57 protein-coding genes and 1 riboswitch (1 of these 58 only partly in view) are annotated in these 56,115 nt (G+C 69.0%); of the genes, 40 read left to right on the top strand and 17 right to left on the bottom strand.

The annotated features are described in order from the left end of the window. Positions 1-91: 91 nt before the first annotated feature. Together ACPCXD_RS08595 and ACPCXD_RS08600 are read left to right on the top strand one after the other, a co-directional pair. Complete coding sequence (locus ACPCXD_RS08595; RefSeq protein ID WP_051033076.1) at positions 92-661, top strand: putative immunity protein; 570 nt, start codon at positions 92-94, stop codon at positions 659-661. Between the two features lie 76 nt (positions 662-737). Beyond that, the gene (locus tag ACPCXD_RS08600) at positions 738-983 is read left to right on the top strand and encodes a hypothetical protein (protein WP_088899779.1); all 246 of its coding nucleotides are present in this window, start codon (positions 738-740) and stop codon (positions 981-983) included. Positions 984-995: 12 nt separating this feature from the next. Here ACPCXD_RS08600 and ACPCXD_RS08605 read toward each other — a convergent pair whose 3' ends face one another. Then, positions 996-2,375: a M1 family metallopeptidase gene (locus ACPCXD_RS08605; RefSeq protein ID WP_423659219.1), complete on the bottom strand. Its 1,380-nt coding sequence runs from the start codon at positions 2,373-2,375 to the stop codon at positions 996-998. After that, the gene (locus ACPCXD_RS08610; protein WP_145692868.1) at positions 2,342-6,247 is read right to left on the bottom strand and encodes a Pls/PosA family non-ribosomal peptide synthetase; all 3,906 of its coding nucleotides are present in this window, start codon (positions 6,245-6,247) and stop codon (positions 2,342-2,344) included. Before ACPCXD_RS08610 ends, ACPCXD_RS08605 begins: the two co-directional genes overlap by 34 nt. Before the next feature lie 163 nt (positions 6,248-6,410). Next, positions 6,411-6,528, top strand: a riboswitch (SAM riboswitch). A 68-nt stretch (positions 6,529-6,596) separates the two neighbouring features. Between ACPCXD_RS08610 and ACPCXD_RS08615 the strand changes: the two genes are divergently transcribed. Both ACPCXD_RS08615 and ACPCXD_RS08620 read left to right on the top strand, forming a co-directional pair. Then, positions 6,597-7,910, top strand: coding sequence for an aminotransferase class V-fold PLP-dependent enzyme (locus tag ACPCXD_RS08615; RefSeq protein ID WP_423659220.1), 1,314 nt, complete (start codon positions 6,597-6,599; stop codon positions 7,908-7,910). Positions 7,911-8,118: 208 nt separating this feature from the next. Further along, positions 8,119-8,751 carry a hypothetical protein gene (locus tag ACPCXD_RS08620; RefSeq protein ID WP_229566900.1) on the top strand — a complete coding sequence of 211 codons (633 nt, stop codon included), beginning with the start codon at positions 8,119-8,121 and terminating at the stop codon, positions 8,749-8,751. A 62-nt stretch (positions 8,752-8,813) separates the two neighbouring features. Here ACPCXD_RS08620 and ACPCXD_RS08625 read toward each other — a convergent pair whose 3' ends face one another. After that, positions 8,814-9,344 carry a winged helix-turn-helix domain-containing protein gene (locus ACPCXD_RS08625; RefSeq protein ID WP_423659223.1) on the bottom strand — a complete coding sequence of 177 codons (531 nt, stop codon included), beginning with the start codon at positions 9,342-9,344 and terminating at the stop codon, positions 8,814-8,816. Between the two features lie 219 nt (positions 9,345-9,563). Further along, a complete protein-coding gene (locus ACPCXD_RS08630) occupies positions 9,564-10,037 on the bottom strand; it encodes a YbaK/EbsC family protein (protein ID WP_088899068.1) in 474 nt (157 codons plus the stop codon). A gap of 113 nt (positions 10,038-10,150) precedes the next feature. Here ACPCXD_RS08630 and ACPCXD_RS08635 point away from each other — a divergent pair, with 113 nt between their 5' ends. After that, on the top strand, positions 10,151-10,981 hold the full coding sequence (locus tag ACPCXD_RS08635; protein WP_088899067.1) for a crotonase/enoyl-CoA hydratase family protein: 831 nt from the start codon (positions 10,151-10,153) through the stop codon (positions 10,979-10,981). 66 nt (positions 10,982-11,047) lie between these two features. Here ACPCXD_RS08635 and ACPCXD_RS08640 read toward each other — a convergent pair whose 3' ends face one another. Next, positions 11,048-11,539, bottom strand: coding sequence for an inorganic diphosphatase (locus ACPCXD_RS08640; protein ID WP_006550524.1), 492 nt, complete (start codon positions 11,537-11,539; stop codon positions 11,048-11,050). A gap of 262 nt (positions 11,540-11,801) precedes the next feature. Here ACPCXD_RS08640 and dacB point away from each other — a divergent pair, with 262 nt between their 5' ends. The 20 genes from dacB to ACPCXD_RS08740 all read left to right on the top strand — a co-directional run bounded on the left by dacB (position 11,802) and on the right by ACPCXD_RS08740 (position 33,203). Beyond that, positions 11,802-13,145: a D-alanyl-D-alanine carboxypeptidase/D-alanyl-D-alanine endopeptidase gene (dacB, locus tag ACPCXD_RS08645; protein WP_016692979.1), complete on the top strand. Its 1,344-nt coding sequence runs from the start codon at positions 11,802-11,804 to the stop codon at positions 13,143-13,145. After that, a complete protein-coding gene (locus ACPCXD_RS08650) occupies positions 13,142-14,191 on the top strand; it encodes an Rv3626c family coenzyme F420 biosynthesis-associated protein (RefSeq protein ID WP_026061299.1) in 1,050 nt (349 codons plus the stop codon). The genes dacB and ACPCXD_RS08650 overlap by 4 nt, the downstream gene beginning before the upstream one ends. Further along, entirely contained in the window at positions 14,167-15,216 is a 1,050-nt protein-coding gene (gene tilS / locus ACPCXD_RS08655) for a tRNA lysidine(34) synthetase TilS (RefSeq protein ID WP_088899065.1), read from the top strand. Before ACPCXD_RS08650 ends, tilS begins: the two co-directional genes overlap by 25 nt. A gap of 12 nt (positions 15,217-15,228) precedes the next feature. After that, positions 15,229-15,783 carry a hypoxanthine phosphoribosyltransferase gene (gene hpt, locus ACPCXD_RS08660; protein WP_016692982.1) on the top strand — a complete coding sequence of 185 codons (555 nt, stop codon included), beginning with the start codon at positions 15,229-15,231 and terminating at the stop codon, positions 15,781-15,783. 252 nt (positions 15,784-16,035) lie between these two features. Continuing rightward, on the top strand, positions 16,036-18,600 hold the full coding sequence (gene ftsH / locus ACPCXD_RS08665) for an ATP-dependent zinc metalloprotease FtsH (protein ID WP_423659228.1): 2,565 nt from the start codon (positions 16,036-16,038) through the stop codon (positions 18,598-18,600). A 49-nt stretch (positions 18,601-18,649) separates the two neighbouring features. After that, entirely contained in the window at positions 18,650-19,336 is a 687-nt protein-coding gene (gene folE / locus ACPCXD_RS08670; protein WP_202400287.1) for a GTP cyclohydrolase I FolE, read from the top strand. 32 nt (positions 19,337-19,368) lie between these two features. Then, positions 19,369-20,190 (top strand): dihydropteroate synthase, encoded by an 822-nt coding sequence (gene folP / locus ACPCXD_RS08675; RefSeq protein ID WP_229568242.1) that lies wholly within the window; start codon positions 19,369-19,371, stop codon positions 20,188-20,190. After that, entirely contained in the window at positions 20,187-20,570 is a 384-nt protein-coding gene (folB, locus tag ACPCXD_RS08680) for a dihydroneopterin aldolase (protein ID WP_016692986.1), read from the top strand. The genes folP and folB overlap by 4 nt, the downstream gene beginning before the upstream one ends. After that, positions 20,567-21,091, top strand: a complete 525-nt coding sequence (gene folK / locus ACPCXD_RS08685; RefSeq protein ID WP_088899063.1) for a 2-amino-4-hydroxy-6-hydroxymethyldihydropteridine diphosphokinase — start codon at positions 20,567-20,569, stop codon at positions 21,089-21,091. Before folB ends, folK begins: the two co-directional genes overlap by 4 nt. Positions 21,092-21,102: 11 nt before the next feature. Beyond that, entirely contained in the window at positions 21,103-21,579 is a 477-nt protein-coding gene (locus ACPCXD_RS08690) for a DUF3180 domain-containing protein (RefSeq protein ID WP_016692988.1), read from the top strand. Positions 21,580-21,653: 74 nt separating this feature from the next. Then, positions 21,654-22,865: a DUF6779 domain-containing protein gene (locus ACPCXD_RS08695; RefSeq protein ID WP_423659231.1), complete on the top strand. Its 1,212-nt coding sequence runs from the start codon at positions 21,654-21,656 to the stop codon at positions 22,863-22,865. A 159-nt stretch (positions 22,866-23,024) separates the two neighbouring features. Beyond that, complete coding sequence (locus ACPCXD_RS08700; RefSeq protein ID WP_016692990.1) at positions 23,025-23,960, top strand: Rossmann-like and DUF2520 domain-containing protein; 936 nt, start codon at positions 23,025-23,027, stop codon at positions 23,958-23,960. Next, a complete protein-coding gene (gene panC, locus ACPCXD_RS08705) occupies positions 23,953-24,891 on the top strand; it encodes a pantoate--beta-alanine ligase (RefSeq protein WP_423659234.1) in 939 nt (312 codons plus the stop codon). Before ACPCXD_RS08700 ends, panC begins: the two co-directional genes overlap by 8 nt. 44 nt (positions 24,892-24,935) lie before the next feature. Then, complete coding sequence (panD, locus tag ACPCXD_RS08710; protein WP_016692992.1) at positions 24,936-25,373, top strand: aspartate 1-decarboxylase; 438 nt, start codon at positions 24,936-24,938, stop codon at positions 25,371-25,373. A 2-nt stretch (positions 25,374-25,375) separates the two neighbouring features. Next, positions 25,376-26,209, top strand: coding sequence for a type III pantothenate kinase (locus ACPCXD_RS08715; protein ID WP_088899059.1), 834 nt, complete (start codon positions 25,376-25,378; stop codon positions 26,207-26,209). A gap of 93 nt (positions 26,210-26,302) precedes the next feature. Continuing rightward, positions 26,303-26,788, top strand: coding sequence for a rhodanese-like domain-containing protein (locus tag ACPCXD_RS08720; RefSeq protein WP_160876943.1), 486 nt, complete (start codon positions 26,303-26,305; stop codon positions 26,786-26,788). Between the two features lie 98 nt (positions 26,789-26,886). Further along, positions 26,887-28,353 (top strand): lysine--tRNA ligase, encoded by a 1,467-nt coding sequence (gene lysS / locus ACPCXD_RS08725; RefSeq protein ID WP_202400301.1) that lies wholly within the window; start codon positions 26,887-26,889, stop codon positions 28,351-28,353. Positions 28,354-28,448: 95 nt separating this feature from the next. Beyond that, a complete protein-coding gene (locus ACPCXD_RS08730; protein ID WP_006550504.1) occupies positions 28,449-28,808 on the top strand; it encodes a histone-like nucleoid-structuring protein Lsr2 in 360 nt (119 codons plus the stop codon). 150 nt (positions 28,809-28,958) lie between these two features. Further along, on the top strand, positions 28,959-30,389 hold the full coding sequence (locus ACPCXD_RS08735) for a phospholipase D-like domain-containing protein (RefSeq protein ID WP_160876945.1): 1,431 nt from the start codon (positions 28,959-28,961) through the stop codon (positions 30,387-30,389). A gap of 270 nt (positions 30,390-30,659) precedes the next feature. Beyond that, a complete protein-coding gene (locus ACPCXD_RS08740) occupies positions 30,660-33,203 on the top strand; it encodes an ATP-dependent Clp protease ATP-binding subunit (RefSeq protein WP_026061301.1) in 2,544 nt (847 codons plus the stop codon). 106 nt (positions 33,204-33,309) lie between these two features. Here the strand turns inward: ACPCXD_RS08740 and ACPCXD_RS08745 are convergent, their stop codons facing one another. Further along, positions 33,310-33,900 carry a TIGR03086 family metal-binding protein gene (locus ACPCXD_RS08745; RefSeq protein ID WP_202400302.1) on the bottom strand — a complete coding sequence of 197 codons (591 nt, stop codon included), beginning with the start codon at positions 33,898-33,900 and terminating at the stop codon, positions 33,310-33,312. Positions 33,901-34,037: 137 nt separating this feature from the next. On the opposite strand from ACPCXD_RS08745, the gene ACPCXD_RS08750 reads away from it, so the two are divergent. Beyond that, positions 34,038-34,682 carry an MBL fold metallo-hydrolase gene (locus ACPCXD_RS08750; protein ID WP_229566909.1) on the top strand — a complete coding sequence of 215 codons (645 nt, stop codon included), beginning with the start codon at positions 34,038-34,040 and terminating at the stop codon, positions 34,680-34,682. 23 nt (positions 34,683-34,705) lie between these two features. Here ACPCXD_RS08750 and ACPCXD_RS08755 read toward each other — a convergent pair whose 3' ends face one another. Further along, a complete protein-coding gene (locus ACPCXD_RS08755) occupies positions 34,706-35,332 on the bottom strand; it encodes a TetR/AcrR family transcriptional regulator (RefSeq protein ID WP_229566911.1) in 627 nt (208 codons plus the stop codon). A gap of 120 nt (positions 35,333-35,452) precedes the next feature. On the opposite strand from ACPCXD_RS08755, the gene ACPCXD_RS08760 reads away from it, so the two are divergent. The 3 genes from ACPCXD_RS08760 (at position 35,453) to ACPCXD_RS08770 (ending at position 38,057) form a co-directional block, all read left to right on the top strand. After that, positions 35,453-36,751 (top strand): oxygenase MpaB family protein, encoded by a 1,299-nt coding sequence (locus tag ACPCXD_RS08760; protein WP_423659238.1) that lies wholly within the window; start codon positions 35,453-35,455, stop codon positions 36,749-36,751. A gap of 117 nt (positions 36,752-36,868) precedes the next feature. Beyond that, positions 36,869-37,309: an OsmC family protein gene (locus ACPCXD_RS08765; protein ID WP_160876955.1), complete on the top strand. Its 441-nt coding sequence runs from the start codon at positions 36,869-36,871 to the stop codon at positions 37,307-37,309. Positions 37,310-37,370: 61 nt separating this feature from the next. Further along, on the top strand, positions 37,371-38,057 hold the full coding sequence (locus ACPCXD_RS08770) for a DsbA family oxidoreductase (protein ID WP_120281270.1): 687 nt from the start codon (positions 37,371-37,373) through the stop codon (positions 38,055-38,057). Here ACPCXD_RS08770 and ACPCXD_RS08775 read toward each other — a convergent pair. Both ACPCXD_RS08775 and ACPCXD_RS08780 read right to left on the bottom strand, forming a co-directional pair. Further along, entirely contained in the window at positions 38,047-38,577 is a 531-nt protein-coding gene (locus tag ACPCXD_RS08775; protein WP_229566913.1) for a DUF1990 domain-containing protein, read from the bottom strand. The two genes, ACPCXD_RS08770 and ACPCXD_RS08775, sit on opposite strands and share 11 nt — an antisense overlap. Before the next feature lies 1 nt (position 38,578). After that, the gene (locus ACPCXD_RS08780) at positions 38,579-38,884 is read right to left on the bottom strand and encodes an antibiotic biosynthesis monooxygenase family protein (protein WP_006550495.1); all 306 of its coding nucleotides are present in this window, start codon (positions 38,882-38,884) and stop codon (positions 38,579-38,581) included. Between the two features lie 33 nt (positions 38,885-38,917). On the opposite strand from ACPCXD_RS08780, the gene ACPCXD_RS08785 reads away from it, so the two are divergent. Continuing rightward, the gene (locus ACPCXD_RS08785; protein ID WP_229566914.1) at positions 38,918-39,673 is read left to right on the top strand and encodes an alpha/beta fold hydrolase; all 756 of its coding nucleotides are present in this window, start codon (positions 38,918-38,920) and stop codon (positions 39,671-39,673) included. Here ACPCXD_RS08785 and ACPCXD_RS08790 read toward each other — a convergent pair. Continuing rightward, on the bottom strand, positions 39,670-40,554 hold the full coding sequence (locus ACPCXD_RS08790; protein ID WP_229566915.1) for an iron-sulfur binding domain-containing protein: 885 nt from the start codon (positions 40,552-40,554) through the stop codon (positions 39,670-39,672). The genes ACPCXD_RS08785 and ACPCXD_RS08790 overlap by 4 nt on opposite strands. A gap of 93 nt (positions 40,555-40,647) precedes the next feature. Here ACPCXD_RS08790 and ACPCXD_RS08795 point away from each other — a divergent pair, with 93 nt between their 5' ends. After that, a complete protein-coding gene (locus ACPCXD_RS08795) occupies positions 40,648-41,277 on the top strand; it encodes a carbonic anhydrase (RefSeq protein WP_423659242.1) in 630 nt (209 codons plus the stop codon). 101 nt (positions 41,278-41,378) lie between these two features. After that, positions 41,379-42,125: a hypothetical protein gene (locus tag ACPCXD_RS08800; protein ID WP_160876961.1), complete on the top strand. Its 747-nt coding sequence runs from the start codon at positions 41,379-41,381 to the stop codon at positions 42,123-42,125. Between the two features lie 23 nt (positions 42,126-42,148). Here the strand turns inward: ACPCXD_RS08800 and disA are convergent, their stop codons facing one another. Further along, positions 42,149-43,231: a DNA integrity scanning diadenylate cyclase DisA gene (disA, locus tag ACPCXD_RS08805; protein WP_423659244.1), complete on the bottom strand. Its 1,083-nt coding sequence runs from the start codon at positions 43,229-43,231 to the stop codon at positions 42,149-42,151. 94 nt (positions 43,232-43,325) lie between these two features. Here disA and ACPCXD_RS08810 point away from each other — a divergent pair, with 94 nt between their 5' ends. Then, complete coding sequence (locus ACPCXD_RS08810; RefSeq protein WP_016693344.1) at positions 43,326-43,889, top strand: PaaI family thioesterase; 564 nt, start codon at positions 43,326-43,328, stop codon at positions 43,887-43,889. Between the two features lie 27 nt (positions 43,890-43,916). Here ACPCXD_RS08810 and dinB read toward each other — a convergent pair whose 3' ends face one another. The 3 genes from dinB to ACPCXD_RS08825 form a co-directional block, all read right to left on the bottom strand. Then, complete coding sequence (dinB, locus tag ACPCXD_RS08815) at positions 43,917-45,170, bottom strand: DNA polymerase IV (RefSeq protein ID WP_423659246.1); 1,254 nt, start codon at positions 45,168-45,170, stop codon at positions 43,917-43,919. 57 nt (positions 45,171-45,227) lie between these two features. Continuing rightward, positions 45,228-46,619: a DNA repair protein RadA gene (gene radA, locus ACPCXD_RS08820; RefSeq protein WP_229566917.1), complete on the bottom strand. Its 1,392-nt coding sequence runs from the start codon at positions 46,617-46,619 to the stop codon at positions 45,228-45,230. A gap of 90 nt (positions 46,620-46,709) precedes the next feature. Then, positions 46,710-47,342 carry a copper chaperone PCu(A)C domain-containing protein gene (locus tag ACPCXD_RS08825; protein WP_026061386.1) on the bottom strand — a complete coding sequence of 211 codons (633 nt, stop codon included), beginning with the start codon at positions 47,340-47,342 and terminating at the stop codon, positions 46,710-46,712. Between the two features lie 276 nt (positions 47,343-47,618). Between ACPCXD_RS08825 and carD the strand changes: the two genes are divergently transcribed. From carD to ACPCXD_RS08855, 6 genes are all read left to right on the top strand, one after another. Beyond that, positions 47,619-48,107, top strand: a complete 489-nt coding sequence (carD, locus tag ACPCXD_RS08830) for an RNA polymerase-binding transcription factor CarD (RefSeq protein ID WP_006550486.1) — start codon at positions 47,619-47,621, stop codon at positions 48,105-48,107. A gap of 25 nt (positions 48,108-48,132) precedes the next feature. Beyond that, positions 48,133-48,840 (top strand): 2-C-methyl-D-erythritol 4-phosphate cytidylyltransferase, encoded by a 708-nt coding sequence (gene ispD, locus ACPCXD_RS08835; RefSeq protein WP_088899041.1) that lies wholly within the window; start codon positions 48,133-48,135, stop codon positions 48,838-48,840. A gap of 5 nt (positions 48,841-48,845) precedes the next feature. Then, entirely contained in the window at positions 48,846-49,322 is a 477-nt protein-coding gene (gene ispF, locus ACPCXD_RS08840) for a 2-C-methyl-D-erythritol 2,4-cyclodiphosphate synthase (RefSeq protein ID WP_026061385.1), read from the top strand. 11 nt (positions 49,323-49,333) lie between these two features. Next, positions 49,334-50,728, top strand: a complete 1,395-nt coding sequence (cysS, locus tag ACPCXD_RS08845; protein WP_088899040.1) for a cysteine--tRNA ligase — start codon at positions 49,334-49,336, stop codon at positions 50,726-50,728. After that, complete coding sequence (gene rlmB, locus ACPCXD_RS08850) at positions 50,728-51,696, top strand: 23S rRNA (guanosine(2251)-2'-O)-methyltransferase RlmB (protein WP_229566918.1); 969 nt, start codon at positions 50,728-50,730, stop codon at positions 51,694-51,696. The genes cysS and rlmB overlap by 1 nt, the downstream gene beginning before the upstream one ends. A 70-nt stretch (positions 51,697-51,766) precedes the next feature. Further along, positions 51,767-52,810, top strand: a complete 1,044-nt coding sequence (locus tag ACPCXD_RS08855; RefSeq protein WP_423659250.1) for an alpha/beta hydrolase — start codon at positions 51,767-51,769, stop codon at positions 52,808-52,810. A 17-nt stretch (positions 52,811-52,827) separates the two neighbouring features. Here ACPCXD_RS08855 and ACPCXD_RS08860 read toward each other — a convergent pair whose 3' ends face one another. Further along, positions 52,828-53,700, bottom strand: a complete 873-nt coding sequence (locus ACPCXD_RS08860; protein WP_016693335.1) for a 5-oxoprolinase subunit C family protein — start codon at positions 53,698-53,700, stop codon at positions 52,828-52,830. A gap of 87 nt (positions 53,701-53,787) precedes the next feature. Here ACPCXD_RS08860 and mgtE point away from each other — a divergent pair, with 87 nt between their 5' ends. Next, positions 53,788-55,140 carry a magnesium transporter gene (gene mgtE / locus ACPCXD_RS08865; RefSeq protein ID WP_423659252.1) on the top strand — a complete coding sequence of 451 codons (1,353 nt, stop codon included), beginning with the start codon at positions 53,788-53,790 and terminating at the stop codon, positions 55,138-55,140. A gap of 30 nt (positions 55,141-55,170) precedes the next feature. On the opposite strand, the gene ACPCXD_RS08870 is transcribed toward mgtE, so the two are convergent. Together ACPCXD_RS08870 and ACPCXD_RS08875 are read right to left on the bottom strand one after the other, a co-directional pair. After that, positions 55,171-55,779, bottom strand: coding sequence for a 5-oxoprolinase subunit B family protein (locus tag ACPCXD_RS08870; RefSeq protein ID WP_064061070.1), 609 nt, complete (start codon positions 55,777-55,779; stop codon positions 55,171-55,173). Positions 55,780-55,804: 25 nt separating this feature from the next. Next, on the bottom strand, positions 55,805-56,115 hold the final stretch of the coding sequence (locus tag ACPCXD_RS08875; RefSeq protein WP_229566920.1) for a LamB/YcsF family protein. Its footprint extends 448 nt past the window's final position; the window shows 311 of its 759 coding nt (coding positions 449-759); the start codon falls outside the window, past its right edge; the stop codon is at positions 55,805-55,807.

Genomic DNA, 56,115 nt, shown 5'->3' on the forward strand with positions numbered 1-56,115 from the left:
GACCCCCAACATTGTTGGGGGTCTTCGGCTTTGAGGAGGGGACCCGCTTTCGCGGGTCCCCTTTTCTCGTATGCGGACATCCGTCCGACCTATGCTCGGAGTTGTGGGACGGATCGAACCGGCGACAAGTGTGTTCGGTGATTTCGAACTCACCATGGACGAATTGCGGGCGGTCGCCCGATACGTGACGGAGAGCGCCCAGGCCGTGCTCCCCGTCTTCGAAGAATCTGTGCCCGACGACCGTCGTCCACGTGCAGCACTCGACGCGGCTCGGGAATTCGTCGACGGTGCGCGACGAACGAGACTCCAGCGCGTCACCGCTCTGGATGCCCACCGGGCTGCAAAGGACGCACCGACCGAGGCGGCGTCCCTTGCCGCACGGTGCGCCGGTGATGCCGCGGCGGCTGCCTATCTGCACCCCATCGCGAAGGCCACTCAGGTCGGGCACATCCTGCGTGCTGCAGCGAGTGCCGCTCGCATCGCCGAACTCCGCGCTGACGGCGACCCGGGAGCCGCGGAGGACGCGCTCGACGACGCCCGGCGACGCGCGACTTCCGTGGTGGTCGACGTCCTCTCCAGATATCCGCTCGCGCCCACGTCGAGAAGTCGGGTCGGAGAGTTGATGAGCGCACTGGATACGTCTCTACGTCGTCGGACCTAGACGACATCCGGGAGGGGGACCCGATGCTCGGATCCCCCTCCGGATTCCCATCCCCCGCGACCGGTGCCCATCCCAGATGTACGCCGAGTCGAGCGCACAACTCGAACAGGTGCTGATCGACAACCAGGCACGTTCGGAGGGTGTCGTGGTGGAGTCGGGCATGAGGTACGCGACGACGACGAAGGTCGAGGTCCTGTTGTTCGTCGACCAGAGCGTCACGAACACCCTCGTCCCCGAACCGCGACTCGACCGCAGCCGTGTGGTCATGACGATGGAACTCGTCGACGGCCGGTGGCTCGCGTCGCAGGTGGATCTGCCCTGAGCCGGCGTCGCGTCAGGCTGTCGGTGCCGGAGGGAGCTCTCGTGTGCTCAACCACGCCTCCCACAGCGGCCGGAGCGAGACGTCCGAGAAACGCGCGGCGAGATCCTTGAACTGTGCCGTCGTCACGTTGCCGTGCCGGTGTTCCGCGGTCCACGTCCGCAGGAGGGTGAAGAACGGCTCGTCGCCGAGTTGCGTGCGCAGGGCGTGCAGGGTCAGTGCCCCGCGCTTGTAGATTCGGTCGTCGAACATGTCCTTCGGGCCCGGATCCTCGAGCAGGATGTCCTGCGGCTTGCGGGCCAGTCCCCGGTGGGCGTCGAGTGCGTGCGCGTGCGCCGACCTGCCACCCGAGTTCTCCGACCACAACCATTCCGCGTAGCACGCGAATCCTTCGTGGAGCCAGATGTCGCACCAGCGGTTCAACGTGAGGCTGTTGCCGAACCACTGGTGCGCCAATTCGTGTGCGACGAGCCGTTCCTCGCGGCCGGTGCCGTCACAGAAGTTCGCGCCGAAGATCGACAATCCCTGCGCCTCGAGGGGGATCTCGAGGTCGTCGTCGGTCACCAGAGCGGTGTAGTGCGCGAACGGATACGGGCCGAACAGGCGCGTGAACAACTCGAGCATCTCGGTCTGGCGAGCGAAGTCCCGATCGAACTCCGCGCGCAGGCGAGGCGGGTGGATGCCGTATTGCGGTACGGGTTCCGTTGCGAGGGTGCGTATCTCGTAGTGGCCGGTCTGGACCGTGGCGAGATAGGTCGCCATCGGTTCGGGTTGCTCGTACACCCGGGTGGTGCGGCTCGCCTTCGTGGTCTTGTGCACGAGCGTGCCGTTCGCGATCGCGACGAACGGAGCGTCGGTGGTGACGGCGATACGGTAGGTGGCCTTCGAACCGGGATGGTCGTCGCAGGGGAACCAGGTGGGTGCGCCGTTGGGCTGGCTCGCGACGAGCGACCCCTCGTCGAGTTCCTCCCAGCCGACCTCACCCCACATCGTGCGCAGCGGGGTGGGCGTGCCCGAGTACTGCACACCGAAGACGAGGACCGCCCCGGCGGGGAGTTTCTCGGCGGGGGTGACGGTGAGCTTGCCACCGCGATGCGCGAACTTGGCGGGACGTCGCCCGTTGACGGTCACCTTCGCGACCCGCATCGACTGCGCGAGATCGAGTGAGTACTTGGCGCGCACGTCCGTCGTCGTGGCGATGATCTTCGCTCGGCCGTCGAGCCGGTTGGACACGACCTTGTAGGTGAGTTCGAGTTCGTAGCGGGAGACCCGGTAGCCGCGGTTCCCGCTCTCGGGCAGATAGGGGTCGAGCGGGCGGTCGGCGGCGACCGGCGCGACGGGCTTGGCGGCCTTGATGGGCTTCACCGCGGCGACCAGTCGTTCGGTGTGGTCCACGGCGTGATCGGATTGCCCTGCCAGCGAGTGGACGGCGGGACGACGTCGCCGCGCATCACCAGTGAGGCGGGGCCGACGGTGGCACCGTCGCCGATGCCCGAGGCGGGCAACGCGACGCATTGGGGGCCGAGCGTGGCGCCGGCGCCGAGGGTCACGGTGTCCATGGACATGATCCGATCATGGAACAGGTGGGTCTGTACAACGCAACCGCGTTCGACGGTCGCACCGTCGCCCAGCGACACCAGGTCGGCCTCGGGCAACCAGTAGCTCTCGCACCACACACCGCGGCCGATCCGCGACCCCAGCGCGCGCAGCCACAGGTTCATCACGGCGGTGCCCGCCGCGGCCCGGGCGAACCACGGTGCCGCCACGGTTTCGACGAAGGTGTCGGAGACCTCGTTGCGCCACACGAACGAACTCCACAGCGGATGCTCGACGCGGCCGATCCGACCGACGACGAGCCATTTCGCGATCACGGTCACGAGGCACGCCACGGCTCCGGCCACCATGAGCACGAGACCGCCCAGCAGCGCAGCGGCGAGATAACCCAGGTGCGCGGCGAGGGTGTTGAGGGCGAAGAGCACACCGAGCCCGATGCCGTAGGTGACGACCATGGGCACGAGCCGGAAGGTCTCGACCGCGCCCCGTGCGATCTTCAGTTTCAGCGGCGGTTCGAAGGTGCGACTCGCGTCGCTGTCGCCGCTCGCGCGCCGCAGGCGCACCGGGGGACTGCCCAGCCACGACGAACCGGACTTCGCCTTCTCCGGGGCGGCGGAGAGCACCGCGACGAGTCCGTGCTTCGGGACCCGCCGACCCGGCGCCGCCATGCCCGAGTTGCCGAGGAAGGCACGCTTGCCGACCTTCGCATGCGAGATGTACAGCCACCCGCCGCCGAGTTCGTAGGAGGCGACCATCGTGTCGTCGGCGAGGAACGCTCCGTCGGCGACCTTCGTGAACTTGGGAACCATCAGCACGGTCGACGCCTCGACGTCCTTGCCGATGTCGGCGCCGAGCAACCGGAGCCAGATCGGGGTGAGCATCGACGCGTAGAGCGGGAACAGGAAGGTGCGCGAGGAGTCCATGAGGCGCTCGGTGAACCACACCTGCCAGCCCACGCGGCTGCGCACGGGATGCCAGCCCTCCGTCATCCCGACGGCGAGCAACCGCACCGCCGTCAGGGTGAGCAGGGCGAAGACGAACATCGTCAGCAGCGCCGCGACGGGCAGCATCGCCAGCGAGTGCACCACGGCATCGGAGACGGTGGGGGTGTCGTGCACCCACCACACGAGAAGCGCGACCCCGGCGGCGATCGAGACGACGGGCAGGCCGCCGAGCAGGATCGACGACAGGGCGTAGACCGGCACCCACCTGCTGCCCCGCGGCGGTGTCGCGGCGGGCCACGGCCGGTCGGCCTTGCCGGCCTTGCGGGCGGGGGAGCCGGACCAGTTCTGCCCGGCCTTCACGCGGCCGAACACCGCGGATCCGGCCTCCACTTCGGCGTTCTTGCCGATCCGTGCGCCGGGGGCCAGGAACGATCGGGCGCCCACCGTGGCGCCGGCACCGATCCGGATGCTTCCGATGTGGACGACGTCGCCGTCCACCCAGTAGCCGCCGAGGTCCACCTCCGGCTCGACGGCACACCCGTCGCCGAGTTCGAGGAGACCGGTGACGGGCGGAAGACTGTGCAGGTCGACGTCGCGGCCCACCTTCGCTCCCAGCGCCCGCGCGTACTGCCGCATCCAGGGAGCGCTCGAGATGTTCACGGCGCCCACGGCCTCGGACAGTCGCAGGGCCGTCCACAGCCGGAGGTGGACGCTCCCACCGCGGGGGTAGCTTCCGGGCTTCATGCCGCGCAGCAGCAGACGTGAACCCGCGACGGAGATCGCCATGCGCCCGACGGGCGTGAGGAACAGCAGGACACCGAGCGTGACCCACCACCACGACAGGGTGACGGTCCACGGCACGTCCACGACGAGCGCGACGAGGTTGTTCAGGATCGCCAGCCAGGTCACCCACTGCAGTCCGGTGAGGGTGGTGACGACGGCGGTCACCGCGATCTGACCGAGCTGCGCGAGTCGCGGCACCGGGGTCACCTCGCGCGGGGTCGCCGCTTCCGTCGGCGCGAGTTCGTCGAGATAGACGGCGAGCGATCCGAGCCTCGGGTGGTCGTACAGTTCCGCGACCGTCATCTCCGGATACCGGCTCCGCAGCGCCGTGACGAGTTGCGCCGCCGCGAGGGAACCACCGCCGAGTTCGAAGAAGTCGTCGTCGACGCCCTCGATCCGGGCGCCGAGGATGTCGGTCCACAGTTCGGCGACCCATTCGGCGGTGGGATCGAGACCGAGTGCTTCCACCGAGTCGGCATCGGCGCCCGGCAGCGGCCACGGCAGAGCGTTGCGGTCGACCTTGCCGGACGTGCGGGTGGGGAGTTCGTCGACGAGCGCGAGGCGCGGGACGAGCGCGGCGGGGAGCTGTTCGGACAGCAGGTCGTGGGCCGAGGCGATGTCGAAGTCCGGATCGGTGGAGGCGATGTATCCCACGAGGATCGAATGCCCCGCGGCCGTCCTGCGGACCGCGCACGCACCGCCTGCCACGCCGGGCAGGTTCTGCAGTGCGTTGTCGACCTCGCCGAGCTCGATGCGGCGGCCACCGATCTTGACCTGGTCGTCGGCGCGCCCCTGGAACAGCAGGCCGGCGCGGTCGAGCGTCACGAGATCACCGCTGCGGTAGGCGCGGTCCCAGCCCAGAGTGGGCATGGGAGCGTACTTCTCGGCGTCCTTCGCCGAATCGAGGTAGCGAGCGAGACCGACACCGCCGATGACGAGTTCACCGGACGCGCCCTCCTCGACGGGGTTGCCGTCGGCGTCCACGACGGCGAGATCCCATCCGTCGAGGGGCAGGCCGATGCGGACCGGTCCGGTGCCGTCCATCAGCGACGCGCAGGCCACGACCGTCGCCTCGGTGGGGCCGTAGGTGTTCCACACCTCGCGTCCCGGAACGGCGAGACGTTCGACGAGATCGGGTGGGCAGGCCTCGCCGCCGAAGATGAGCAGACGCACCGCTTCGAGGGCTTCGGCCGGCCACATCGCCGCGAGGGTGGGCACCGTGGAGACGACGTTGATGTTGCGGGAGACGAGCCACGGCCCGAGGTCCATGCCGGAGCGGACGAGCGCGCGGGGCGCCGGAACCAGGCAGGCGCCGTGCCGCCACGCGAGCCACATCTCCTCGCACGAGGCGTCGAACGCCACGGACAGTCCGGCCAGGACGCGGTCGCCGGGGCCGAGCGGCGCCCCCTGGCAGAACATCCGCGCTTCCGCGTCGACGAAGGCCGCCGCGTTGCGGTGGGTGACGGCGACACCCTTCGGTGTTCCGGTCGAACCGGAGGTGAAGATGATCCACGCGTCGTCGTCGACGTTCGGGCCCCGCACGGCCGGGGTGCCCGACGGCGGTGCCGTGCCCGGTCCGATGCCCTCGTCGGTGACGATGGCGGTGACCTGCGCTTCCGAGAACACGAGTTCGGCCCGCTCGTCGGGATCGTCGGCGTCGACGGGGACGTACGCGGCGCCTGCGGCGAGAATGGAGAGAATCGTCACATACAGGTCGCTGCGCCCGGAGGTCATGCGCACCCCGACCCGGTCGCCGGCCCCGACGCCGGCGTCGTTCAGCGCATACGCACCGGCGATCACCGCCTCGACCAGTTCGGCGTATTCGAGGACCGTCGAGCCGTCGTCGATCGCGGGGGCGTCGGGATGTGCTTCGGCGGTGCTCCGCAGCAGGTCGACGAGGGTGCGGGCGGGTGGGGCGTGCGACGCGCGGAGGAACTCGTCCGGGATGGGGGACCGGCCGACGGGGGTCGAGGATATGGCTGGCAACTCCGCGGGTCCTTCTGCTCGATGGATCTTCCGGTTATCTCACGTCCGGGTGGACGACAGGTGAACGTTCGGCGCGCAGAACGCGTGTCGTCCTCGTGCGGAGCCGGGCGACACGGGGCGGCGGGGTTGACACGGCACGGTCGTCCTGCCATTCTCTTCGCCAGGTCATGAGTACCAGCGTCAAGCCCCGGCTAGCTGGTCGGCAACCCTCCAACCGCGGTGGGGTGCTCCGGGTGACGACCGGGCCGTGAATCCACTACCGGACACGGCAAGCGCGGACTCCGTCGGCGACGAGAATTCTCCGTCGTAGGCGTCACCGGCGGGTCCCCGAGTACACGAGGGATTTGTCATGACTGCTGTAGCCACCGCCACCTGCGTCGCTCCGTTGGCCACCGTTTCCGGCTGTGACGTGCAGGTTCCGCTCGTCCAGGGTGGTACCTGCACCTACGCGAACTTCGACTACGCGGCGAGCGCACCGGCGCTGTCCGCCGTCACCGACCGCATCACCGAGCTGCTGCCCTTCTACGCGAGCGTGCACCGCGGCGCCGGCTACGCCTCGCGGATCAGCACCACCGCCTACGAGGACGCCCGCACCTCCGTGTCGCGCTTCGTCGGCGCGGCCGACGACCAGGTCGTCGTCTTCACGCGCAACACCACCGATTCGCTGAACCTGCTCGCGAGCGCGGTGCCCGGCGATGTCGTGGTGCTCGACATCGAGCACCACGCGAATCTGCTGCCCTGGAAGAACTCTCGCATCGTCGAGGCCGCAGACACTGTGTCGGAGACGGTGTGGCGCCTCGCGGTCGAACTCCAGCGCGCCCCCGCGGCCCTGCTCGCCGTCACCGGTGCTTCCAACGTCACCGGTGAGGTCCTGCCGATCGCCGAACTCGCCGAGCTCGCACACGCTTCCGGTGCCCGGATCCTCGTCGACGGTGCGCAGCTCGTGCCCCACCGCCGTGTCGATCTCGCCGAGCTCGGCGTGGACTACCTAGCCTTCTCCGGCCACAAGCTGTACGCGCCGTTCGGTGCGGGAGCGCTCGTCGGCCGCCGCGACTGGCTCGACGCCGCCGAGCCGTATCTCGCCGGTGGCGGCGCGGTGCGCGAGGTGCGCCTCGATCACACCGAATGGGCCTGCGCCCCTGCGCGTCACGAGGCCGGCACCCCCAACGTGCTCGGTGTCGCTGCTCTTGCCGCCGCGTGCGATGCGCTCGCCGGTTTCGACTCCGACGCGGTGACCCGTCACGAGGAGGCCCTGTGCGCCCAGCTCGTCGACGGTCTGCAGACCATCGACGGTGTGGAAGTGCTTCGGCTGTGGAACGATTCGGCCGACAGCGTGGGGATCGTCACCTTCACGGTCGACGGCTACGAGCCCGGCCACGTCGCCTCCTATCTGTCCGCCGAGCACGGCATCGGCGTCCGTGACGGACGTTTCTGCGCCCACCCGCTGCTCGCACGGGTCGGTCGCGCCGGCGGAGCCGTCCGGGCGTCGCTCGGACTCGGCAGCTCGTCCGACGACGTCGAGCGGCTCCTCGGAGCGCTCCGGTCGCTGGTCGAGAACGGACCGACGTGGGTGCACGCGAAGAACGACGGTGTGTGGAACCCCTCGCCGGAGACGCGCCCCGGTCTCGGAGCGACCGACGGCGACGCATCTCCGTGCGTCTAGCGGTCGACAATTCCCCATAGGATCAGTAGGGTAATTCGCATGGAACGGACGAGGACGATCGCCGCGGCACGCTGGTGCCGTCGCCATGTCGACCTCTGCCGTACGGCATCGGGAATCTGTCCGGACTGAAGGTCTTCTCCCTCACAGTCTTCCGGCTCACAGGCCGATCCCTCCGTGCCGCTCCGCGGCCCGTACCGAGAGGCATCCCATGTCCGTCGCATCCACCGTCACCCCTGTATCCGCAGATCCGGCCACCGCAGACCCGGCCGTCGTCGAGTCCGCCGCGATCCGGCCGTTGCGTGTCGCCGTCGAACTCACCGGTCACTCCGGGCCCGACTACTGGGCCGACCTGACCCTGGGACGTGCCGGCGACCCGCCGCTCGACCTCAGCGCCGATGTATCCAACGTCGTGCGGGTGCGTGCCGCCGACCTGCGTGAGGCCGGGAAACTGCGCGACCGCATCCGTGCGGAGGCCGCCGAGGAGGGCCGCGATCCCGATTCGGTCACGGTGCTCGTCGACGTCGAGGTCATCCTCGCGTCCGATGCCCGCACCGCGCGCACTCGGCGTACCCGTCCGGAATCCACTCGCGGGGAGGCCGCCACGCTGTCCTACGTCGGAACGCCCCACGGTCTCGCCGGGCTGATCGCCGACATCCACGCCGTGCAGGTCGCCGACGGCGTCACGCTGATCCCGCTCGCCGCGCCGTTCACCGTCGAGCATCTCGTCGACGGAACGCTGCCGTGGCTGGAGTCGCGCGGCCTCATCGAGGTCTCGCCGACCGTCGTCGAGGTCCTGCGCCGGTTCGGTGAGGGCGCCCAGGCATCCGTGCGCGCTTCCTGACACATATCCGTATCACGAAGGAGGGGCAGGAGTTTCGACTCCTGCCCCTCCTTCGCGTGCGTTCACGCCGTACGGCGGTCGAGTGATTCGACGACGTGCACGCGCGGATCGGGATCGAACCGGTAGCCCGACCCGCGGACAGTGGTGATGATGTTGCCGAAACGTCCCAGCTTGGAACGGATCCGGGAGACATGGACGTCGACACTGCGGTTGCCCCGGTCGGTGTCGAAGTCGTCGTTCTCGGAATAGCCGGCGCCGAGCGGCCTCAGTGCCGCGCGGGACACCACGACGCGGGGCCGGCGAACCAGGTGCGCAAGAATCTCGAATTCGCTGTGACTCAACTCGACCCGCTGATTGTCGAGCACCAGCCCGCGGGCCGGCAGATCGATCACCAGAGGGGTCGGGCCGGGGCTGAGGAGGGTGTGGGTGCGCGCACCCGGGAGCAGATCGAGCGCGGTCTCCCGCAGGGCGTCGGCGAGGGCGGCGAGGTCGCCCGCCGACCCGGCGTTCGTGTCCGAGATCTGCACGATGAGAACGAGTTCGGGTGCATCGACCGAGCTGCCGGGCGGGTTCTCGATGGAGGACGTGGTCATGGAAGGGCTCCGCTGGTCGGAAGGTGAACGGCGCCGGACAGGCGACTACCCGCAGTAGTGCGGCGCCGGGAAAGAGGAAGGGATGGTGCGGATCTCAGAACGCACAGAGGCACGAGCGGGTACGGCACAGGTCGACATGCCTGCGGCTCCACGCTCGGACTGTCACGACGGAGAGTGTACCCGGGTGGAGATGCCGGCGGTACCGGTAGGTGGGCGGTCTCAGTCGACGTCGACGTCGATCGCCGCGGTGATGCGCATGAGCTCCGAATAGACGGTCCGGAACAGTGTGTTCGGGCATCCGCCCGACGCCCACAGATCCGGGTAGTGCTGCAGCGCACGGTCGATGTAGGTGGGCAGGTTCGTGGGATGACCGAGTGGTGCGACGCCACCGAGCGGCTGGCCGGTGACCTCCGTGACCAGATCGGGGGAGGCCGGCACGAGCTCGCCGCCGAGCCGCTCGCCGGTCCGTTCGACCGACACGCGGTGCGCGCCGGACACCAGCAGCAGGATCGGGTCGTCGTCGAGTAGGAAGACGAGCGACTTCACGATCGCGCCCACCTCCACACCCACCGCGGCGGCGGCCTGCTCGGCGGTGTGCACGGTCTCCGGCTGCTGGACGATCAGACCGTGATGGCCGCGGGCGATGAGCGTGTCCGAGACGCGGTGGGCATTCGGATGCAGCGACCTGGTCATGGATCAAGAGTAGGAAAATCGCCGCGCTATGGGCGCGGTTCCGAGGACGCATCGTCGTCGTGTCGTGGGGTGCGGTCGGTGCGAAACGAAGATCCACAAGTTACTCTTCAGTAATGTCCGATCACTCGCCCTGGAAAGCGTTCACCGTCGAACGCAAGGATCACGTCGCACAGGTCACGCTCATCGGCCCCGGCAAGGGCAACGCCATGGGTCCCGACTTCTGGGCGGAACTGCCCGTCCTCTTCGGTGAGCTCGACGCCGACCCCGAGGTCCGCGCCGTCGTCCTCGCCGGTTCCGGCCGGAACTTCTCCTACGGCCTCGACCTCGTCGCCATGGGCGGCAGCCTCGGCGCCGTCGTCTCCGGCAAGGCGCTCGCGAAGCCGCGCACGGACTTCCACACGCTGATCAAGAGCATGCAGGCGGCCATCACGGCCGTCGCCGACTGCCGCAAGCCGGTCGTCGCCGCGGTCCAGGGCTGGTGCATCGGCGGAGCGGTCGACCTCATCTCCGCCGCCGACATCCGCTACGCGAGCGCCGATGCGAAGTTCAGCGTCCGCGAGGTCAAGGTCGGAATGGTCGCCGATGTCGGCACCCTCGCCCGGCTCCCGCTCATCATCGGCGACGGTCACGTCCGCGAGCTCGCGCTCACGGGCAAGGACATCGACGCCGCCCGCGCCGAGAAGATCGGTCTCGTCAACGACGTCCACGCCGACGCCGACGCGGTGCTGGCCGCGGCCCACGCGACCGCCGCGGAGATCGCCGCCAACCCGCCGCTCGTCGTCCAGGGCATCAAGAACGTCCTCGACCACACGCGCTCGCCGCAGGTCGACGACAGCCTCCGCTACGTCGCGGCGTGGAACGCGGCGTTCCTGCCGTCGGAGGACCTCACCGAGGCGATCACCGCCGTCTTCGAGAAGCGCCCGCCGCAGTTCAAGGGCGAGTAGGCCCGCATACGACGGATCCCCCGGACGATCGCATCGTCCGGGGGATCCGTATTTGCAGGCTCTGTGTCAGTGCCCGCCGTTGTTCTTCAGGCGCTCGACCGACGCGGTCACCTCGGCCTCGGCCTCGGCGCGACCGACCCAGTCGGCGGCCTCGACGTGCTTGCCCGGCTCGAGGTCCTTGTAGTGCACGAAGAAGTGCTTGATGGCGTCGAGTTCGAACTGCGAGACGTCGCTGATGTCCTGGACGTGATCCCACCGCGGGTCGCCGGCCGGGACGGCCAGGATCTTGTCGTCGCCACCGGCCTCGTCGACCATCTTGAACATGCCGACGGGGCGGGCCTCGACGATCACGCCGGGGAAGACCGACTCGGGCAGCAGGACCATGCAGTCGAGCGGATCGCCGTCCTCACCGAGGGTGTTCTCGATGTAGCCGTAATCGGCCGGGTAGCCGAACGAGGTGTACAGGTAACGATCGAGCTTGACGCGTCCGGTCTCGTGATCGACCTCGTACTTGTTCCGCTGTCCCTTGGGGATCTCGATGGTGACCTCGAACTCCACGCCTTGCCTCACTTCGTCGGTGTTTTTCCGGCGGATACGACATCCGTATCTGCGGTGATGGTCCGCAGAGAGGATAACGGTCGCGGCGCTAGGCTGGAGGTGCAGGTACCGGGGCCCCGAGTGCGTCACAGCAGTATGCGGCCGGCAGCGGGAAGTGCGGGTAGCTGGTCGACCAGTGTGTGCAGGATGCAGCGGAGGCGTGTTGACGGGGCAGGGCGGCAACAAGAAGCAGGGTTCACTGGCAACCAGGCGACGACGGAACATGAAGATCCTCTTCGGGATCTGGGGAGCGGGTTTCCTCGCTCTCGTCGTCGGCGGGGCCTTCGCGATCTACGACGTGCGGGCGTCCGCCGGCGCGGTCGTGCTCCCCGCACCGGCACCGGTGATCGCGACCCCCGCGGTCGCCGCGGTCTCGCCCGACGCTCCGACGCCCGACCCGACCTCGCTGGCGGCGGCACTCGATCCGGTTGTGAACAATCCCGGCCTCGGTGACTTCGCCGGGTCGATCACCGACCCCACGACCGGCACTGTGCTGTGGTCGAAGGACGCCGATCGCGCGCTGATCCCGGCCTCCACGACGAAGATCCTCACCGCCGCGGCCGCCATGCTCGTGCTGCCCTCCGACCATCGGATCACCACGCGCGTCGTCGAGGGTTCGAAGCCGGGGGAGATCGTCCTCATCGCCGGCGGCGACCCCACCCTCTCGGCGATGCCGCCCGGACAGGAGAGCTTCTACCCGGGCGGCCCTCGCATCGCCGACCTCGCCGAACAGATCCGGCGCAGCGGCGCGACGGTCGAGACCGTCCTCGTCGACACGAGCCTGTACAGCGGAGATCCGCTCGCCCCGGGCTGGTTCCCGCAGGACGTCGGCGACGGCTACGTCGCGCCCATCGAACCCGTGATGCTCGACGGCGGCCGGTTGCGGCCGCTCGAGGACGAATCGCCCCGCAGCGCGACGCCCGCTCTGGACGCCGGTCGTGCACTGGCGACGGCGCTCGGTGCCGACCCGGCGCGGGTCGCGCCCGGGTCGGCCTCGCCGGGCGCGGCGCCCATGGCATCGGTGCAGTCGGCGCCGCTCACCGTCCGCCTCGGCCAGATGCTGCGCCGATCCGACAACGTCCTCGCGGAGACCGTCGGACGGGAGGTCGCGGTCGCGACCGGCAACGAGCACTCGTTCGAGGGCACGACGAAGGCTGTGACCGGTACCCTGCAGCAAGCGGGTCTGGACGTCACCGGAGTGACGTTGCGCGACGTCAGCGGGCTCTCGGTCGAGAACCGGATCCCCGCTCGCACGCTCGATCGCGTGATCTCGGAGGCGGCCGGACCGAACAGGACGGAGCTGCGGCCCATGCTCGACTATCTTCCCGTCGCCGGAGCGACCGGCACGCTCGCCGATCGCTACGGCACCACGACCCGTGCCGGCGCCGGATGGGTGCGGGCGAAGACCGGCACGCTGACCGAGGTCAACGGACTCACCGGATACGTCGTCGACTCCGACGGCCGCGTGCTGTCGTTCGCGTTGCTCTCCAACGGCAGGTCCCCGAGCGAGGCCCGGCCCGCCCTCGACGCCGTGGCGTCGGTACTCCGCGAGTGCGGTTGCCGATGACCGGCAAGGAGCGGGCACTCGGCGACGCGATCGACTGGTCGTTCGCGGCCGGGGTCGGCGTGCGCCTCACCCGCTCCGAGCCCGCGATGTCGCGGTACACCCGCGACGCGGTGCAGGACGAGTTGTTCTCGGCCGCCGCGCGCGCCGAGGGACCGGTGCGCGAGCACACGCGTCTCGACGACGGAACCGAGCCGCCGCCCGCGCAGGTCGTCGACCGGCCGGGCTGGGTGCGTGCGGCCGCGGCGTCGATGGCCGACCTCACCGCGACCTCGGGCGAGGATCCGGCCGGCTCCTCCCGCCGCTGGGTGGGTAAACCGGCGGGTGCGCAGGCCGGCGCCATGCTCGCCTACCTGTCGTCCGCGGTGCTCGGCCAGTACGACCCGTTCTCCCGTTCGCTGCTGCTCGTCGCGCCCAACGTCGTCGCGGTCGAACGCGCGCTGAAGGTGCCGCCCGCCGACTTCCGGCTGTGGGTGTGCCTGCACGAGGTGACCCACCGCGTGCAGTTCGCGCAGGCACCGTGGATGGCCGAGCTGATGCGCGAGGCCGCCGCCGACCTCGCCACCGCGGTCGAGGAACCGATGGGCGACGTCGCGACCCGCGTGGTGTCGGCGGTGAAGGACCTGCGCACTCCCGGCGACAAGCCGATGTCGGAGCGCGGCATGCTCGGAGTCGTACGGGCGCTGCAGGCACAATCGCAGCGCGAGTCGTTCGACCGGATCCTCGCCCTCGGAACACTCCTCGAAGGGCACGCCGATCACGTGATGGACGGTGTCGGCCCCGCCGTGGTCCCGTCGGTCGCGCGGATCCGGCGGGCGTTCGACAACCGGCGGCACCGCAACAGCAGCCCGGTGCATCGCCTCATCCGGCTCGTCCTCGGCATGGACGCCAAGATGGCCCAGTACGTGCACGGCAAGAAGTTCGTCGACGCCGTCGTCGCGAAGGTCGGCATGGACGACTTCAACGCGGTGTGGTCCGGTCCGGACGCCCTGCCCACCCTGACGGAGATCGACCATCCCGACGCGTGGATCGCGCGGGTGCTGAGCTGATCGTGGCTTCACCGTCGACCGATCGTCCGCTGCTGCCCGAGGCCCCGGCGATCCACGAGGTGCGCCTCGCCGTGCGGGCCTGGCTGGGCGCGCACCCGGCCGACGCGGTGACCGTCGCGTTGTCGGGCGGGGCCGATTCCGCCGCCCTGACCGCCGCCGCCGTCGCGGAGACCGAGGCGGTGCACGCCGTCGTCGTCGATCATCGCCTCCAGTCCGGTTCCGAGGTCGTCGCCGCGCGGGCCGCGGAGTTCGCCCGGGCCCGCGGCTGCGCGACCGTCACGGTGGTCGGTGTGGACGTCACCGGTGGGGGAGGCCTCGAGGCCGCCGCGCGCGCGGCCCGCTACCGGGCTCTCGACGAGAACCGCGACGGACGGCCCGTGCTGCTCGGGCACACCCTCGACGACCAGGCCGAGACGGTGCTGCTCGGTCTCGGCCGCGGCTCGGGTCTGCGTTCGATCCGGGGGATGGCACCCTTCGACCCGCCGTGGGGCCGTCCGCTGCTCGGCGTGCGCCGCGACACGACCCGCCGGGCGTGCGACGAACTCGGCTACCGCCCGTACGAGGATCCGCACAACACCGACGACCGGTTCACGCGCGTGCGTCTGCGCCGCGAGGTACTGCCGCTGCTCGAGGACGTGCTCGGTGGGGGCGTCGCCGAAGCCCTCGCACGCACGGCCGGGCAACTGCAGGACGACGGCCACGCCCTCGATGTCTGGGCCGGCGACCTGCTCGCGACAGCGCGGCGCGAGGACGACCTGCTCGACACCGACACGCTCGCGGCGGCTCCCGCCGCGGTGCGACGCAGAGCCCTCCGATCGTGGCTGATCGATCACACCGTCACGCCGAACGAGACGATGCTGCGGGCGGTCGACGACCTGGTAGTGGCGTGGCGCGGACAGGGGCCGGTCGCGGTCGGGCGGGGCCCGCGGACGGGGACGAGGTTGGTGGTGTCGCGTCGGCGTGGCACGCTTGCCGTGGAGTACGTCGACCGGGCGAAGGTCCGGGCGACCGGCAGCAGAAGGTAGGGAAGGACCCCGGTGTACGAGAACGACATAGCGTCGGTGCTGATCTCCGAAGAGCAGATCAAGGAGCGGACCGCAGAGCTGGCGCAGTCGATCGCCGAGCGTTACCCGGTGGGTGCGCCGGAAGGCGATCTGCTGCTCATCGGGGTGCTCAAGGGCGCCATCTTCTTCATGACCGACTTCGCGCGCGCTCTGCCGATCCCGACGCAGATGGAGTTCATGGCCGTCAGCTCGTACGGGTCGTCGACCTCGTCCTCGGGTGTCGTGCGCATCCTCAAGGACCTCGACAAGGACATCGCCGGCCGCCACGTCCTCATCGTCGAGGACATCATCGACTCGGGTCTGACGCTGTCGTGGCTGCTCAAGAACCTCTCGACGCGCAACCCCGCGTCGCTCGAGGTCGTCACGCTGCTGCGCAAGCCGGAGGCCGTGAAGATCGACGTCGAGGTCAAGGACGTCGGATTCGACATCCCGGACGAGTTCGTCGTCGGCTACGGACTCGACTACGACGAGCGCTACCGCGACCTGCCCTACATCGGCACGCTGGATCCCAAGGTCTACAGCAGCTGACCTCCGGGCGAGCCGGGTCGTGAGGTCCCCCGGCCCGGGGAACTCCGGTTCCGTCCCGATCGTTGTCGATTACGACGTCTTCCCGGTGTCGGCTCCGGCCGGTGCCGGGGCGACCGCTCGTTGCTACGCGGTAACCTTGCGTTGCCTGGTCAGTGACCGTCGCGGCATGCGGCCACCCCGGGCGCGAAGCGCCGCGACTGCGAGACCCCGACGAACTCGATCGAAAGGACCGGCCGCTCGGGCCGAACCTGTATGAACCGCAAGACAGTGTTCCGTAATCTGGCGATCGTCGCCGGCATTCTGCTGGTGATCTACGCCTTCAGTTACTTCGGCGACGACACGCGCGGTTTCACCCAGGTGGACACGTCCGTCGCGGTGGCTCAACTCGAATCGCAGAACGTCAGTGAAGCCCGCATCGACGACCGCGAGCAGCAGGTGCGCTTGTGGCTCGAGAACGGCAACGACGCGACCGAGGGCAGCACCGAGATCATCGCGAAGTACCCCGCGTCGGCCTCCGAGCAGATCTTCGACCTCGTCGCCGCGTCGGGCGCGCAGAAGTACGACACGAACGTCACCCAGGAGAGCTGGCTGACGTCGATCCTTCTGTTCGTCCTGCCGATGATCATCCTGCTCGGCGTGTTCTTCTTCGTGATGAGCCGCATGCAGGGCGGTGGCCGCGGCGGCATGATGGGCTTCGGCAAGTCGAAGGCCAAGCAGCTGTCGAAGGACATGCCCAAGACGACCTTCGCCGATGTCGCCGGCGCCAACGAGGCCGTCGAGGAGCTCTACGAGATCAAGGACTTCCTGCAGAACCCGGCGCGCTACCAGGCGCTCGGCGCGAAGATCCCCAAGGGCGTGCTGCTCTACGGCCCTCCCGGCACCGGTAAGACCCTCCTCGCACGCGCCGTCGCCGGCGAGGCGGGCGTCCCGTTCTTCACGATCTCCGGTTCGGACTTCGTCGAGATGTTCGTCGGTGTCGGTGCCTCCCGCGTGCGCGACCTGTTCGAACAGGCCAAGCAGAACGCCCCCTGCATCATCTTCGTCGACGAGATCGACGCGGTCGGCCGCCAGCGCGGCGCCGGCCTCGGTGGTGGGCACGACGAGCGCGAACAGACCCTCAACCAGCTGCTCGTCGAGATGGACGGCTTCGGCGACCGCTCCGGCATCATCGTGATGGCCGCGACGAACCGCCCCGACATCCTCGACCCGGCCCTGCTGCGTCCCGGCCGTTTCGACCGTCAGATCCCGGTCACGAACCCCGACCTCGCCGGTCGCCGGGCAATCCTCGCCGTGCACTCGAAGGGCAAGCCGATCGATCCCAACGCGGATCTCGGTGCGCTCGCCAAGCGCACGGTGGGCATGTCCGGCGCCGACCTCGCGAACGTCGTCAACGAGGCCGCTCTGCTCACCGCCCGTGAGAACGGCACGGTGATCACCGAGGCGATCCTCGAGGAATCGGTCGACCGCGTCATCGGCGGTCCCCGCCGCAAGAGCCGCATCATCAGCGAGCACGAGAAGAAGATCACGGCCTACCACGAGGGTGGTCACACCCTCGCCGCGTGGGCGATGCCCGACATCGAGCCGGTTTACAAGGTCACCATCCTCGCCCGCGGCCGCACCGGTGGTCACGCGATGACGGTGCCCGAGGACGACAAGGGCCTGATGACGCGTTCGGAGATGATCGCGCGCCTCGTCATGGCGATGGGTGGTCGTGCCGCAGAGGAGCTCGTTTTCCGCGAGCCCACCACCGGCGCCTCGTCCGACATCGACCAGGCCACGAAGATCGCGCGCGCGATGGTCACCGAGTACGGCATGAGCGCGAGGCTCGGCGCCGTCCGCTACGGCCAGGAGCAGGGTGATCCCTTCCTCGGCCGGTCGATGGGCGTGCAGTCCGACTACTCGCACGAGGTGGCACGCGAGATCGACGAAGAGGTCCGCAACCTCATCGAGGCCGCGCACACCGAGGCGTGGGCGATCCTCAACGAGTACCGCGACGCCCTCGACGTGCTGGCGGGCGAGCTGCTCGAGCACGAGACGCTGACCCGCAAGGACCTCGACAGGATCCTGGCCGACGTGAAGAAGCGTCCGCGGATCACGACCTTCAACGATTTCGGTGACCGGGTCCCGTCCGACAAGCCGCCGATCAAGACGCCCGCCGAGCTCGCGGCCGAGCGCGGCGAACCGTGGCCGCCGGAACCGCCGTCGCTGACGAAGCCGGCACATCAGCACCCGCAGTATCCGGGTCAGGGTGAGGTGCCCGCTCCCGCCGGTTACCAGCCCGGCGCGCAGCCGCAGTACCAGCCGGCGAACGGCTACCCCCAGCCCCAGACGCAGGCACAGCCCCACACGCAGGCACAGCCCCAGCCGCAGTCGCAGCCGGTCCCGGCCTCCGAGCCGCTTCCGGGCTTCCAGCCGGCGGCTCCGTACCCCGGTGGTCCGCGGCACGCGACGCGGCCCGACTACGGCGCTCCCGCCGGATGGTCGGCTCCCGGCTGGCCGCCGCGCGAGCAGACCCCGCAGGAACAGCAGGGTCACGGGCAGCAGGGCTCGGGACAACCGCAGGGTTACGGGTATCCGCAGGGCCAGAACCCCCAGGGCTACGGACAGCCCGGCTACGGACAGCCTCAGGAAACGCAGAGTTTCGGGCGTCCGCAGGAGTCGCAGGACGCCGACCGTCCGTCGGACTCCGGCGACAACGGTGCGGGAGATGCGCACCGCGGTGACAACCACGTGGGAGACTCGCAACCGCGCGATGGTTACGGCGCTCCCGAGCCCCCTCCCACACAGCGGTGGGAAGGCCCGGCCGGCCGGCACTGATCCGTGTCGGTGAGTCGGTACCGGGCGCGCATCGGGACCGTCGGTTCCGATGGAGACGAGTGAGCGAAGAGTGGAGGGCGAGCGGGTGTCGGTGAACCACCTGAAGTCGGATACGGGTTCCGACCCGGAGGATGTGACGACCCACGAGTTGAGCGTGGACGCGGGACGCACGTTCGATCAGGCCCGAGCCGAAGCGGCCGTGCGCGAACTGCTGATCGCGGTGGGTGAGGATCCGGACCGCGAGGGCCTGCGCGACACCCCCGCCCGGGTGGCCCGTGCCTACCGTGAGGTGTTCGGGGGACTGTTCACGGACCCGGACGAGGTCCTCGACACGACCTTCGACGAAGGCCATCAGGAACTCGTCCTCGTGCGCGACATCCCGATGTACTCGACGTGCGAGCACCACCTCGTGTCGTTCCACGGTGTCGCCCACGTCGGATACATCCCGGGCCCGACGGGCCGCGTGACGGGTCTGTCGAAACTGGCGCGTGTCGTCGACCTCTACGCCAAGCGTCCGCAGGTCCAGGAGCGCCTCACCAGCCAGATCGCCGATGCCATGATGCGCAAGCTGCAGCCGCGCGGCGTGATCGTCGTGGTCGAGGCCGAGCACCTGTGCATGGCGATGCGTGGCATCCGCAAGCCCGGCGCCAGCACCACCACCTCCGCCGTGCGCGGGTTGTTCCAGACCAGTTCGGCGTCGCGTGCCGAGGCCCTGGACCTGATCCTGCGCCGGTGACCGTCTTTCCTGCCGAACAGTGGCCCGTCGTGATGGGCGTACTGAACGTCACGAGTGATTCCTTCTCCGACGGCGGTCGCTATCTGGACCGCGAGACCGCGATAGCCCGCGGCTTCGAGCTGCGCGAGCTCGGCGTCGACATCGTCGACGTGGGTGGCGAGTCCACCCGGCCCGGGGCCGTGCGCGTCGACCCGGAGGTCGAGGCGTCCCGCGTGGCGCCGGTCATCGCGGCCCTGTCGGAGGCGGGCATCCCCACGAGTGTCGACACGATGCGCGCCTCGGTCGCCGAAGCGGCCGTGGAGGCCGGAGTGACGATGATCAACGACGTCTCGGGTGGGCGGGCCGACGCCGACATGGCCGCGGTGGTCGCCGAGGCCGGGGTGCCGTGGATCCTCATGCACTGGCGTCCCCTCGGCGAGTTCGTCCACGCGGGCGGTTCGACGCACTACGACGACGTCGTCCGCGAGGTCCGCGACGAGCTGCTCACGCAGGTCGACATCGCGGTGGCCGCAGGCGTGGACTCCGAGAAGATCGTGCTCGATCCCGGTCTGGGATTCGTGAAGGAACCCGACCACAACTGGCAGTTGCTGCAGCGTCTGCCCGAGCTCACCGAACTGGGTTTCCCGGTGCTCATCGGGGCGTCCCGGAAGCGTTTCCTCGGTGCGTTGCTCGCGGCGCCGGACGGCACGGTCCGGTCGCCCGCGGGCCGCGAGGTCGCCACGGCGGTCGTCTCGGCGCTCGCCGCCACCCACGGCGCGTGGGGCGTACGCGTCCACGATGTGCAGGCATCCCGCGACGCGCTCGCGGTGGTGCGTGCCTGGCAGCGCGGCAGCGCGGAAGGAGTGCACGCGTGAGCGACCGCATCGAACTCCGGGGACTGACGGTCCGCGGCAACCACGGCGTCTTCGAGCACGAGAAGCGGGACGGCCAGGACTTCGTCGTCGACATCGTCGTGTGGCTCGATCTCGCGCCGGCCGCGGCGTCCGACGAGCTGACCGACACGCTGCACTACGGCGAACTCGCCGAGCGTGCTGCGGCGATCATCGCCGGTCCGGGTCGCGATCTCATCGAGACGGTCGCCGGGGAGATCGCCGACGAGGTGCTCACCGACCCGCGTGTCTCCCGGGTGGAGGTCACGCTCCACAAGCCGTCGGCACCGATCCCGCTGACCTTCGGCGACGTCGCCGTGGTGATCGACCGCTCCCGCAGCGACGCGACCGGGAGCGCCTCATGAGCCGTGCCGTGCTGTCCATCGGATCGAACATCGGCGACCGGCTCGCGCATCTGCGGTCGGTCGTCGACGCATTGGGTGAGCGGGCCGTCGCCGTCTCGGCGGTGTACTCGACGGCACCGTGGGGCGGCGTCGAGCAGGAGGACTTCCTCAACGCCGTCGTCGTCGCGGAGGACGCCGCCTTCGGTCCGCGCGACTGGCTGCGGTTCGGTCAGGAGCTCGAGGAGGCCGCCGAACGCGTCCGGATCCGGCGCTGGGGTCCGCGCAGCCTCGACGTCGACGTCGTGACCTGCGACAACGGCGAGGGTGAGGTGCGCAGCGACGATCCGGAGTTGATCCTGCCGCATCCGCGCGCACACCAGCGGGCGTTCGTGCTCGTCCCGTGGCTCGACGTCGAACCCGAAGCGGTCCTCTCCGCCGACGGCCGGCGGCTGGGCATCGGCGAGTGGCTCGGCGAACTCGACGCCGCCGAACGCGAGGGTGTGCATCGCACCGACCTGACGCTGACCGGGCCGACGACCTAGGGACGCAGCGAGTGCTGAAACAGACCCGGATCCGAGATCTGCTGGCGCTGGCCGTGCTGGCAGCGATCGTCGCGTGGCTGCTCGTCCGCACGATGTACGGCTCGCTGCCGCCCATCCCCGTCTACGCGGGAGCCTCGCTGTATCCCGTCGCGATCATCGAGGTGATCCTGGCGTTCATGATCCGGTCGCGGGTCGGCAAGCACGAGATCGGTGAGGGCCCAGGCAGGCTCCATCCCATCACCGCGGCCCGGGCGGTCGCGCTCGCCAAGGCGTCCGCACTGGTGGGTGCCGCGAGCGCCGGAGTGTGGGCCGGCTTCCTGCTGTATCTCGTGCCGCAGCGCGGAGTCGTGCAGGCCGCCACCGACGACACCTCGGGTGTGCTCGTCGGAGCCCTCGCCGGCATCGCGCTGGCGGCGGCCGCGCTGTGGCTCGAATACTGTTGCCGGACACCGGAAGACCCCGACGAACCGAACGAACCGGCGCTCTGACCTCGGATTTCGCGGTGGGGCAGGGCGTGTCGTCCGGCACCGATCGGCGGACCCACCCAAGTACCCTGATGGTCATGGCAACCTCGGCGCGACCAGACAGGAATCGCCGTCCGTGGCGCAGTACCGGCTCGATGATCGTGGCCGGTCTGCTCGCTCTGGCGATGATCGCCTCGCTGTTGTTGATCTTCAGTGAGAGCGTGCAGTTGCTGCGTGTCGCGGTGGTCGTCGCCCTGTGGGCCGCGACCGTCGGAGCCATCGCGATGAACAAGTACCGCCGCGAATCGGCGCTCGACCGGGCGAAGGCCGACGACCTGAAGACGGTCTACGAACTGCAGTTGCAGAGGGAGATCGCGGCGCGACGCGAGTACGAGCTGAGCGTCGAGGAGAAGGTCCGCGCCGATCTGAAGCTCGACGCCGGTGAGATGGCGGCCCTGCGCACCGAGCTGGCCACCCTGCGCCGCACGCTCGAGATGTTGTTCGACGGCCGGTTGCCCGACGACGTCGTCGCCCTCGAAGGCCAGGCGGAGAAGCTGCGTGAACTGAGCGAGGCGGCGCGAGTGTCCGCTCCGCGTCCGTCGGGGCCGGCCTTCGCGTCTCCCGACGACGAGCCGGTCACCGCGGAGACCGAATCGGTCGAGGCGGCCATGCGCGCGGCGAAGGCGTCGGAGAAGACACCCACGAAGGGTGACGGCGCAGAACCGCAAACCGAGAAGCAGGCGAAGGTCGAGGCTGCGTCCGGGAAGACGGCTACCGGGAAGACGGCTACCGGGAAGACGGCTACCGGAAAGACGGCGACCGGAAAGACCGCGACCGGGAAGGGCACGTCCGAGAAAGCTGCGACCGGGAAGGTAACGGCTGGAAAGGCGACCGCAGGACCGGACGTCGAGGACGCCGAGATCGAGGACGCGGAAGTCGAGGAGCCGAAAACCGAGAAGCCGGAGACCGAGAAGCCGAAGACTCCGGACCCGAAGACCGGGGCCACGAAGGCCGCCGGCGCCGAGAAGACGGCGGACGGGAAGCCGGAGCCGCAGAAACCCGGCAAGCACGAGTCCGGATCCGATCCCGACCCGCAGACGGGCGCAGACGAGGCCGGAGCGGCGTCGCAGGGCGATGACCCCGCCGAGGGGGCGAACACCACCGAGAAGGCCGCTGGAGCTGCGGAAACGGCCGAGGGGGACGACGAGGACGACGACGAATCGTCCGGACGTCGCTCCCGGCGCCGTCGTGCCGACGGTGAGGGCCGGACGGTCGCGGAGATCCTCGCATCGTTGTCGGCCGAGCGCTGATCACGGGACGGTCGCGCGGCAGCTCGCGCCTGCCCCACCTCGATCGATGAGGCGCAGATCACTCGGCTCGACCGTGGCGAGCCCCGGAAAGCGCGCGCTATTGTCGAGCGGAACGTCCGGTACCCGCTGAGCGGGACTGGAACGAACGAGAGGACTCCCGTGAATTCCTTCGGGATCACCAACGCACCCGCGCCTGCGCGCCTGTCGGTAGGAATCGTGTCCGCCGGACGGGTCGGCACTGCACTCGGCGCAGCTTTCGAACGCGTCGGTCATGTCGTCGTGGCCTGCTCGGCCGTCTCCGACGTCTCGCGGCACCGCGCCGCCACCCGCCTGCCCGATTCGCAGATCCTGCCGGTCGACGAGGTCGCCGGCCGCTGCAACCTCCTCCTTCTCGCCGTTCCCGACACCGAACTGTCGTCCCTGGTCAAGGGCCTCGCGGCCACCGGTTCGGTCGCTGCCGGCACGATCGTCGTCCACGTCTCCGGAGCCCACGGCACCGCGATCCTCGAGCCGCTGACCGAGCAGGGCGCCGTGCCGCTCGCGATCCATCCCGCGATGACCTTCACCGGCCACGACGAGGACATCGACCGGCTCTCCTCCGCGTGCTTCGGCATCACGGCCGCCGACGAGATCGGCTACGCCATCGCGCAGTCCCTCGTCCTCGAGATCGGCGGCGAGCCGGTCCGCGTCCCCGAGGACATGCGCACGACCTACCACGCCGCGCTCGCCCACGGCAGCAACCACCTGGTCACGCTGGTCGCCGACGCCGTCGAGGCGCTGCGCAGCGCCCTGCAGGGGGAGGAGCTGCTCGGCCAGCAACTCGTCGACGACGCCCCCGGTGGAGTCGCCGAACGGGTTCTGCAGCCGTTGCTCTCGGCGGCGCTCGACAACGTGCTGCGACGCGGGCCCTCGGCCCTCACCGGGCCGGTCGCGCGCGGCGATGCCGACGCCGTCGCCGCGCACCTGCGCGCGCTCGAGGCCGTCGACCCGCAGATCGCCGCCGGGTACCGCGCGCTGTCGCTGCGATCGGCGCAACGGACCGGGTCGAAGCCCGAACTGATGGCAATTCTCGAAGGAGCTGAATACGGTGAGTGAAGCAGGACAGCGCGGATACGTGCGAGGTGAACTGACCGTTCACCACGATCCCGCAGGCCTGACCAAGGTCACCCGCGCTCTGCGCGGCGTCGGCCGCACCGTCGCACTCGTGCCGACGATGGGTGCGCTGCACACCGGTCACCTCGAACTCGTGCGCCAGGCCAAGCTCACCGGTGCCGTCGTGGTCGTGTCGATCTTCGTCAACCCGCTGCAGTTCGGGAAGAACGAGGACCTCGACGCCTACCCGCGCACTCTCGACGCCGACCTCGAACTGCTCCGCGAAGCGGGTGTCGAACTCGTGTTCGCGCCGACGGTCTCGGCGATGTACCCGCAGGGTCCGCGCACCACGATCCACCCGGGACCGCTCGGGTCGGAGCTCGAAGGTGCTTCGCGCCCCGGCCATTTCGCGGGTATGCTGACGGTCGTCGCGAAGCTGTTCAACATCGTCGGCCCCAACAGTGCGTTCTTCGGTGAGAAGGACTACCAGCAGCTCACCCTGATCCGTCAGATGGTCGCCGACCTGAATCTCGACATCCGCATCCTCGGCGTTCCCACCGTGCGCGAGCAGGACGGGCTCGCACTGTCCTCCCGCAACCGCTATCTCGATCCCGAGCAGCGCGAGATCGCGACCACGCTGTCGGCAGCCCTCGTCGCCGGCGCGCACGCCGCAGCAGGCGGAGCCGAGGCGATCCTGTCCACGGCACGCGAAGTGCTCGCGCAGAGCCCGCAGATCGAGGTGGACTATCTCGAGGTGCGCGGCGCCGATCTGGGGCCGGCACCCGAACGCGGTGACGGCCGACTGCTCGTCGCCGCACGACTCGGCTCCACCCGCCTCATCGACAACGTCGGGGTCGCCGTCGGCACCGGCTTCCTCGAACGCGCCACCGGCCCGGTCGATCCCGGCGCCGAAGACAACCTGACGAACCGCTGACCCACCGATCGAATTCGGAAACGAGAAAGAAACCGAGGACGAGCATGTTCCGCACCATGATGAAGTCGAAGATCCACCGCGCCACGGTCACCCACGCGGATCTGCACTATGTCGGTTCGGTGACCGTCGACCAGGATCTGATGGATGCCGCGGATCTGCTCGAGGGCGAGCAGGTCTGCATCGTCGACATCGACAACGGCGCCCGGCTCGAGACGTACGTCATCGCCGGTGAGCGTGGATCGGGCATCATCGGGATCAACGGCGCCGCAGCACGTCTCGTCAGCCCCGGCGATCTCGTCATCCTCATCGCCTACGGCGTGATGAACGAGCAGGAGTGCAAGGACTACGACCCGCGCGTGGTGTTCGTCGACGCCGACAACCGTCAGGTCGAGCTCGGCAACGACCCCGCCCACGCTCCCGAGGGCTCGGGCCTGATCACGCCGCGCATGCTGTCGACCCTCGACTCGCCGTCCCTGGTCTAGAGGTGCTCCTCACCGTCGACGTCCGCAACACCAACATCGTCCTGGGGGTGTTCGCGGGCAGCGGCTCGCACGCGCGGCTGCTGCGCGACTGGCGCGTCCGTACCGACCCCAGGATGACCGCCGATGAGATCGCCCTGCTGTTCCGCGGTCTGCTCGGTGAATCCGCCGAGCAGGTCACCGGGGTGGCGGCCCTGTCGACCGTGCCGTCGGTGCTGCGCGAGCTGCGCGTCATGCTCGACCGCTACTGGTCGTCGGTGCCGCACGTCGTGGTGGAGCCGGGCGTGCGCACGGGAGTGCCGCTGCTGGTGGACAATCCGAAGGAGGTCGGCGCCGACCGCATCGTCAACAGTCTGGCGGCCTACCACTTCTACGGATCCCCGTGCATCGTCGTGGATTTCGGAACGTCCACGTGCGTCGACGTCGTGTCGGGCAAGGGGGAGTTCCTCGGCGGTTCCATCGCTCCGGGTGTGGAGATCTCGATGGATGCGCTGGCGTCGCGGTCGGCGGCGCTGCGGAAGGTCGAATTGCTCCGTCCCCGAGGTGTTCTGGGTAAGAACACCGTCGAGTGCATGCAGTCCGGGGCCGTCTTCGGGTTCGCCGGGATGGTCGACGGCATCGTGCGGCGGATCTGCGCCGAGGTGCCCGGCTTCGACGGCGACGACGTGGCCGTCATCGGCACCGGCGACAGTGCGCCGCTGATCATGCCGGAGTCGCGCACCCTCGAGCATCACGAGCCGGATCTGACCCTCGAGGGGCTGCGTCTGGTGTACGAGCGGAACCAGGCGAGACGAGCGGCACGCGGAACTGCGGGTTCCGCTGAGCGTCATTCTGTGTAAAGATGTTCCTCGTGATCCGTTGCATGAGCACCCAGGAGTGTTGTCGAGGCTGACCGCCGCCTCGACCGATAACACTTTCCTGGGAGTTCTCTCATGCGCGCTGCGCTTCTTTCCACCACTTCTGTTTCCACCGCTGCTCCGGTTGCCGCTTCCACGGTTGCCACTACTGCTCCGGTCGCCTTCCACCGGCTCGCCGTCGAGCGCACGTACCCCACCGAACTGGCCGCAGCGGTCGCCCGCGGCGCCGTCGTCGTCGACATCCGCTCGAACGCCGAACGTGCCGCTCAGGGAACACTTCCCGGCGCGCTGGCCATCTCCGCCGATCTCGTCGCCGAGCGGCTCGATCCGAGCGGCCCGGGCCGTCTCGCCCTCGCCGTCGACCGCGACGTCGAATGGATCCTCGTCTCGTCCGACGGCGCGAGCTCGCACGGTGTGGTCACCGAACTGCACGCGCAGGGTCTGCGCCGGGTCACCCACCTCGCCGGAGGCTACGACGCCATCCGCGCGGCCCGCCTGGTCGGCGCAGTCGCCGAGGCCCAGCACGTCGCGCAGGACGTGGCGCGGGTCACCGCTCACTGAAAGCGCGCATCTGCAGGATTGACGACCCCGGGTGTCCGATAGTCTGGTTACCCGTGAGTGATGCCACCGTTCAGCAGCCCGACGACACCCCCGAGCAGATGCGGGTCCGCCGCGAGAAGCGCGAACGGCTCCTGGCACAGGGTTCGGACGCCTATCCCGTCGAGATCCCGCGCACCCATACGCTTGCGGAGATCCGCGCCGAGTATCCCGACCTCGAACCCGACACCGCCACCGGCACCGTCGTGGGCGTCGCCGGCCGCGTGATGTTCTCGCGCAACACCGGCAAGCTGTGCTTCGCGACGCTGCAGGAGGGCGACGGCACCCAGCTGCAGGTCATGCTCAGCCTCGCCGGCGTCGGCGAGGAGGCGCTCGCCGCCTGGAAGTCCGAGGTCGACCTCGGCGACATCGTGTTCGTGCACGGCGAGGTCATCAGCTCCCGTCGCGGTGAGCTCAGCGTCATGGCCGACTCGTGGACCATGGCATCGAAGGCGCTGCGTCCGCTGCCCGTCGCGCACAAGGAGATGAACGAAGAGGCGCGGGTGCGTCAGCGCTACGTCGACCTCATCGTGCGTCCCGAAGCACGTCGCAACGCACGCATGCGTGTCGCGGTGGTGCGCGAGCTGCGCAACGCGCTCGAGCGCCGCGGCTTCCTCGAGGTCGAGACGCCCATGCTGCAGACCCTGCACGGCGGTGCGGCGGCCCGCCCGTTCGTGACGCACTCGAACGCGCTCGACATCGACCTGTACCTGCGTATCGCGCCGGAACTGTTCCTCAAGCGCTGCGTGGTCGGCGGTATCGAGAAGGTCTTCGAGATCAACCGCAATTTCCGTAACGAGGGTGCCGACTCGACGCACTCGCCGGAATTCTCGATGCTCGAAACGTACGAGGCGTACGGCACCTACGACGATTCGGCGCGGATGATCCGCGAGATCATCCAGGAGGTCGCGTTCGCGGTCTTCGGCAGCCATGTGGTGACGCTCGCCGACGGTACGGAATACGACCTCGGGGGTGAATGGAAAACTCTCGAAATGTATCCCTCGCTGTCCGAGGCGATCGGCACGGACGTGACCCCCGACACCACCCTCGAGGAATTGACCGCGCTTGCGGATCGCGTCGGTCTGGAGATTCCCGAGGGCAAGGGCTGGGGCCACGGCAAGCTCGTCGAGGAACTCTGGGAGCACATGTGCGGCGACCAGCTGCACGAGCCGACCTTCGTGCGTGATTTCCCCGTCGAGACGTCGCCGCTGACACGCGATCACCGCACGGTGCGCGGGGTCACCGAGAAATGGGATCTGTACGTCCGCGGTTTCGAACTCGCCACGGGTTACTCGGAACTCGTCGATCCGGTGATCCAGCGCGAGCGTTTCGTCGACCAAGCGCGACTGGCCTCGGAAGGTGACGACGAGGCGATGGCCCTGGACGAGGATTTCCTCGCCGCGATGGAACAGGGAATGCCGCCGACCACCGGTACCGGAATGGGAATCGACCGTCTGCTGATGGCACTTACCGGTCTGGGAATCCGCGAAACAATCCTGTTCCCGATTGTCCGACCGAACACCCGTTAATCGGATTTCGCCGCTCCATATTGCGATGCGTTAATCGGCGGGTAGTGTGGTGCCCGTCCCGCGGGGGGAAGCGCATGCGAGAGGATTTGCACCACATGGCGAAGAAAGTCACTGTCACCCTGATCGACGATGTGGATCAGGAATCGGCGGCGGACGAATCGGTGGAGTTCGGTCTCGACGGAGTGACGTACGAGATCGACCTTTCCGAGGACAATGCGGCACGGCTGCGCGAGCAGTTGGAATTCTGGATCGAACACGCTCGCAAGGTCGGCGGCCGTAAGCGGAGCAAGACCGCGGCCGGAACTGCGCCGGCTGCGCGCAAGAGCGGATCCGGAAGTGCGGGTCGCGAGCAGACGGCCGCTATCCGTGAATGGGCACGGAACAACGATCTGCCGGTTTCGGCGCGTGGCCGAATCTCTGCGGAGATCGTCGAGGCGTACAACAAGGCGCACTGACGGAATCCTCGTCCGTGGGGCGTCGTCCATCCGTGGACGGCGCCCCACAGTCGTCGGTGGACGGGTTCGGTTGTGGCACAGTGGCGCCCGTCACACCACCCGATGGTATGGACGACCCGGCACGATGCGCTCGGGGAGTAGCATCCGCTCATGGCCGAGACCGTGCTCGAACCGGGTTCCACCTGCTGGCGAATCGCGCGAGCGGAGAGGCTGACCTGCATAGTCGACGCCGCCGACTATTTCCGTCACGCCAAGGCGGCGATGCTCCGGGCGGAAAAGCGCATCATGCTGATCGGGTGGGATTTCGACACCCGCATCAAGTTCGAACCCGAAGGTGCAACTCTCGAGGGACCGAACAAACTCGGTGAATTCCTCGAATGGCTCCCCGAGCGGCGCCCCGGTCTCGATATTTATCTGCTCAAGTGGAACATCGGTGCGTTCAGTGCACTGGCGCGTGGAATGACGCCGGTGTTCGTGCTCGATTGGCTCACCGACCCACGCCTGCACTTCGAAATCGACGGGGCGCATCCTGTGGGCGCGGCGCATCATCAGAAAATTCTCGTCGTCGACGACAGCATCGCTTTCTGCGGCGGTATCGATATGACCGTCGATCGCTGGGACACCCCGGATCATCCGGACCGGAGCAAATACCGCCGGGAGCCGAGCGGTAAACGCTACGGACCGTGGCACGACGTGACGACCGCCGTCGACGGTGACGCCGCGCGGGCCCTCGGCGACCAGGCCCGCGCCCGGTGGAAGGCGGCCACGGGCGAGGAACTCGATCCCGTGCCGGAGCCGGAACCCATCTGGCCCGACGATCTCGAGCCCACCCTCCACGGTGTGGACGTCGGTATCGCTCGCACGTTGCCCGCCTACGACGGGAAGGACGGTGTCCACGAGATCGAGGCGCTGTATCTGTCGGTGATCGAGAAGGCCCGGCACACCCTCTACCTCGAGAGCCAGTACCTCGCCTCGCGCAGGATCGCGGACGCGCTCGCCGAACGACTGCAGGAACCGGACGGCCCCGAGATCGTCGTGGTGATCCCGCGCAACGCCGAGGGCTGGCTCGAACGCAAGGCGATGGACGGTGCCCGCCGGGCCCTGCTGCACATGCTGTGGGAGGCCGACGTGCACGGCCGATTCGCGGCCTACTATCCCGTCACCGCCGGCGGCGAGCCGATCTACGTGCACGCGAAGGTCGTCGTCATGGACGAGACGCTGCTGCGGATCGGGTCGTCGAACCTGAACAACCGTTCGATGGGCTTCGACACCGAATGCGATCTGGCCATCGAGTCCGCCGAGCCCGGCGACGCGGTCGGCCGCGCCGCCGTCGAGCTGCGCAACATCCTGGTGGCGGAACATCTCGACGTCGACCCCGAGGTGATCGCCGAGGCCACGAAGGACGGCGGTTCGCTCATCTCCACCATCGAGCGGCTGCGCGGTCCGGGACGTTCGCTGCGGCCGTTCGAACCGGGTACGGTGTCGGACGAGGACAGTGTCCTCGCAGAAAGTGCTCTGGCCGACCCCGAACGCGCCTCGCGGAGTTTCGGACGCAGGATCGAGCGATTCTTCGCCCGTTGATCTCCCACTGCCGCTGTTCGCTTGTGGCGTACAGCTTGCGGAAACGTATCCGCCACGTGCAGCGTTAACTTCTGAAACCGGGTTTTCTCGCCGCCTTCCGAAGGGTAGAGGGAAAGCGAGTCGATACCACGACCACTAGAGTGTGGAGTGGGAGCTTGGAACCTCTGAAAGGTTCCGACGAACGACTCGAGTGCCGGAGCTTAAGAGCGGCAGCAGGGTGCGGGACGATCGGCGTACCGGACCGGCGGCCGGAGAGTGTGAGGGAGTGCGATGTTCGAAAGGTTCACCGATCGCGCGCGGCGCGTCGTTGTCCTGGCTCAAGAAGAGGCCAGGATGCTCAACCACAACTACATCGGCACGGAGCACATCCTCCTCGGCCTCATCCACGAGGGTGAGGGTGTGGCGGCGAAGTCGCTCGAGTCGTTGGGTATCTCCCTCGAAGGTGTGCGCAGCCAGGTCGAAGAGATCATCGGCCAGGGTCAGCAGGCGCCCTCGGGGCACATTCCCTTCACTCCTCGTGCCAAGAAGGTCCTCGAGCTGAGCCTTCGCGAAGCGCTCCAGCTCGGACACAACTACATCGGTACCGAACACATCCTGCTCGGTCTCATCCGCGAGGGTGAGGGCGTGGCGGCGCAGGTGCTCGTCAAGCTCGGCGCCGACCTCAACCGGGTGCGTCAGCAGGTCATCCAGCTGCTGTCCGGTTACCAGGGCAAGGAGCCCGCAGAATCCGGCACGAGCCGTGGCGAGACCGGCACTCCGTCCACGTCGCTCGTCCTGGACCAGTTCGGCCGTAACCTCACGCAGGCAGCTCTCGAGGGCAAGCTCGACCCGGTCATCGGCCGGGCGAAGGAGATCGAGCGCGTCATGCAGGTGCTGTCGCGTCGTACGAAGAACAACCCGGTGCTCATCGGCGAGCCGGGTGTCGGTAAGACCGCCGTCGTCGAGGGCCTCGCGCAGGCCATCGTCAACGGTGAGGTCCCCGAGACCCTCAAGGACAAGCAGCTCTACACGCTCGACCTGGGCTCGCTCGTCGCCGGTAGCCGTTACCGCGGTGATTTCGAGGAACGCCTGAAGAAGGTCCTCAAGGAGATCAACAGCCGCGGTGACATCATCCTGTTCATCGACGAGCTGCACACGCTCGTCGGTGCCGGTGCTGCCGAGGGCGCGATCGACGCCGCGTCGATCCTCAAGCCCAAGCTCGCCCGCGGTGAGCTGCAGACCATCGGTGCGACGACCCTCGACGAGTACCGCAAGTACATCGAGAAGGACGCCGCTCTCGAGCGCCGCTTCCAGCCGGTGCAGGTCGGGGAGCCGACGGTGGAGCACACCATCGAGATCCTCAAGGGTCTGCGCGACCGCTACGAGGCGCACCACCGCGTCTCGATCACCGACAAGGCGCTCGTCGCGTCGGCAACTCTCGCCGACCGCTACATCAACGACCGCTTCCTGCCGGACAAGGCGATCGACCTCATCGACGAGGCCGGCGCCCGCATGCGCATCCGTCGCATGACCGCGCCGCCGGACCTGCGCGAGTTCGACGACAAGATCGCCGATGCCCGTCGCGAGAAGGAGTCGGCGATCGACGCGCAGGACTTCGAGAAGGCCGCGAGCCTGCGCGACAAGGAGAAGCAGCTCGTCGCGCAGCGTGCCGAGCGCGAGAAGCAGTGGCGTGCGGGCGATCTCGACGTCATCGCCGAGGTCGACGAGGAGCAGATCGCCGAGGTCCTCGCCAACTGGACCGGTATCCCGGTGTTCAAGCTCACCGAGGAGGAGACCACGCGTCTGCTCCGCATGGAGGAGGAGCTGCACAAGCGGATCATCGGCCAGGAGGACGCCGTCAAGGCCGTCGCCAAGGCGATCCGTCGTACGCGTGCCGGCCTGAAGGACCCGAAGCGTCCGTCCGGTTCGTTCATCTTCGCCGGTCCGTCCGGTGTGGGTAAGACGGAGCTGTCCAAGGCCCTCGCGAACTTCCTGTTCGGCGAGGACGACGCGCTCATCCAGATCGACATGGGCGAGTTCCACGACCGCTTCACCGCGTCGCGCCTGTTCGGTGCACCTCCCGGCTACGTCGGATACGAAGAGGGCGGCCAGCTCACCGAGAAGGTGCGCCGCAAGCCGTTCTCCGTGGTTCTGTTCGACGAGATCGAGAAGGCCCACCAGGAGATCTACAACACCCTCCTGCAGGTCCTCGAGGACGGTCGCCTCACCGACGGTCAGGGACGCACGGTCGACTTCAAGAACACCGTGCTGATCTTCACGTCGAACCTGGGCACCGCCGACATCTCGAAGGCCGTCGGGCTCGGCTTCTCGGCCGGAACGGGCGAGCAGTCGAACTACGAGCGGATGAAGAACAAGGTCCACGACGAGCTGAAGAAGCATTTCCGGCCCGAGTTCCTCAACCGTATCGACGACATCATCGTCTTCCACCAGCTCACGCAGGAGCAGATCATCCAGATGGTCGACCTCATGGTCGGACGTGTGGAGACGCAGCTGAAGAACAAGGACATGGGTATCGAGCTCACCGAGAAGGCGAAGTCGCTGCTCGCCAAGCGCGGCTTCGACCCGGTGCTCGGCGCACGTCCGCTGCGTCGCACGATCCAGCGCGAGATCGAGGATCAGCTCTCCGAGAAGATCCTGTTCGGCGAGATCGGCGCAGGCCAGATCGTCCTGGTCGACGTCGAGGGCTGGGACGGCGAGGGCGCCGGCGAGAACGCGAAGTTCACGTTCACGCCGAGCGAGAAGCCGGCCGAGGTTCCGGACACCCCGGCGGTCGCGCTGGCCAAGTCCAGCGAGGGCGAGTCCGAAGCCGGATAAGCGTTCGCCGGTTCGCACCGGCCGGCAGCCCGGCCGGTTCACACCGGACAACGGTTCACACGAGAGGGGCGGCACCCGGAAGGGTGTCGCCCCTCTCGCTGTACGTTCAGCCTCGTCGACCGGACCAGGGGGCGCCGGCGCGCCCCACCCAGTTCACGAGACGCTCGGTCGGGCCGGCGTCCGGCGCGGGCGTGACCGGTGGACCGAAGGGAAATCCCTCGCGAGGTGATTCGGGCAGGGTGATCTTCATGATCTCGAGGGCTGCCTCCGCGAGTGCCGGGTCGGCCTCCGTATCCTGTCCGGTGGCGACGGCGATGTCCCAGCCGTGCACGAGCAGTTCGTCGAGCTCCATGAACAGCGCGACCCGGCCGGGAAAAGTACCCCAGGGGGCGGTGACGGGCTTGTCCAGGAGGGCGTCGTCGTCCCACACCTGCCAGAAGCGGTCGGCCGCGGCATCGAGCACGGCCGGCCAGTCGTCGTTCTCGGAGGTGAGGAATTCCGGGACGGTGCGGGGATCGCGCCCGGAACCGATGGCCGCGCTCCGTTCGAGGGTCGCAGTGAGGTGGCCGATAAGTGTGCGGACGTCGAACTCGGGACACGGGGTGGGAGCGGCGAGGTGCTCGATCGAGACACCACCGACGATCCGGCGTGCGCGGTCCAGGGCCGCGCGGACGAGTGGGCGTGGATCCTGCTGCATCGTGGTCACCGCTCCATGCTGCGCCTGTGCCTGCCGCTCCACCCGAGGATTTCCGGACTCGTCCTTCCGCACTTGACCTCCAGTCGGCTCGAGGTTGCACGGTGGTGGTGACCGGACGACGACCAGGAGGTATCGCGATGCGGAAAGTACTGCCCGATCTGTGGGAGACGCAGGAGGACAACCCGTTCCCGGGGCTGAGGACGCACGCCTATCTGTGGACCGGGAAGAACAACGTGCTCTTCTACTCGGTCGCGGGTGAGGCCGATTTCGACGAACTGGACCGCCTCGGGGGGATCACCGACCAGTACCTGTCCCACCAGGACGAGGCCGGCCCGATGCTCGACAGGATCGCCGAGCGCTTCGGATCGAGACTCCACGCGGCAGCGGCGGAGACCGACATGGTCGGCCGGCACGCCCGCATCGACGTCCCGCTGACGGAACGTCATGTGGACGACAACGGGGTGGAGATCGTTCCGACGCCCGGGCACACGGTGGGCAGCATCTGCTATCTGGTGCCCGGCGCGGACGGAGCCCGCTACCTGTTCACCGGCGACACGCTGTACCGCGGTGCTTCGGGGACGTGGCGGGCCGGCTACATCGAGGGGATGAGCGACGCCCGTGCGCTCGCCGACAGTCTGCGCCTGTTGGCGACGACGGAACCCGATGTGGTGATCTCGGGTGCGTTCGCGGGGGAGTCGGGCGTGCACCGGATCGACCCCCGGGAATGGCCCGCCCACATCGACCGGGCGCTGACCGGGTTGTCGGCCGTCGTGCAGGGCTGAGCCGGGCGCTTGCCCGGACCGGCTCATCTGCCGATGGTCGGCATGTGCGCGGTGAGTGTCGACAGGGTGCTGGCGACGATCTCGGTGAGTTCGTCGGGGCGGATGTCGAGCGTGCCGTCGAGCCAGCCGCGGACGAGCTCGACGGCACCGGCCATGACGACCACCGCGCACAGTTCTGCCTGCCGGGAGTCGAGGCGGGTGCCCACCGCGTCGCTCTGCTTGGCGAGTTCGTCGGCGGTGGACCGGATGAACGCGCTCTTCCGCTCGGCGAGCGGGGGCGCGTCGGAGATGAGGAAGCGGCCCTGCTGGGGATTGCGTTCGACGGCGCCGACGATCGCTCCCACCGCGGCGCGCGCCTTGGCGTGCAGCTCGTCGGGGGCCGCCGCGATGGCGTCGACAGCGCGTTCGAGCAGGGTCGCGCCGAGCTCGTCGTAGGCGGTGGTGACGAGGTCGGTCATGTCGGTGAAGCTCTCGTAGAAGAAGCGCGGGCCGACTCCCGCGGTGGCCGCGACCTTCCGTACCGTCGCCGCCGACCAGCCCTCGTCGGCGACGACGTCGATCACCGCGTTCTGGAGACGCGTGCGCCGTTCGGCGCGCCGATCGGCCGGCGCGACGCCGCGATATGCGCGGGTGGCTTCGGGCTCGGACACATCGTCGAGTGTGGCACAACACGACCGACCTTCCGGAATCGACCGATTCCGGAATCAAGTGTTTACTAATTGTGGAATCCTTGTCATAGTCGGTCCCCGACATCCGGACGAGGAGGAAACGTGACGATCGATGCCCCGTCGACTGCCCACCTGCACGACCGAACCGATCGACTCGCACCGAAGCCGATCCTGCGAGAGGGCGGCCCGCGTCTGGCGATGTCGTTGCTCGCCGGCGACTCGGTGCGACCCACCCGGGCCCAGGCCCGGGCGTTCGCCAAGTTCGCGCACACCTGCGATCCCGTGGCCGACGATCTGGTCGCCGCGATGCGCCGCGACCGGCTCCGCATCCGCACGCAGTTCGAGCAGGCACTCGAACACGGCATCGAGACCGTGGACGATCCCGCACCCGAGGTGGCAGCGTTCATCGCCACCCTCGACGACGTGCCGTTCTGGGTCGACTACGACAAGCTCGATCTCGCCGCGCGGGCGATCGCGCGGATGCCGATGAGCACCCTCATGGCGTTCACCACCGCCATCGCCTTCCCGGCCAGCTACGTCTCCCCGCGCGTCAACGACGTGCTGCTGCGCGGTGGCGACCTCGCGAAGCGCGCCGCGGGTCGGATCGTCGAGACGGTCTCGTGGTCGATGGACTGCACGGCGCCCGGTGGAATGGAGCGCTTCGGAGCGGGGACGAAGAACACCGCCCGCGTCCGCGTCGTGCACGCCTACATCCGTGCCGGGATCGATCGGGTCGACGACTGGAACACCGACACGCACGGCCGGCCCGTGAACCAGCTGCACTACTGCGTGACGATGATCCCGATCGCCGGGGTGGCCCTCGCCGTCATGGCGGCCGGGCACTGGTACTCGCGACGTGAGCGCGACGCGATCGTCCACCTCTACCGCTATGTCGCCCACACCATGGGCGTGACGGCGGAACTGCAGGTCACCTCCCTCGACGAGCTCCTGCGTCTGATCTGGCTGGCGGTCTGGTCGGAGGTCGACCCCGACGACTCGTCCGCCGCTCTCACCGAGGCCGCGTTGAAGGCCGTCCCTCGCATCTACGGGGTCGACGGCCCCGGCGCGGTGAACCGCATCAGGAGCTGGGTGCACTATCACTTCCACGCCGACCTGGCCCGCCTGTCGCTCGGCTCCGGATACGCCGACGCCGTGGGAGTTCCGCGACTGAGTCCGATGGCGGCGCTGTATCCGGTGTGGTTCGCGCGCAATCTCGTACGCGACCGCCTCAGTGTCCTGGTGCCCGGAGGCGCCGGGCGCGCCGCCCGGCGGGGTCACGCCGAGCGCATGCAGGAGATCGCCGAGGTGAAGCGGCGACTCGAGGTGCGGCCCTACGAACGGGACGGAGCCGTGCAGTCGATCCGCGAACGCGACCGCGAACTCCGGGCGCGATCGGCCTGATCCGGACATCGGGAACGCTCTGGCGCGAACAGCCCTCGCCACCATCGCGACTCTGCAAGTGTGGTTCGTGAAGGAACTGTCGCATGCAGAGCTGTCGCACGCAGAGAAGGAGAGGTCATGCCCACTCGTACCGCACGGACCGCATGGAACGGGGATCTGCAGAAGGGCTCCGGTCAGGTGGAGCTCACCAGCTCGGGCCGCGGCACGTTCGACGTGTCGTTCCCGAAACGCTCGGCGGAGAACGCGGACGGCACCACCAGCCCCGAGGAGCTCGTCGCCGCCGCGCATTCGTCGTGCTACGCGATGCAGTTGTCCGCACTGATCGCGGAGGCGGGCGGCACACCGCAGAGCCTCGAGGTCACCGCCGACGTCTCGCTGGGGCCCGACCCGGCGGGCGGATTCCGGCTCACCGGAATCGAACTGAAGGTGCGGGGTGAGGTCGACGGCCTCGACGCCGACGGCTTCGTCAAGGCCGCAGAGGACGCGAAGGCGGGATGCCCCGTGAGCAAGGCACTCACCGGCGTCGAGATCTCCCTGGACGCCGCCCTCGAGGGCTGACCGGGTCCGTGGACCGATCGGCCCGGGAACAGAGCACGTCAGGGGCGGGTTGTACCCGAATATGAGCATGCCCGACGTACTTCTCCCCACAGCCCACATCGAGATCTGGTCCGACATCGCCTGCCCCTGGTGCTACATCGGCAAGCGGCGCTTCGCGGAGGCGCTCGAGTCCTTCGACGATCGCGACCGGATCGAGGTCACCTGGAGGTCGTACCAGCTCTCGCCCGACACACCGGTCGGGCGACGGGTCCCCGAGATCGAGGCGCTCGTCGCGATGAAGGGGATGCCGGCCGAGCAGGTCAGGCAGATGTTCGCCCAGGTCTCGGACACCGCTGCCGACGTGGGACTCGAGATCGACTTCGACAACGTCGTCGCCGCCAACACGTTCGATGCGCACCGGCTCGCACATCTGGCCGGCGACAAGCGCGACGAGGTCCTCGAGGCGTTGTTCCGTGCGCATTTCGTCGACGGCGAGGTGGTCGACGATGTGGATGTCCTCGTGAAGGTCGCCACCGAGGTCGGGCTCGATCCGGAGTCGACGCGCGCGGCCCTCGACGGCGACGATCCCGCCGGTGAGGCCGCGGCCGACGCCGTGACCGCCGATCTCTTCGACGCGCGACGGATCGGCGTGCAGGGGGTGCCGTTCTTCGTGGCCAACCGCGCCGTCGCGGTGTCGGGTGCGCAGCCGGTGGACGTCTTCCGTCAGTTCCTGCGCAAGGCCGTCGACGACGTGACGGTCAAGCTGTGAGTGCCGCGAGATAACGTCGCGCGATCTGTTGCTGGAGCAGGTGCCCGACGGGACCGGCCAGCTTCGTGTACCAGCGGGCGGGGCGGGAGAACGCGAGCACCGTTCCCCGCACCCGCCCGTCCGCGGTGCGCTCGACGACGAAGGTCTCCTCGCCGCTGGCGGGATGACCGGGGAGTGTGCCGTAGGTGAACCCGCGTACGTCCGCGGTGTCGACGATCTCGATCACGCGGCACCGCGCCGACGCGCGCACCGGTCCGAGACCGAAGCCCAGATCCACTTCGACGCCGGGTACTGCGAGAGGTGTACCGGCCGGGATCCGCATGCCCGCGCCGCGATGCATGTCCCACGAGAACAACCGGGCAGCGGCGACCTCGAACACGGTGTCGCCGCTGCCCAGTTCGCTCTCGACCTTCAGGTGCCGATAACCGGAGGGGAGCGGCGCCTCGCCCCGGAAGGCACGCAGACTCGCTCCCACCTCCGGATAGGTGAACTCACGCCCGGACCCGCCGGACGCGGACATCTCAGGACTTCTTGACGTCGAGGACGACCTCGAACTCGAGGAGCGAGGCGCCGGTCGCGACGGGCTTCTTCGCCTCACCCGCGTGGGCGGCACGTGCGTCGCCGTCGCGCCACGCGGCGAAGTCCTCCTCGGACTCCCACTGCGTCACCACGAAGTACCGGTTCTCGCCGGCGGTGGGGCGGAGCAGCTGGAAACCCAGGAAGCCGGGGGAGTTGTCGACGGTGTGCGCCCGATTGGCGAATCGCTTCTCCAGCTCGGGGCCGGCGCCTTCGGGAACTTCGATTGCGTTGATCTTCACGACTGCCATGCGCGAGAGCCTACTCCGCTAACTTGGTCGATTGTGTTGCACGACGAGGGCGGAACCGGACGACCCATCCTGCTGTTGCACGGCCTCATGGGCAGCGCCCGCACGTGGCGTCGTCACGTGCCGTGGTTGCGCGGACACGGGCACGTGTACACCTTCGACGCCGCCGGTCACGGTCGTCCCGCTCCCGACGAACTCACCACCGAGGCGTTCGTCGCCGATCTCGCAGCCCAGCTCGCCGAGATCACCGAACCACTCGTCGTGATCGGGCATTCGATGGGCGCCCTGCACGCGTGGTGCTTCGCCGCCGCCCATCCCGAACGGGTCACCGCGCTGGTTCTCGAGGACATGGCGCCCGACTTCCGGGGACGCACGGCCGCGAACTGGGCGGCGATGATCGCGCAGTGGCCGCAACCGTTCTCCACCGAGGACGCGGTGTTCGACTTCTTCGGGCCCGTCGCGGGTCGCTACTTCCTCGACTCGTTCGTCCGCCGCGACGACGGCTGGTATCTGCACGGCGACGTCGAGACCTTCCGCGACATCTCGGAAGAGTGGGGGTCGCGGCACTTCTGGGACGAGTGGAACTCGATCCGCGTGCCCGCGCTGCTGCTCGAAGGCGAGTTCACCATCACCCCAGAGGGGCAGATGCGCCAGATGGCGACGCGACCCGGCACCGACCACGTCCTCGTCGACGGCGCCGGGCATCTCGTGCACGACGACCGGCCCGACGAGTTCCGCGCCGCCGTGGAGCGTTTCCTCACCGCGCACGAGTTCTCGGCGAGCCGACTCTAGGAGGTCGATCCCTCGCCGGCGAGCGCGAAGCGGCCGTCGTCGGTCTGCTCGACGAGACCGTCCACGAGCAGCGAATGCAGGGCGCGGTCGCGCTGGCCCGGATCCGTGGTCCACACGCTGTCGAGAACGGGTCGCTCCACAGGGACGCTGCTCTCGCGCAGTACCGCCATCAATCGTCCTCGCACCTGCCGGTCGGTGCCGGCGAACTTCTGCACCTTCCGGGGCGGTCCGTCGTGGGCGGGTCGCCCGGCCTGCACCCATGCGCACTCGGGCAGCGGGCAGCGCCCGCAATCGGGTGTGCGGGCGGTGCACACGGTCGCGCCGAGTTCCATCAGTGCCGCGGAGAAGGTCGCCGCACGAGCACGCTGACGCGGAAGGATCGCCTCGACATCGGCGAGATCCCGTGTGGTCGAGGGGTTTCCCGGCTCCGCCCGGCCGTGGACGGCGCGGGCGACGACCCGCCGTACGTTCGTGTCCACCACCGGCACACGCTGTCCGTACGCGAAGCACGCCACCGCTCGCGCGGTGTACGCGCCGACGCCGGGCAGGGTCAGCAGGACGTCGACGTCCTCGGGAACCCGATCGTCGTGCTCGGCGGCGAGTACGCCGGCGCACTCGTGCAGGCGCAGCGCGCGGCGCGGATAACCGAGCTTGCCCCACGCCCGCAACACCTCGGCCTGACTCGACGCGGCCATCGCGGACGGCACGGGCCAGCGCCGCACCCACTCCTCCCAGATCGGGGCGACCCGGGCGACCGGCGTCTGCTGCAACATGACCTCGGACATGAGGATCTGCCAGCCCGTCACCCCGTCGCGGCGCCACGGCAGGCCCCGCGCCTCGGCGGCATACCAGCGCAGCAACGACGGTGCGTCCACGGACATCTCGGGTCTCCTCCGGTCACAGGGTCGGGTGTCGGGATCCGCTGAGGAGATGTCGAACGAAATCGGACATGCGCGCAGGTGAATAATGTACGCATGCCGAACTCCAATCCCATCTCCGCCTGGAAAGCCCTGACCGAGGGTAATCATCGTTTCGTCAGCGACACCCCGCTGCACCCGAGCCAGGGAATCGACCGTCGCGCCGAACTCGTCAACGGTCAGCATCCCACCGCTGTGCTGTTCGGTTGCGGAGACTCCCGCGTCGCCGCAGAGATCATCTTCGATCAGGGGCTCGGCGACATGTTCGTGGTCCGCACCGCGGGCCATGTCATCGACAGCTCCGTCCTCGGTTCCATCGAGTACGCCGTCGAGATCCTCAACGTCCCGCTCATCGTCATCCTCGGCCACGACAGCTGTGGTGCCGTTGCGGCGACCATCGACGCCCTCGACAAGGGCACGGTGCCGGGCGGCCACATCCGCAGCCTCGTCGAGCGTGTCGCTCCGTCGATCCTCATGGGCCGGGCCGAGGGTCTGTCCACCGTCGACGAACTCGAGGGTCGCCACGTCGTCGAGACGGGCAAGCTGCTCACGGATCGTTCGCGGATCATCGCCGACCGTATCGCCGACGGCCGCTGCGCCATCGTGGGCGTCACCTACAAGCTCGAGGACGGCAAGGTGAGTCTGCGGGGCCACTTCGGAGACATCGGCGAGGTCTCCGACAACTGAAGACGTGTGCACCTGCGGTCACAACGATGTGACCGCAGGTCACAGCGACACGCCGACGGCGGTGTAGCCGTGCGCAGCCCGCGGCACATACCGTGGGGGGCGTGCTTGAACCGACCGGTCCTCTGCCCCCCGAGATCTACTGGCGACGACGCATTCTCGCGATCGGAGTCTCGGTGGTCGTGCTGGCTCTGGTCATCTGGCTCGTAGTGGCGCTGACCGGCGGCGACGACCCCGATCAGAATCCCGAACCCGCAGCAGCGGAGGTGACGACCTCCGCCACTACGACGGCGGCCGATGCGTCCGCCGACGCGGCGTCCGCGAGCACCACCCGGAGCGGTGGATCCTCGGGTTCGTCCGGGACGCGCGGAGCGGAGGGATCGGCCTCGGAGGACGCGGACGACGGGGACAACACGTCCACGTCCGCCACCACCTCCGCTGCTCCGGTTCCGCCGGGGCAGTGCTCCGATCAGTCGCTCGCCGTGCGAGTGACGGCGGACGAGCCGAACTACCGGGTCGGTTCCGAACCCGATTTCACGATCGTCATCACCAACATCGGCACGTCGCAGTGCGAACGCGATCTCGGTGCGGGCCTGCAGCAGGTGCTCGTCTACAGCCTCGACGGCAACGAGCGGCTCTGGGCGAACACCGACTGCTTCCCCGAATCGACCGCCGACATCCGGTCGCTCGCTCCGGGCGACCAGGCAGCCTATTCCGTCAAGTGGTCGGCGACGACCTCCGAGCCCGGCTGCCAGGCGCCGCGCGAACCGGTCGGCCCCGGCGCATACACCGTGGTCGGGCAGCTCGGTGGCCTGCGCAGCGTGCCCGAGCCGTTCAACATCACGCCCTGACCTGCTGCTCGTCCGGTCGCTGTTCAGTCGTAGTGATTGATCGCGGCTTCGGCGAGGCGTGACAGTCCCTCACGGATGTACCGGGCCCACAGGGCGCCGACGCCGTCGACCGCCTGCAGATCGGCAGCGGTGGCCGCGAGCAGGCCCTGCAGCGTGCCGAACGCACCCACGAGCCGGTTGATCTGCCGGGTCTGCAGGCGCGGCACCCGATGGAGCACGCGATAACCGCGCGGGCTCATCGAGGTGTCGAGGGCCTCGATGGTGCCCGAATAGCCGAAGGCGCGGGCGAGGCTCGTCAGGTCGAGCAGGTCGACGTCGGTCAGGTGTGCGAGACGTTCGAGCGCCTGCTCGACCTCCTGCTGGCTGGGGACGTGCTCGCCCGCAAGGTAGTCGCGCACGATGAGCTGCCGGGCGAGCTGGTTGTCGCCGACGAGTTCTTCGAGCTGGAGGGCCAGCTGGCGACCGTCGGTCCCGAGTTCGAGCACGTCCTGCTCGATCTCCACGGACAGGCGGTGCATCATCTCGAGCCGCTGCGCCACGGTGAGCGCATCGCGCAGCGTGACGATGTCCTCGATCTCGACGACGGACAACTGCCGGGTCACCTCGTCGAGGCGGGCCTTGTAGCGCTCGAGTGTCGCGACGGCCTGGTTGGCCCGGGACAGGATGGTCGCGGAGTCGTTGATGACGTGGCGGCGGCCGTCGACGTACACGCTGACGATGCTCATCGACTGGCTGACCGAGACCACCGGATATCCGGTCTGGATCGCGGTGCGTTCCGCGGCGCGGTGCCGGGTGCCGGACTCCACGGTGGGGATGCTCGGATCGGGCACGAGCTGCACGTTGGCGCGCACGATGCGCGAACCGTCGGTGGACACGACCACGGCGCCGTCCATCTTCGACAGCTCCCGGAGCCGGGTGGGGGCGAACTCGACGTCGAGTTCGAAGCCGCCGTCGCACAGCTCGGCGACCTTGTCGTCGAAACCGAGGACGATCAGGCCGCCCGTCCGGCCGCGGAGGATGCGTTCGAGACCGTCGCGCAATGCGGTGCCGGGCGCCAGACGAGCGATGGTGTCGCTCAGCGTCGATGCCGGCACCGACTCGGTCATCTGGACTTCCTTCCCCTGTGCGGTCTGCGGTCGTCGTCACAATGCGCGGACTCCCGGATCGGCGCCCCCGACCGCGCAACTACATTACTTGCTTATGCGCAGCACCTGGACTCTGCCCGACGACCTCGTCGTTCCCGAACTGCCGGAAGATCATCCCGGCCCGGGTGCACCGGTACCGCAGCACTGGAACAAATGCTTCGGTTGTGGTGACGACCAGCCCCACGGCCTCGCGATGGAATTCACGATCGGCGAGGGTCTCGAGGTGCTCGGCCGTCTCGACGTCGCCACCCGCTACCAGGGCGGACCGGGATTCATCCACGGCGGCATCCTCATGACGGCCTTCGACGAAGTGCAGGGAATGGCGTGCAACGCCGCCCTGCGGACCGCCGTCGTCACCGGGCACTTCGAGACGGACTTCGCCCGTCCCATCCCGCTGGGCTCGGTGCTCGAGTTCCGCGCCCGCGTCGACGGCACGGTGCGGCGCAAGGTTTACACCAGCGCGGAGGCGCGCATCGTCGACGGTCCCCTGGCCGACCCGGACGTCGTCGTGGCGTCGTCGGTCGGGCTGTTCGTCGTTGTCGGACACGAGCACTTCGCGAAGGGCCGCGACTATGCCGACGGCCTCCCGCAGAGCGAACACGACATCTCGGCTGTCTGACATTTCTGCGGATCGGGCCTGTCTCGTTCAGGTTTCCGGCCCGTCGGGGAGCAGCGGAACCCCCGGCCGGTGGTCGCGTCCGAGCAACGCGGCCGAGGTGACCGCGCCCGCGCCGTAGCGGGAATGCAGATCGTCCAGGACCGCATCGAGCGCATGCCGGTCGACCGCGCGGTGAGTTCGCGTGTCGCCGCCACGGTCCGCGGCAGCGTCGACCGGTTCGTCGAACGGCAGCTCGAGTTGTTCGACGCCTTCGCCGACGAGATTCGTCACCGCGATCCCGATGAGGGTGAGGCCGCGCTCGGCGATGAGCGGCCGGGTCTGTTCGAGCAGGTCGCGCGCCGCCGCCGACAACAGGTCGGTGCGTGCGGTGGCACCGGGCAAGGTGTGGGAGCGGGTCGCGCGGGTGTAGTCGGCGAAGCGCATCCGCAGGACCACCGTGCGGCCGAGACGCTCGGCCCGGCGCATCCGCCGGCACACACGGTCGACGAGCAACTGCAGCGTCTCGCCGACCGACTCGATGCTGTGTGGCCCGCGGCCGAGGGCGTGCTGCGCGCCCATCGAACTGCGCCGCCGATGACGGACCGGACGCGGATCGTGGCCGATCGCCAGGGCGTGCAGGTGGCGTCCCGCCGCGCGTCCGAGCAGCGAGACGAGATCGGATTCGGAGTGGGCGGCGACGTCGGCCACGGTCCGCAGACCGTGCGCGTGCAACTTCGCCGCCGTCACCTTGCCGACGCCCCACAATCGCTGCACCGGCAACGGATGGAGGAACTCGAGTTCGGCGTGCGGAGGGACGAGGAGCAGGCCGTCGGGCTTGGCCACCCCGCTCGCGACCTTGGCGAGGAACTTGGTGCGCGCGACACCGACGGTGATCGGCAGCCCCACCTCCTCGGCGACCGTGCGGCGCAGACGTGCGGCGATGTCGACGGGTCTGCCGGCGATGCGCCCGAGACCGGAGACGTCGAGGAACGCCTCGTCGATGGAGATCCCCTCCACGATCGGTGTGGTGCGGTCGAAGATCGCGAACACATCGCGCGAGGCCTGCGCATAGGCCTCCATGCGGGGAGGCACCGAGATCAGTCCCGGGCACAGTGCGCGGGCGGCCCGGCCCGACATCGCAGTGACGATGCCGTGGGCCTTGGCCTCGTAACTCGCCGCGAGCACGACACCCCCACCCACGACGATCGGTTTGCCGCGCAGCCACGGATCGTCGCGCTGCTCCACCGACGCGTAGAACGCGTCGAGATCGGCGTGCAGCACCGTCGCATCGGACACGAACACATGTTCGCACCGACCGCCGACATCTCGGCAGATCGGCGCTGCCGACATGTCCGCAGGTCAGCGCGTGAGCGTCGACAGTGCCTGCGCCACGTTGGACACCTCGAACTTCTTCATGCCCTTCGGGACACCCTCGACATCGCGCGGAACCACCCCGCGGTCGAACCCGAGTCGGTTCGCCTCCGCGAGCCGGCGACCCGCGCCGACGACACGACGGACCTCCCCGGCGAGACCGACCTCGCCGAGCAGCACGGTGCCGGCCGGGACGGGCTGGTCGCGCACGGCCGAGGCGACGGCGAGTGCGAGCGCGAGGTCGGCGGACGGATCGGTGATCCGCATACCGCCGACGGTGGAGGCGTAGACGTCGCAGTTGCCGAGCCGGCCGAGGCCGCAGCGACGCTCGAGCACGGCGAGCACCATCGCCACCCGCGCGGAGTCGAGGCCGCTCACGGCGCGTCGCGGTGACGGATTGTGGGTGGGCACCACGAGCGCCTGGACCTCGCCGAGGAGCGGGCGTTTGCCGTCCATCGTGACCGTGACGGCGGTGCCGGGTACGGCCTCGTCGCGGTGCTGCAGGAACAACCCCGACGGGTCGCTGACGCCGACGATCCCGTCCTCGGCGAGTTCGAAGCAGCCCACCTCGTCGGCGGCCCCGAACCGGTTCTTCACCCCGCGCACCATGCGCAGCGTGGAGTGCTTGTCGCCCTCGAAGTGCAGCACCACGTCGACGAGGTGCTCGAGGGAACGCGGACCGGCGACCGCGCCGTCCTTGGTGACGTGGCCGATGAGCAGCACCGGGATGCCACTGGATTTCGCGAGGGAGGTCAGGGCGCTGGTGACCGCGCGGACCTGCGTGACACCGCCGGTGACACCGTCGACGTCGGCGGCGAGCATCGTCTGGACGGAGTCGACGACCAGCAGCGTGGGCCTGACCTGCTCGACGTGCCCGAAGATCGTCGCGAGGTCGTTCTCGGCGGCGAGATACACACGGTCGTGCACGGCGCCGGTGCGGTCGGCGCGCAGACGCACCTGACCGGCCGACTCCTCGCCGGTGACATAGAGCGCGCGATCGGTTTCGCCGCGCAACGCCCAGCGGTGCACCACCTCGAGGAGCAGGGTGGACTTGCCGACACCGGGTTCGCCGGCGAGCAGGACGACCGAACCGGGGACGACACCGCCACCGAGGACGCGGTCGAGCTCGGGGATGCCCGTGGGCTTCGCATGGGTGGCCTTGCCGTCGATCTGCGACAGCGGGGTGGCCGGGGTGCTCGGCAGCACGGCGGCGGCACCGGCGCGGGCGAGCGAGGTACCCGAGCGCGAGGCGACCGCGACCGGCTGGACGGGCGCTTCGTCCATCGACCCCCACGTTCCGCATTCGGGACAGCGCCCGACCCACTTCGCGACGGTGTGCGAGCAGTCGGAACAGCGGTAGAGGGTCTTGGTCTTTGCCACGGCCGGAGGATAGTCGGTCGCACCGACACCGGAGCGGATGCGAAAGGGCCCGGCCGAGCTGTGCTCGACCGGGCCCTTCTGCGGGAAGTCCTAGTGTGCTTCGCCCACGATCGGCGAGAGCTCCGACTCGTCGCGGGGGAGCTCCGGGCCGGCGTCGATCGGCACGGACAGGGTCACGTCGCCGGCCTCGGCGAACGTGAAGGTCACGGGGATGGTCAGACCCGGGCGGACACCTTCGGAGAGGTTCACGAGCTCGACGTTGTTGACGACGCCGGCCGGCGCGGGGGAGGGGGTCTCCTCGGTGCTGTTCGGACGCGGCGACTCGTCGACCTCCTCGACGAGGGCGGCGTTCTCCTCGGAGACACCGGCGACCACGGAGGACTGCGGCGGAACCTCGAGGCGGGCACCCGTGACGGAGGCTGCGAAATCGGTGGAGATACCGGTGAGCTGATCGCCGACGTACGGGTCGAGGTTGACGATCGTGAAGCCGAGCTGGGCGGTGCCGCCGGGCTCGATGCTGTACTCCTCGGAGTTCGGGTAGATCACGTGCACGTTGCGCAGCGCGAGGCTGCCGGCGTCCACGTTGGAACCGTTGATGGCCGCGACCTGCGTCGAGGTCTGGGTGATCTGACCGGCGCTGCACGCGGACATCGTGAGCGCCGCTCCCGCGGCAAGGGCGAGAGCGGTCACGACTCGACGAGTCGGCGCTTTGAGAGCAGTCACGGGTTCCTCCACTCGAGTAAGGCTCGCAATCCACTAGGCAGAGTAGTAGTTCCCGTGTGCGCTGTGTACGTCGGGGCCGGATCTCGTGCGGATTCGCGCGCGGAAGACGAGATCGACAGGCGCCCACGGGCGGGTGTGTCGGAGGTCACCCGATACACGGAAGCAACTGCCTGTCAAGCCCTACGCTCAGTGCTCGGTGCCCCTGACCTGCATCGTTGACGGGAGGGTGATGTGGTCACGTGTTAAACTGGGAGAATCGAAAGGGGCACGGGACACATGATTTTCAAGGTCGGAGACACCGTCGTATACCCCCACCACGGTGCGGCGCTGATCGAAGCAATCGAAACACGCACCATCAAGGGTGAGCAGAAGGAATATCTGGTTCTGAAAGTCGCGCAGGGCGACCTGACGGTCCGGGTACCTGCAGAGAACGCGGAGTACGTCGGAGTGCGCGACGTCGTCGGGCAGGAAGGCCTCGACAAGGTTTTCCAGGTGCTGCGCGCACCCCACACGGAAGAACCCACCAACTGGTCACGGCGGTACAAGGCCAACCTCGAGAAGCTGGCCTCCGGTGATGTCAACAAGGTCGCAGAAGTTGTGCGCGACCTGTGGCGCCGGGAGCAGGACCGCGGCCTGTCCGCAGGTGAGAAGCGGATGCTCGCCAAGGCACGTCAGATCCTCGTCGGTGAGCTCGCGCTCGCCGAGGGCACCGACGACGTCAAGGCGGAGACCATGCTCGACGAGGTTCTCGCCGCCGCTTCCTGACGCGCGAGACATCGGCAAACTGCACATGAGCGATCGCAACGGGCCGGTCGTCGGAATCCTTCCGGCGGCCGGCCGCGGTGTTCGCCTGGGAGAACCACTGCCCAAGGCGTTCGTGGAACTGGACGGCCGCACGATGCTCGACCGCTCGGTCGAGGCGATGCTCGCTTCAGCGGTCATCGATCGAGTGGTGATCGTCGCGCCGCCCGAACTGGCTGCGACGCCCGCGGACCGGCTCGTCGGCGAGTCGTTCGCCGACCGGGTCACCGTCGTCGCGGGTGGCGCCGAACGCGCCGACTCGGTGCGCGCCGGTCTTGCGGCGGCATCGGGCGCGCGGTTCGTGCTCGTCCACGACGCCGCGCGTGCGCTCACCCCGGCCGAGCTGTTCGTCCGGGTCGTCGACGCGTTGCGGGCCGGCAGCGACGCGGTGATCCCCGTCCTGCCCGTCGTCGACACCATCAAGAGTGTCGACAAGGACGGAGTCGTCACCGGGACTCCCGACCGGTCGACCCTCCGCGCGGTGCAGACCCCGCAGGGATTCGACGTCGAATTGCTCGAGCGAGCCAACCGGGACGCGGCCGACGCGACCGACGACGCGGGACTCGTCGAGCGGTTGGGGGAGCGGATCACCACCGTCGCGGGCGACCCGCTCGCTTTCAAGATCACCACCCCGCTGGACCTGGTGCTGGCACGGACCGTGCTCGCGTCCGGCGTCCGCACCGAGAAGGAGATGTGAGCATCGTGCGTGTCGGCATCGGAACCGACGTACATCCCGTGGAGGCCGGACGGCCGTGCTGGATGGCCGGTCTGCTGTTCGAGGACGCCGACGGGTGCGCGGGTCACTCGGACGGGGACGTCGCTGCGCACGCGCTGTGCGATGCGGTGCTCTCGGCCGCCGGTCTCGGTGATCTCGGATCGGTCTTCGGCACGGGACGCCCCGAGATGGCCGGCGCCTCCGGTGTCGCCATGCTCGGCGAGGTACGTCGCCTGCTCGCCGACGCCGGCTGGGTGGTGGGTAACGCCGCCGTGCAGGTGATCGGGAACCGCCCGAAGATCGGGCCGCGGCGCGAGGAGGCACAGGCGGTGCTGTCCGAGGCGCTCGGCGGTCCGGTCTCCGTGTCGGCGACCACCACGGACGGTCTCGGGCTCACCGGTCGGGGAGAAGGTGTGGCCGCGGTTGCGACCGCACTGGTCCTGGCGCAGCAGGACGAGCGGTAGGATCGACGGTCGTGACCTTGCGCTTATACGACACCGAATCGCGGGCCGTGCGGGATTTCGAACCGCTGGTCCCCGGCCAGGCCTCGGTGTACCTGTGTGGGGCCACCGTCCAAGGCGAACCCCATATCGGGCACGTACGCAGCGGCGTTGCGTTCGACGTGCTCCGTCGGTGGCTCTCTACCAAGGGTCTCGATGTCTTGTTTGTGAGAAATGTCACAGACATCGAGGACAAGATCCTCCGCAAGGCCGCAGAGGCAGGCCGTCCGTGGTGGGAGTGGGCCGCGACCTACGAACGGGCCTTCAACCGCGCCTACGACGCGCTCGGTGTGCTTCCCCCCTCGGTGGAACCCCGCGCGACCGGCCACATCACGCAGATGGTCGAACTCATCCAGCGCCTCATCGACGCCGGGCACGCCTACGCGGCCGACGGCGACGTCTACTTCGACGTGTTGAGCTACCCGGAATACGGCGCCCTCTCCGGACACCGCATCGAGGACGTCCACCAGGGCGAGAGCGCCGGACTCGGCAAGCGCGACCCCCGCGACTTCACGCTGTGGAAGGCCGAGAAGCCCGGCGAGCCGTCGTGGCCGACCCCGTGGGGACGCGGTCGCCCCGGCTGGCATCTCGAGTGCTCCGCGATGGCGGGCTTCTATCTGGGGGGCACCTTCGACATCCACTGCGGAGGCATGGACCTCGTCTTCCCGCACCACGAGAACGAGATGGCCCAGTCCCGCGCCGCCGGCGACGGCTTCGCCCGCTACTGGCTGCACAACGGCTGGGTGACGATGGGCGGCGAGAAGATGTCGAAGTCGCTCGGCAACGTGCTGTCGATCCCCAACGTGCTCGCCCGCGTCCGTCCGCAGGAACTGCGCTACTACCTCGGCAGCGCCCACTATCGTTCGATGCTCGAATACTCCGACGACGCGCTCGCCGAAGCGGCCGCTGCGTACCGGGGACTCGAGTCGTTCGTGCTCAAGACCCGCGACCGCGCGGGCGAGGTGCCCGTGGGCGAGTGGACCGAAGGCTTCGCCGAAGCACTCGACGACGATCTCGGTGTCCCCAAGGCGCTCGCGGAGATCCACCGCAAGCGCAGCGAGGGCAACAAGGCGCTCGACAACGGTGATCTCGACACGGCCGTGCAGATCGCCGCGCAGGTCCGGAGCATGCTCGGCATCCTCGGTGTCGACCCGCTCGACGAGCACTGGTGCTCCACCGACGATTCCGGATCGGCCGCACTCGCGGCACTCGACGTGCTGGTCGGCGCGGATCTCGAACGCCGCACGACCGCCCGGGCCGAGAAGAACTGGGCGGTGGCCGACGAGGTGCGGGACCGCCTCGCAGCCGCGGGGGTCGAAGTGACCGATACGCCCAACGGACCCGAGTGGTCTCTGAAAGCAGGACAGTGATGGCAGGCAATTCCCAGCGTCGCGGCGCTATTCGTAAGGGCGGCACGAAGAAGGGTCAGGTCGTCGGGTCCGGCGGACAGCGGCGACGCGGCCTCGAAGCGCGTGGCGCCACCCCCAAGGCCGAGGACCGGCCCTACCACCCCGCCGCACGGCGTGCCCGGGCCGCGGCCAAGGCCGCCGACACGCGCGGCGGCGGTCGTCGCCCCGCCGCCGGTCGCAAGGCCGAAGACGGGCCGGAGATGGTGCTCGGCCGCAACCCGGTCGTCGAGTGCCTACGTGCCGGTGTGCCCGCGACCGCTCTGTACGTCGCCCTCGGCGCCGAGGCCGACGAGCGGCTCAAGGAAGCCGTGCAGCGCTCGGCCGAGATGGGCATCTCGATCCTCGAGGTCTCGCGTTCCGAACTCGACCGTCTGTCGTCGAACGGGATGCACCAGGGCATCGGCCTGCAGGTGCCGCCGTACCGCTACGCGCACCCCGACGACCTGCTGGCCCGCGCCGCGGAGAACCACGAGCGTCCGCTGCTCGTGGCTCTCGACAACATCTCCGATCCGCGCAATCTCGGCGCGGTGATCCGTTCGGTCGCGGCCTTCGGCGGCCACGGTGTGGTCATCCCGCAGCGCCGTTCGGCGTCGGTGACGGCCGTGGCATGGCGCACGAGCGCCGGTGCCGCAGCGCGACTGCCCGTCGCGCGTGCCACCAACCTCACGCGCACGCTCAAGGACTGGCAGTCCCGCGGTGTCCGCGTCGTCGGTCTCGATGCCGGTGGCGACACCAACCTCGACGATTTCGACGGCACCGATCCCGTCGTCGTGGTCGTGGGGTCGGAGGGCAAGGGACTCTCGCGCCTGGTGCGGGAGACCTGCGACTCCGTTATCTCCATCCCGATGGCCGGAGACGTCGAGTCGCTCAACGCCTCCGTCGCGGCGGGCGTGGTTCTCGCCGACATCGCGCGGCAGCGCCGGGCCTGATCGGACTGCACCGCAGTCGGGTCTGATCGAGTCTGCCCGAGCTGCGGTCGCGAGGACCTAGTCTGTCCTGGTGGTCGCATCCCTGCCGTTCCGTACGAAGGTGTTCGCCTTCCTCGAACGCTTCGCCGACAAGTCCATTGCCGACGCGTCCGTCGACGAGATCCCGGCACGTCGTGCTGCGCGCACGAAGCTCCTGTCGTCCCCGGTCGGACGGCTGATCTCGGGCCGGACGCATCCCGGCGTGCGGATCGAGGACCGATGGGTCGATCTCGAGCACGAGGTGATCGACGATCTCGCCCCCGAGGACTCCCCGGTCCGGACCCGTCTGCGGATCTATCGGCCCTCGGCGCGAACGAGCGGTCCGCTGCCGGTCGTGCTGCTGTTCCACGGCGGCGGGTGGGTGCTCGGCAATCCGGAGCAGAACGAGTGGTGGGCGAGCCACACCGCCGCGCGGACCCCGAGCGTCGTGGTGTCGGTGGACTACCGGCTCGCCCCCGAACATCCCTATCCCGCAGCGGTGCTGGACTGCTGGGCGGCGTTCCGGTGGGTCGTCGCACACGCTGCGGAACTCGGCGGTGACCCGTCGCGCGTCGTGGTCGCCGGTGACAGTGCCGGAGGCAACCTCGCCGCGGTCGTCGCCGACGTGGCCGGCCGCTCGGGTGGTCCGCTGCCGGCCGGTCAGGTGCTGATCTATCCGGCGACGGAGATGGAGGAGGAGTTCCCGTCGGAGCGGCAGTTCGCGAACGCTCCCGTGCTCACCTCCCGCGGTATGCGGGCGTTCGTGCGCCTGTATCTGGCCGGAGCCGATCCGTATGCGCCGACCGCGGCTCCCCTGCGCGGCACGCTCGCCGGTGCCGCCGTACCGGCCCTCGTCCAGATCGCCGGGCACGACCCGTTGCGCGACAACGCCGTTCGATACGCCGAAGCATTGCGGGCCAAGGGCGGCGACGTCGCGGAGACCGATTATCCCGACACCGTGCACGGCTATCTCAGCCTGCCCGGCATCTCTCCGCCCGCGACACACGCACTCGACGAGGCGATCACCTTCGTACGTCGGGTGACGGCTACCGACCCGACCGACGAGGACGACACCTCCGTGCCGTCACGCGCCTGACGGTCACCCAGCAGCGATCACCGTACCGGCACGAACCGCACCCGCTGTCCGGGACGCAGTTGCGCCGCGACCGGCAGATCGGCGGTCACCGCCACCGCGGCCACCGGATAACCGCCCGTGACGGGATGGTCGACGAGGAACAGCACCGGATGCCCGTCCGGCGGTATCTGCAGCGAGCCGGGAACCATGCCCTCGCTGGGCATCTCCTCGTGCCGTGCGCGGTGAAGGCGGCCGGGGCCGTGGAACCTGATGCCCACCCGGTCGAGTTCCGGTGTCACCGCCCAGGTCTCGTGGAACAGCGCCCGCAGTGATCCGGGTGTGAACCAGTCGTCGCGCGGGCCCGGACGTACCCGGATCTCCACGGGGTCGTCCATCGGCGGCGGTGGTGGGAACTGCTCCTCGTCGGGCAGGTGGCCCGACATCGCCCCGACGAGCAGACTGTCGCCGGCACGAACCGGTGACGGTCCGGTGTGCGACAGGGTGTCGGTGGATCTGCTGCCGAGCACCTCCGGCACGTCGATGCCGCCGCGCACCGCGAGGTAGGTCCGCAGGCCTTCGTTCGGGACGCCGATCCGCAGCACGTCGTCGTTGCGGAGGGTGATGCGCGCCCAGTCGCCGACCGGCCGGTCGCACACGGTCACGTCGGCGCGGGCGCCGGTCACGGCGACCATCGTCTCGCCGACGCTGCGGACGACGAGACCACCGCCGGTCACCTCGAGTGTCGCCGCGTCCGGCTGGTTCCCCACGAGCCGGTTCGCGGCGTCGTGTGCGCGCCGGTCGGCGGCGCCGGACCGGGTGAGGCCCGAGGAGCCGTAACCGGGACGTCCGCGGTCCTGGACCGTCGTGAGCATTCCGCCGGAGATCACATCGAACCACGCCACGATGTTCATTCTCACCCACCGGCTTCGATCACACGGCCGGACTCCGGCCGAACGATCGCGTTAGGTTGAAGATCATCGAGAACGGAGGTGACGATCATGGACGAAGCAGACGTCCGGGCGGCGACGACGCGACTGGTCGAGAAGGCCGTCGAGGCCGACGACCTTCAGGCCGCGCACGACGCTGTCGCGGAACTGAGCGTCGAACAGGTCGTCGACGTGCTCGAACGGCTCGGTCGGACGGATCGAGCAGTGCTCTACCGGTTGCTGCCCAAGGACCGGGCGATCGACGTCTTCGAACAGCTCGACCCGAGCATGCAGAGCGAACTGCTCCGCGGGTTGCGCGACGATCAGGTGGCCGCAATCTTCGCCGACCTCGAACCCGACGACCGGGTGGAACTGCTCGACGAACTGCCCGCGACGGTCGCGTCGACCCTCATGCGCGGCCTGCCGCCCGCCGACCGCGAGGTGACCGCCACGATCCTCGGCTATCCGCAGCGGTCGATCGGCCGGCGGATGAGCCCGGCCTTCGTGTCGCTGCGGCAGGACATGACCGTCGAGCAGGCGATGGACGCCGTGCGTCGTCGGCTCGACGACGCGGAGACGGTGTACACGCTGCCGGTGGTGGACGACGGTCGTGTGCTCGTCGGGGTGGTCGGTCTGCGCGAGCTGATGACTGCGGCGCCGGGAACGGTGCTCGCCGACATCATGAACGAGCCCTACTGGGCGCGCGTGACCGACGACGCCGAGGAGTCCGCGCGCCGCTGCGCCGAACTCAAACTGCTGGCGTTGATCGTCGTCGACAGCGAGACCAGGTTGGTGGGCATCCTGACCGTCGACGACGCCCTGCGGATCCTCGAAGCCGCCGACAGCGAGGACCAGGCGCGCATCGGCGGTACCGAGCCGCTGCGCCGGCCCTATCTCGCGACACCCGTCGGGCAGTTGGTGCGCTCGCGGGTGGTGTGGTTACTCTTCCTGGCACTCGGCGCGACCCTCACGGTCCAGGTCCTCGAGGTATTCGAGTCGACCCTCGATCAGGTGGTCACCCTGGCGCTGTTCGTGCCGCTGATCATCGGCACCGGGGGCAACACCGGAAACCAGGCCGCCACCACGGTCACCCGCGCATTGGCGCTCGACGACGTGACGCCACGCGACATCGGCGGGGTGATCGCCCGCGAGCTCCGGGTGGGTCTGTCCCTCGGTGTCCTGCTGGGCTCGGTCGCGTTCGTCCTGACGTCCCTGGTCTACGACTCGTCGGTGGGCGCGGTGATCGGGCTGACGCTGGTGAGCATCTGCACCCTCGCCGCCACCGTCGGTGGTGCGATGCCGTTGGTGGCCAAATCGATCCGCGCCGACCCCGCGGTCTTCTCCAATCCGTTCATCACGACCTTCGTCGACGCGACCGGCCTGGTGATCTATTTCCTCGTCGCGAAGGCCGTGCTCGGTATCTGAGCGCAGCGGCGCAGTGGATCCGGGGACGGTTCAGATCGCGACGAAGCGCACCGCACATCCCGGTCGCAGCAGCGCCGCAGGAGTCCGGTCCGGTTGCCACAGCGGGGCATCGGAGGTTCCGATGAGTTGCCATCCTCCGGGCGACTTCCGCGGGTAGACGCCCGAGAACTCACCCGCCAGTCCCACGGCGCCGGACGGGACGGAGGTGCGCGGTGAACTGCGACGCGGCACGTGCAATCGAGAATCCCCGCCGGTGAGATACGCGAAGCCGGGCGCGAACCCGCCGAAGGCGACCGTCCAGAGGCCGCCGGTGTGGGCGGCGATCACGCCGTCCGCGCCGAGGCCGGTCAACTCGCCGACCTCTTCGAGATCGACGCCGTTGTACCGGACTTCGAGCGTCACCTCCTCGATGTCGACGTCGTCCCCGGACACCGGTGGGGTGGTGGTGACCCACTTGTGCACGACCTGCGCGCCGGTCTCCGACGGATCGAAGCACACCAGCAGTGTCCGCGCCGCCGGCACGAGATCGACGACGCCACGCGGCCGCTCGCGGTCGAGTGCCCGGAAGTGGGCGAGAACCTCGTCGAGGGAATCGAATTCGGCGAGCAGGGCGCTGTCTCCGGCACGAAGGATTTTCATCGGTGGACCTCGCGATGTCGGGCGTTCACACGAACGCCCGGATGTCGATCTTCTCGGCGTCGAGCCGGCGGCGCACGGCGACGGCCATCGCCGTGGCGTCGGGGGAGTCGCCGTGGATGCACACCGACTGCGCGTTCACGCGTATGTCGCTGCCGTCGATGGCGGTGACCACCCCCTCGGTGACCATGCGCAGGACCCGCTCGGCGACCTCCTCCGGATCGTGCAGTACCGCACCGGGTTCGCGTCGGGAGACGAGCGTGCCCTCGGGGGTGTAGGCGCGGTCGGCGAACGCCTCGGCGACCACCTTCAGTCCGGCCCGTTCGGCCTCCTCGAGGA

Origin of the sequence: Rhodococcus sp. AB351 (assembly GCF_049538275.1) — a bacterium.
In the GTDB taxonomy this organism is placed as follows: Bacteria; Actinomycetota; Actinomycetes; order Mycobacteriales; family Mycobacteriaceae; genus Rhodococcus.

What these genes read in the sequence shown, in the direction of transcription:
- ACPCXD_RS08595 (WP_051033076.1), top strand. Translation starts at nt 92, where the DNA reads ATGCTCGGAGTTGTGGGACGGATCGAACCGGCGACAAGTGTGTTCGGT.
- ACPCXD_RS08600 (WP_088899779.1), top strand. Translation starts at nt 738, where the DNA reads ATGTACGCCGAGTCGAGCGCACAACTCGAACAGGTGCTGATCGACAAC.
- ACPCXD_RS08615 (WP_423659220.1), top strand. Translation starts at nt 6,597, where the DNA reads ATGACTGCTGTAGCCACCGCCACCTGCGTCGCTCCGTTGGCCACCGTT.
- ACPCXD_RS08620 (WP_229566900.1), top strand. Translation starts at nt 8,119, where the DNA reads ATGTCCGTCGCATCCACCGTCACCCCTGTATCCGCAGATCCGGCCACC.
- ACPCXD_RS08625 (WP_423659223.1), bottom strand. Translation starts at nt 9,344, where the DNA reads ATGACCACGTCCTCCATCGAGAACCCGCCCGGCAGCTCGGTCGATGCA.
- ACPCXD_RS08630 (WP_088899068.1), bottom strand. Translation starts at nt 10,037, where the DNA reads ATGACCAGGTCGCTGCATCCGAATGCCCACCGCGTCTCGGACACGCTC.
- ACPCXD_RS08635 (WP_088899067.1), top strand. Translation starts at nt 10,151, where the DNA reads ATGTCCGATCACTCGCCCTGGAAAGCGTTCACCGTCGAACGCAAGGAT.
- dacB (WP_016692979.1), top strand. Translation starts at nt 11,802, where the DNA reads ATGAAGATCCTCTTCGGGATCTGGGGAGCGGGTTTCCTCGCTCTCGTC.
- ACPCXD_RS08650 (WP_026061299.1), top strand. Translation starts at nt 13,142, where the DNA reads ATGACCGGCAAGGAGCGGGCACTCGGCGACGCGATCGACTGGTCGTTC.
- ftsH (WP_423659228.1), top strand. Translation starts at nt 16,036, where the DNA reads ATGAACCGCAAGACAGTGTTCCGTAATCTGGCGATCGTCGCCGGCATT.
- folE (WP_202400287.1), top strand. Translation starts at nt 18,650, where the DNA reads ATGGAGACGAGTGAGCGAAGAGTGGAGGGCGAGCGGGTGTCGGTGAAC.
- folP (WP_229568242.1), top strand. Translation starts at nt 19,369, where the DNA reads ATGGGCGTACTGAACGTCACGAGTGATTCCTTCTCCGACGGCGGTCGC.
- folK (WP_088899063.1), top strand. Translation starts at nt 20,567, where the DNA reads ATGAGCCGTGCCGTGCTGTCCATCGGATCGAACATCGGCGACCGGCTC.
- ACPCXD_RS08695 (WP_423659231.1), top strand. Translation starts at nt 21,654, where the DNA reads ATGGCAACCTCGGCGCGACCAGACAGGAATCGCCGTCCGTGGCGCAGT.
- panD (WP_016692992.1), top strand. Translation starts at nt 24,936, where the DNA reads ATGTTCCGCACCATGATGAAGTCGAAGATCCACCGCGCCACGGTCACC.
- ACPCXD_RS08720 (WP_160876943.1), top strand. Translation starts at nt 26,303, where the DNA reads ATGCGCGCTGCGCTTCTTTCCACCACTTCTGTTTCCACCGCTGCTCCG.
- lysS (WP_202400301.1), top strand. Translation starts at nt 26,887, where the DNA reads ATGCGGGTCCGCCGCGAGAAGCGCGAACGGCTCCTGGCACAGGGTTCG.
- ACPCXD_RS08730 (WP_006550504.1), top strand. Translation starts at nt 28,449, where the DNA reads ATGGCGAAGAAAGTCACTGTCACCCTGATCGACGATGTGGATCAGGAA.
- ACPCXD_RS08735 (WP_160876945.1), top strand. Translation starts at nt 28,959, where the DNA reads ATGGCCGAGACCGTGCTCGAACCGGGTTCCACCTGCTGGCGAATCGCG.
- ACPCXD_RS08740 (WP_026061301.1), top strand. Translation starts at nt 30,660, where the DNA reads ATGTTCGAAAGGTTCACCGATCGCGCGCGGCGCGTCGTTGTCCTGGCT.
- ACPCXD_RS08745 (WP_202400302.1), bottom strand. Translation starts at nt 33,900, where the DNA reads ATGCAGCAGGATCCACGCCCACTCGTCCGCGCGGCCCTGGACCGCGCA.
- ACPCXD_RS08750 (WP_229566909.1), top strand. Translation starts at nt 34,038, where the DNA reads ATGCGGAAAGTACTGCCCGATCTGTGGGAGACGCAGGAGGACAACCCG.
- ACPCXD_RS08765 (WP_160876955.1), top strand. Translation starts at nt 36,869, where the DNA reads ATGCCCACTCGTACCGCACGGACCGCATGGAACGGGGATCTGCAGAAG.
- ACPCXD_RS08770 (WP_120281270.1), top strand. Translation starts at nt 37,371, where the DNA reads ATGAGCATGCCCGACGTACTTCTCCCCACAGCCCACATCGAGATCTGG.
- ACPCXD_RS08775 (WP_229566913.1), bottom strand. Translation starts at nt 38,577, where the DNA reads ATGTCCGCGTCCGGCGGGTCCGGGCGTGAGTTCACCTATCCGGAGGTG.
- ACPCXD_RS08780 (WP_006550495.1), bottom strand. Translation starts at nt 38,884, where the DNA reads ATGGCAGTCGTGAAGATCAACGCAATCGAAGTTCCCGAAGGCGCCGGC.
- ACPCXD_RS08790 (WP_229566915.1), bottom strand. Translation starts at nt 40,554, where the DNA reads ATGTCCGTGGACGCACCGTCGTTGCTGCGCTGGTATGCCGCCGAGGCG.
- ACPCXD_RS08795 (WP_423659242.1), top strand. Translation starts at nt 40,648, where the DNA reads ATGCCGAACTCCAATCCCATCTCCGCCTGGAAAGCCCTGACCGAGGGT.
- disA (WP_423659244.1), bottom strand. Translation starts at nt 43,231, where the DNA reads ATGACCGAGTCGGTGCCGGCATCGACGCTGAGCGACACCATCGCTCGT.
- ACPCXD_RS08810 (WP_016693344.1), top strand. Translation starts at nt 43,326, where the DNA reads ATGCGCAGCACCTGGACTCTGCCCGACGACCTCGTCGTTCCCGAACTG.
- carD (WP_006550486.1), top strand. Translation starts at nt 47,619, where the DNA reads ATGATTTTCAAGGTCGGAGACACCGTCGTATACCCCCACCACGGTGCG.
- ispD (WP_088899041.1), top strand. Translation starts at nt 48,133, where the DNA reads ATGAGCGATCGCAACGGGCCGGTCGTCGGAATCCTTCCGGCGGCCGGC.
- rlmB (WP_229566918.1), top strand. Translation starts at nt 50,728, where the DNA reads ATGGCAGGCAATTCCCAGCGTCGCGGCGCTATTCGTAAGGGCGGCACG.
- ACPCXD_RS08860 (WP_016693335.1), bottom strand. Translation starts at nt 53,700, where the DNA reads ATGAACATCGTGGCGTGGTTCGATGTGATCTCCGGCGGAATGCTCACG.
- mgtE (WP_423659252.1), top strand. Translation starts at nt 53,788, where the DNA reads ATGGACGAAGCAGACGTCCGGGCGGCGACGACGCGACTGGTCGAGAAG.
- ACPCXD_RS08870 (WP_064061070.1), bottom strand. Translation starts at nt 55,779, where the DNA reads ATGAAAATCCTTCGTGCCGGAGACAGCGCCCTGCTCGCCGAATTCGAT.